This is a genomic window from Streptomyces sp. NPDC016851 (genome assembly GCF_055562795.1).
In genome coordinates this window covers 1-57671 of sequence record NZ_JBVHEP010000002.1, presented here as the reverse complement: position 1 = coordinate 57671, position 57671 = coordinate 1, and the positions used below count along the sequence as shown (strand labels likewise).

The 57671-nt window shown below is 70.9% G+C and carries 48 protein-coding genes and 1 pseudogene (1 of these 49 running past the window's edge); 28 read left to right on the top strand and 21 right to left on the bottom strand.

Features of this window, described 5'->3' with window-relative positions; all coding sequences use genetic code 11:
- Positions 1–659, bottom strand: the 5' portion of a protein-coding gene (locus tag ACZ3I3_RS02985) for a carbohydrate kinase family protein (protein ID WP_467362044.1). 307 nt of this gene lie to the left of the window's left edge; the window shows 659 of its 966 coding nt (coding positions 1–659); its start codon is at positions 657–659; its stop codon lies beyond the left edge, outside the window.
- Positions 656–1561, bottom strand: coding sequence for a pseudouridine-5'-phosphate glycosidase (locus tag ACZ3I3_RS02980; protein ID WP_467362704.1), 906 nt, complete (start codon positions 1559–1561; stop codon positions 656–658). The genes ACZ3I3_RS02985 and ACZ3I3_RS02980 overlap by 4 nt, the downstream gene beginning before the upstream one ends.
- 102 nt (positions 1562–1663) lie before the next feature.
- Between ACZ3I3_RS02980 and ACZ3I3_RS02975 the strand changes: the two genes are divergently transcribed.
- The gene (locus ACZ3I3_RS02975; protein ID WP_467362043.1) at positions 1664–2089 is read left to right on the top strand and encodes a VOC family protein; all 426 of its coding nucleotides are present in this window, start codon (positions 1664–1666) and stop codon (positions 2087–2089) included.
- A 15-nt stretch (positions 2090–2104) separates the two neighbouring features.
- On the opposite strand, the gene ACZ3I3_RS02970 is transcribed toward ACZ3I3_RS02975, so the two are convergent.
- Positions 2105–2659: a methylated-DNA--[protein]-cysteine S-methyltransferase gene (locus ACZ3I3_RS02970; RefSeq protein ID WP_399410138.1), complete on the bottom strand. Its 555-nt coding sequence runs from the start codon at positions 2657–2659 to the stop codon at positions 2105–2107.
- Between the two features lie 73 nt (positions 2660–2732).
- On the bottom strand, positions 2733–3605 hold the full coding sequence (locus ACZ3I3_RS02965) for a glycerophosphodiester phosphodiesterase (protein ID WP_467362042.1): 873 nt from the start codon (positions 3603–3605) through the stop codon (positions 2733–2735).
- 287 nt (positions 3606–3892) lie between these two features.
- On the opposite strand from ACZ3I3_RS02965, the gene ACZ3I3_RS02960 reads away from it, so the two are divergent.
- The 6 genes from ACZ3I3_RS02960 to ACZ3I3_RS02935 all read left to right on the top strand — a co-directional run bounded on the left by ACZ3I3_RS02960 (position 3893) and on the right by ACZ3I3_RS02935 (position 11418).
- The gene (locus ACZ3I3_RS02960) at positions 3893–4759 is read left to right on the top strand and encodes an MHYT domain-containing protein (protein ID WP_467362041.1); all 867 of its coding nucleotides are present in this window, start codon (positions 3893–3895) and stop codon (positions 4757–4759) included.
- Between the two features lie 40 nt (positions 4760–4799).
- Positions 4800–6950, top strand: coding sequence for an excinuclease ABC subunit UvrB (uvrB, locus tag ACZ3I3_RS02955; RefSeq protein ID WP_467362039.1), 2151 nt, complete (start codon positions 4800–4802; stop codon positions 6948–6950).
- A gap of 138 nt (positions 6951–7088) precedes the next feature.
- Positions 7089–7667, top strand: coding sequence for a TerD family protein (locus ACZ3I3_RS02950; RefSeq protein ID WP_020277616.1), 579 nt, complete (start codon positions 7089–7091; stop codon positions 7665–7667).
- A 76-nt stretch (positions 7668–7743) separates the two neighbouring features.
- Entirely contained in the window at positions 7744–9762 is a 2019-nt protein-coding gene (locus tag ACZ3I3_RS02945) for a TerD family protein (protein ID WP_467362038.1), read from the top strand.
- A 222-nt stretch (positions 9763–9984) separates the two neighbouring features.
- The gene (locus tag ACZ3I3_RS02940; RefSeq protein WP_467362036.1) at positions 9985–10986 is read left to right on the top strand and encodes a TerC/Alx family metal homeostasis membrane protein; all 1002 of its coding nucleotides are present in this window, start codon (positions 9985–9987) and stop codon (positions 10984–10986) included.
- 129 nt (positions 10987–11115) lie between these two features.
- A complete protein-coding gene (locus ACZ3I3_RS02935; RefSeq protein ID WP_467362035.1) occupies positions 11116–11418 on the top strand; it encodes a hypothetical protein in 303 nt (100 codons plus the stop codon).
- A gap of 130 nt (positions 11419–11548) precedes the next feature.
- On the opposite strand, the gene ACZ3I3_RS02930 is transcribed toward ACZ3I3_RS02935, so the two are convergent.
- Both ACZ3I3_RS02930 and ACZ3I3_RS02925 read right to left on the bottom strand, forming a co-directional pair.
- Positions 11549–12823 carry an MFS transporter gene (locus ACZ3I3_RS02930; RefSeq protein WP_467362034.1) on the bottom strand — a complete coding sequence of 425 codons (1275 nt, stop codon included), beginning with the start codon at positions 12821–12823 and terminating at the stop codon, positions 11549–11551.
- 94 nt (positions 12824–12917) lie between these two features.
- Complete coding sequence (locus ACZ3I3_RS02925) at positions 12918–13964, bottom strand: S66 family peptidase (protein ID WP_467362032.1); 1047 nt, start codon at positions 13962–13964, stop codon at positions 12918–12920.
- Between the two features lie 103 nt (positions 13965–14067).
- On the opposite strand from ACZ3I3_RS02925, the gene aroQ reads away from it, so the two are divergent.
- Positions 14068–14541, top strand: a complete 474-nt coding sequence (aroQ, locus tag ACZ3I3_RS02920; RefSeq protein ID WP_467362031.1) for a type II 3-dehydroquinate dehydratase — start codon at positions 14068–14070, stop codon at positions 14539–14541.
- Positions 14542–14794: 253 nt separating this feature from the next.
- Here aroQ and ACZ3I3_RS02915 read toward each other — a convergent pair whose 3' ends face one another.
- The gene (locus ACZ3I3_RS02915; RefSeq protein WP_467362030.1) at positions 14795–15451 is read right to left on the bottom strand and encodes an MBL fold metallo-hydrolase; all 657 of its coding nucleotides are present in this window, start codon (positions 15449–15451) and stop codon (positions 14795–14797) included.
- A 35-nt stretch (positions 15452–15486) separates the two neighbouring features.
- Positions 15487–16176 carry a maleylpyruvate isomerase family mycothiol-dependent enzyme gene (locus ACZ3I3_RS02910; RefSeq protein WP_467362029.1) on the bottom strand — a complete coding sequence of 230 codons (690 nt, stop codon included), beginning with the start codon at positions 16174–16176 and terminating at the stop codon, positions 15487–15489.
- A 223-nt stretch (positions 16177–16399) separates the two neighbouring features.
- Between ACZ3I3_RS02910 and uvrA the strand changes: the two genes are divergently transcribed.
- On the top strand, positions 16400–19423 hold the full coding sequence (uvrA, locus tag ACZ3I3_RS02905; RefSeq protein WP_467362028.1) for an excinuclease ABC subunit UvrA: 3024 nt from the start codon (positions 16400–16402) through the stop codon (positions 19421–19423).
- Positions 19424–19491: 68 nt separating this feature from the next.
- On the opposite strand, the gene ACZ3I3_RS02900 is transcribed toward uvrA, so the two are convergent.
- Positions 19492–20055, bottom strand: a complete 564-nt coding sequence (locus ACZ3I3_RS02900; protein ID WP_467362026.1) for a YceI family protein — start codon at positions 20053–20055, stop codon at positions 19492–19494.
- Between the two features lie 101 nt (positions 20056–20156).
- On the opposite strand from ACZ3I3_RS02900, the gene ACZ3I3_RS02895 reads away from it, so the two are divergent.
- The gene (locus ACZ3I3_RS02895) at positions 20157–21020 is read left to right on the top strand and encodes a helix-turn-helix domain-containing protein (protein WP_467362025.1); all 864 of its coding nucleotides are present in this window, start codon (positions 20157–20159) and stop codon (positions 21018–21020) included.
- A 95-nt stretch (positions 21021–21115) separates the two neighbouring features.
- Here ACZ3I3_RS02895 and ACZ3I3_RS02890 read toward each other — a convergent pair whose 3' ends face one another.
- The 4 genes from ACZ3I3_RS02890 to ACZ3I3_RS02875 form a co-directional block, all read right to left on the bottom strand.
- On the bottom strand, positions 21116–22021 hold the full coding sequence (locus ACZ3I3_RS02890; RefSeq protein WP_467362023.1) for a carbohydrate kinase family protein: 906 nt from the start codon (positions 22019–22021) through the stop codon (positions 21116–21118).
- Positions 22018–23109, bottom strand: a complete 1092-nt coding sequence (locus tag ACZ3I3_RS02885; protein ID WP_467362022.1) for a LacI family DNA-binding transcriptional regulator — start codon at positions 23107–23109, stop codon at positions 22018–22020. The genes ACZ3I3_RS02890 and ACZ3I3_RS02885 overlap by 4 nt, the downstream gene beginning before the upstream one ends.
- A gap of 226 nt (positions 23110–23335) precedes the next feature.
- Positions 23336–24283, bottom strand: a complete 948-nt coding sequence (locus ACZ3I3_RS02880; RefSeq protein ID WP_467362020.1) for a hypothetical protein — start codon at positions 24281–24283, stop codon at positions 23336–23338.
- Positions 24284–24588: 305 nt separating this feature from the next.
- Positions 24589–24750: a hypothetical protein gene (locus ACZ3I3_RS02875; protein WP_167409582.1), complete on the bottom strand. Its 162-nt coding sequence runs from the start codon at positions 24748–24750 to the stop codon at positions 24589–24591.
- A 252-nt stretch (positions 24751–25002) separates the two neighbouring features.
- Here ACZ3I3_RS02875 and uvrC point away from each other — a divergent pair, with 252 nt between their 5' ends.
- The 13 genes and pseudogenes from uvrC (at position 25003) to ACZ3I3_RS02810 (ending at position 41723) form a co-directional block, all read left to right on the top strand.
- A complete protein-coding gene (gene uvrC / locus ACZ3I3_RS02870) occupies positions 25003–27096 on the top strand; it encodes an excinuclease ABC subunit UvrC (protein WP_467362019.1) in 2094 nt (697 codons plus the stop codon).
- Entirely contained in the window at positions 27093–28052 is a 960-nt protein-coding gene (gene rapZ, locus ACZ3I3_RS02865; protein ID WP_467362017.1) for an RNase adapter RapZ, read from the top strand. The genes uvrC and rapZ overlap by 4 nt, the downstream gene beginning before the upstream one ends.
- Positions 28049–29128, top strand: a complete 1080-nt coding sequence (locus tag ACZ3I3_RS02860; RefSeq protein ID WP_467362016.1) for a gluconeogenesis factor YvcK family protein — start codon at positions 28049–28051, stop codon at positions 29126–29128. Before rapZ ends, ACZ3I3_RS02860 begins: the two co-directional genes overlap by 4 nt.
- Positions 29119–30108, top strand: a complete 990-nt coding sequence (whiA, locus tag ACZ3I3_RS02855; RefSeq protein WP_467362015.1) for a DNA-binding protein WhiA — start codon at positions 29119–29121, stop codon at positions 30106–30108. Before ACZ3I3_RS02860 ends, whiA begins: the two co-directional genes overlap by 10 nt.
- 151 nt (positions 30109–30259) lie before the next feature.
- Positions 30260–33214 carry a M14 family metallopeptidase gene (locus ACZ3I3_RS02850; protein WP_467362013.1) on the top strand — a complete coding sequence of 985 codons (2955 nt, stop codon included), beginning with the start codon at positions 30260–30262 and terminating at the stop codon, positions 33212–33214.
- 256 nt (positions 33215–33470) lie between these two features.
- Positions 33471–34478 (top strand): type I glyceraldehyde-3-phosphate dehydrogenase, encoded by a 1008-nt coding sequence (gene gap, locus ACZ3I3_RS02845; protein WP_086561720.1) that lies wholly within the window; start codon positions 33471–33473, stop codon positions 34476–34478.
- A 142-nt stretch (positions 34479–34620) separates the two neighbouring features.
- The gene (locus ACZ3I3_RS02840; protein ID WP_467362010.1) at positions 34621–35832 is read left to right on the top strand and encodes a phosphoglycerate kinase; all 1212 of its coding nucleotides are present in this window, start codon (positions 34621–34623) and stop codon (positions 35830–35832) included.
- Positions 35833–35837: 5 nt separating this feature from the next.
- The gene (gene tpiA / locus ACZ3I3_RS02835) at positions 35838–36614 is read left to right on the top strand and encodes a triose-phosphate isomerase (RefSeq protein WP_356923156.1); all 777 of its coding nucleotides are present in this window, start codon (positions 35838–35840) and stop codon (positions 36612–36614) included.
- A 95-nt stretch (positions 36615–36709) separates the two neighbouring features.
- Entirely contained in the window at positions 36710–36946 is a 237-nt protein-coding gene (secG, locus tag ACZ3I3_RS02830; RefSeq protein WP_208641567.1) for a preprotein translocase subunit SecG, read from the top strand.
- A gap of 223 nt (positions 36947–37169) precedes the next feature.
- Positions 37170–37505, top strand: coding sequence for an RNA polymerase-binding protein RbpA (locus tag ACZ3I3_RS02825; RefSeq protein ID WP_003976875.1), 336 nt, complete (start codon positions 37170–37172; stop codon positions 37503–37505).
- A 133-nt stretch (positions 37506–37638) separates the two neighbouring features.
- A pseudogene (locus tag ACZ3I3_RS02820) lies at positions 37639–38778 on the top strand (MFS transporter); the annotation flags it as partial.
- Positions 38779–38976: 198 nt separating this feature from the next.
- On the top strand, positions 38977–40629 hold the full coding sequence (gene pgi, locus ACZ3I3_RS02815) for a glucose-6-phosphate isomerase (protein ID WP_467362702.1): 1653 nt from the start codon (positions 38977–38979) through the stop codon (positions 40627–40629).
- 173 nt (positions 40630–40802) lie between these two features.
- On the top strand, positions 40803–41723 hold the full coding sequence (locus tag ACZ3I3_RS02810) for a hypothetical protein (RefSeq protein WP_467362009.1): 921 nt from the start codon (positions 40803–40805) through the stop codon (positions 41721–41723).
- Between the two features lie 19 nt (positions 41724–41742).
- Here the strand turns inward: ACZ3I3_RS02810 and ACZ3I3_RS02805 are convergent, their stop codons facing one another.
- From ACZ3I3_RS02805 to ACZ3I3_RS02795, 3 genes are all read right to left on the bottom strand, one after another.
- Positions 41743–44337 (bottom strand): ABC transporter permease, encoded by a 2595-nt coding sequence (locus tag ACZ3I3_RS02805; protein WP_467362008.1) that lies wholly within the window; start codon positions 44335–44337, stop codon positions 41743–41745.
- 70 nt (positions 44338–44407) lie between these two features.
- Entirely contained in the window at positions 44408–45163 is a 756-nt protein-coding gene (locus ACZ3I3_RS02800) for an ABC transporter ATP-binding protein (RefSeq protein WP_099054619.1), read from the bottom strand.
- Positions 45160–45675, bottom strand: a complete 516-nt coding sequence (locus ACZ3I3_RS02795; RefSeq protein ID WP_356043967.1) for a PadR family transcriptional regulator — start codon at positions 45673–45675, stop codon at positions 45160–45162. Before ACZ3I3_RS02795 ends, ACZ3I3_RS02800 begins: the two co-directional genes overlap by 4 nt.
- Before the next feature lie 121 nt (positions 45676–45796).
- Here ACZ3I3_RS02795 and ACZ3I3_RS02790 point away from each other — a divergent pair, with 121 nt between their 5' ends.
- The 5 genes from ACZ3I3_RS02790 to ACZ3I3_RS02770 all read left to right on the top strand — a co-directional run bounded on the left by ACZ3I3_RS02790 (position 45797) and on the right by ACZ3I3_RS02770 (position 52459).
- Positions 45797–47068, top strand: a complete 1272-nt coding sequence (locus ACZ3I3_RS02790; protein ID WP_467362005.1) for an ABC transporter substrate-binding protein — start codon at positions 45797–45799, stop codon at positions 47066–47068.
- Positions 47069–47220: 152 nt separating this feature from the next.
- Positions 47221–48879, top strand: coding sequence for a glycoside hydrolase family 13 protein (locus ACZ3I3_RS02785; RefSeq protein ID WP_467362004.1), 1659 nt, complete (start codon positions 47221–47223; stop codon positions 48877–48879).
- A 50-nt stretch (positions 48880–48929) separates the two neighbouring features.
- The gene (locus tag ACZ3I3_RS02780; protein ID WP_467362003.1) at positions 48930–50255 is read left to right on the top strand and encodes an ABC transporter substrate-binding protein; all 1326 of its coding nucleotides are present in this window, start codon (positions 48930–48932) and stop codon (positions 50253–50255) included.
- A 6-nt stretch (positions 50256–50261) separates the two neighbouring features.
- Positions 50262–51623, top strand: coding sequence for an ABC transporter permease subunit (locus tag ACZ3I3_RS02775; RefSeq protein ID WP_467362001.1), 1362 nt, complete (start codon positions 50262–50264; stop codon positions 51621–51623).
- A complete protein-coding gene (locus ACZ3I3_RS02770) occupies positions 51620–52459 on the top strand; it encodes a carbohydrate ABC transporter permease (protein WP_467361999.1) in 840 nt (279 codons plus the stop codon). Before ACZ3I3_RS02775 ends, ACZ3I3_RS02770 begins: the two co-directional genes overlap by 4 nt.
- A 133-nt stretch (positions 52460–52592) precedes the next feature.
- On the opposite strand, the gene pgl is transcribed toward ACZ3I3_RS02770, so the two are convergent.
- The 5 genes from pgl to ACZ3I3_RS02745 form a co-directional block, all read right to left on the bottom strand.
- Positions 52593–53378 carry a 6-phosphogluconolactonase gene (gene pgl / locus ACZ3I3_RS02765; protein WP_467361997.1) on the bottom strand — a complete coding sequence of 262 codons (786 nt, stop codon included), beginning with the start codon at positions 53376–53378 and terminating at the stop codon, positions 52593–52595.
- Positions 53375–54466 (bottom strand): glucose-6-phosphate dehydrogenase assembly protein OpcA, encoded by a 1092-nt coding sequence (gene opcA, locus ACZ3I3_RS02760; RefSeq protein ID WP_467361995.1) that lies wholly within the window; start codon positions 54464–54466, stop codon positions 53375–53377. Before opcA ends, pgl begins: the two co-directional genes overlap by 4 nt.
- Positions 54463–55986 (bottom strand): glucose-6-phosphate dehydrogenase, encoded by a 1524-nt coding sequence (gene zwf, locus ACZ3I3_RS02755; RefSeq protein ID WP_467361993.1) that lies wholly within the window; start codon positions 55984–55986, stop codon positions 54463–54465. The genes opcA and zwf overlap by 4 nt, the downstream gene beginning before the upstream one ends.
- A 4-nt stretch (positions 55987–55990) precedes the next feature.
- On the bottom strand, positions 55991–57109 hold the full coding sequence (tal, locus tag ACZ3I3_RS02750; RefSeq protein ID WP_467361992.1) for a transaldolase: 1119 nt from the start codon (positions 57107–57109) through the stop codon (positions 55991–55993).
- A 34-nt stretch (positions 57110–57143) separates the two neighbouring features.
- A partial coding sequence (locus tag ACZ3I3_RS02745; protein WP_467361990.1) for a transketolase-like TK C-terminal-containing protein occupies positions 57144–57671 on the bottom strand: 528 nt, incomplete at its 5' end.

The window sequence follows — 57671 nt, the reverse complement described above, 5'->3', positions numbered from 1 at the left end:
GCCTCGTCCCGGCTGGGCAGCAGCACGTCCACGCCCTCGACGAGCCCGAGGAACCGCCCGGCCCCCAGCTCCCCGAGGAAACCGGCCGACGCGGGGTCGAGACTCACCGGCACGCCACGCGCGCGTGCGCCTTGCAGAGCCACCGTCACCAGGGCGCGACTCGGCTCGGAGAACAACAGATAGCCCGACAGGTGCAGCCGGGCCACGCCGTCGAGCAGCGCGTCCGACCAGTCGGCGGGTTCGAGCCGCAATGACGCGCCGCTGTCGGTGAGGAACGTCCGCTCCGCCGAAGCGCCCGCGTCCACCAGGCAGATCACCGTGCCGGTGGGCGCCCGCGGGTCCACGACGAGCCGCGGGCGCACGCCCTGGGCCACCAGCTCACGCTCGTGCCAGGCCGCGGCATCCGCCCCCACGCGCCCCAGCAGCCGCACCTCCGCCGCGCCCCGGTGTGCGGCCCAGCACGCCACGTTGGCACCCGCCCCGCCCGGCACCGTCCGGATCGAGGCAGCCGTGTCCGTACCGGCGGCGAGCGGCCCCGCATGCCGCGCGACGACGTCCGTGATGACGTCCCCGACGACCAGCAGCGCCCCGCCGCCTGCCGAGGTCCCCGCCCGGCCGGCTCGGCCTGCCGCCCCGCGGTCGGCCCCGGCCCGGGTCATCCCCGCGCCCAGGCCGCCGCGATCCGCGCCGCCAGGCGTACGTTGCCGCGGACCGCCGCCAGATTGGCGCTCAGGGAGGCACCGTCGGTGTGCCGCACGAGGTAGTCGAGCAGGAACGGCGTGACGGCCTGGCCGGTGATTCCCTCCTCCTCACACGCGTGCAGCGCGTCCGTGAGCACGCGCGCGTGCAGCTCCGGATCGAGCTGCTCCTCCTCGGGGACGGGGTTGGCGACGATCAGCGCCGACTCCGGCCCGGCGAGCGCGTCCTGGGCGCGCATGACGCCCGCCACCTCCTCCGGCGTCCGCAGCGTCCAGTCCACCGGATGCCCCGAGTCGGACAGATAGAAGCCGGGGAACCGGTCGGTCCCGTAACCGGCCACCGCGACACCCAGCGTCTCCAGCCGCTGCAAGGTCGCCGGCACATCCAGGATCGACTTCACCCCGGCACACACCACGGTGATCCGCGCCCGCGCCAGCAGCCCCAGATCGGCCGACTCGTCCTGCGTCACCGTCCACTCCCGGTGCACGCCGCCGAGACCGCCCGTCGCGAACACACGCACGCCCGCCAGCGACGCCAGCAGCGCCGTCGCCGACACCGTGGTCGCCCCGCTCACCCCGGAGGACACCGCGAGCGGCAGGTCGCGGTGGCCCAGCTTGCGGATGCCGTCCTCGTTCGCCACCCGCTCCAGCTGCTCCTTGTCCAGCCCGACGTGGGGCCGCCCGTCCAGCACGGCGATCGTCGCGGGCACCGCGCCCTCCTGCCGCACCGCCGTCTCCAGCTCCAGCGCCACCTGGAGGTTGCGCGGCCGCGGCAGCCCGTGGGCGATGATCGTGGACTCCAGGGCCACCACGGGCCGACGCGCGTCGATCGCCTCCCGCACCTCTTCTGACACCACCAGCACCACGCGCCTGCCTCCTGTCGGTCGGTCTTCCCTCATCTCTGGCGGGCGGCGCGCCGGGCCAAACCCTTGCGGGCCGGCGGCGACATCACGAGCCTGGGGTGCATGACGGACAACACGCGACTCGACCACGTCGTCCTCTGGGTGCGCGACCCGCTCGCCGCCGCGGACTTCTACGAGAAGGCCGTCGGCCTGGAAACGCTCAGGCTCACGGAGTTCGCCGCCGGAGAGGTGCCGTTCCCCTCCGTACGCGTCAACGACGAGACCATCCTCGACCTCATGCCGCTGACCTTCGCGGAACGGATGACGATGCTGCCCGGCGCCGCCGACAGCGCGGGGCACCCCGTCAACCACGTCTGTCTGTCTCTGCCCCGGGGCGACTTCGACGCCCTTCTCAGCCGCCTGGAGGAACGCTCCGTACCGGTGTCGGACCTCTCGTACGACTCCTTCGGGGCCCGGGGCAAGGCCACGCGCAGCTTCTACTTCCGCGACCCGGACGGCAACGTCTTCGAGGCGCGGCACTACGACTGACCAGGGCGCAAGGCCTCAGAACAGCGGCTCGGGCAGCACCCCTTCGAGGGCCAGCAGCTTCCGCTTGGTCTCCAGGCCGCCCCCGAAGCCCCCGATTCCGCCGCCGCTCTCGACGACCCGGTGACAGGGCACCACCACCGGCAGCGGGTTGGCGCCCATCGCCGTGCCCACGGCCTGGGCGGCGCCCGGCTGGCCGACCCGCCCGGCCAGATCGCCGTACCCGACGACCGTGCCGTACGGCACTCCGGATGCCAGCTCGCGCAGAACCTCGCGGTTGAAGCCGGAGATCAGCGACCAGTCCAGCGGCAGGTCGAAGGCGCGACGCTCACCCGCGAAGTACGCCTCGACCTGACGTATCGCCTCGGCCAGCAGCGGGGAGCCGGGCGCCTCGGCGGGCTCGGTGCCGAGCCGTGACGCCAGCCGCTCGACGGCCCGGTCCCGCACCGCGTCCGTGGCGTGGAACACGACGTTCACCAGGCCCTCGCGGGTCGCCGCCAGCAGCAGCGGGCCGATGGCGCTGTCGACGACGCCCCACACGACCCGCTGCTCAACCTGCCCATGGCTGTCCATGCGCCCACCGTACGACCCACCACTGACAACGCCGCCCCGGCCGGACGCACCGCCCACGGGCGGCCGGCCTGCCTCACCCGCCCACGGCCTCCCGCACCACGTCCGGCTTGTTCGTGATGATCCCGTCGACCCCGTACCCGGCCGCCCGCCGGGCCCTCGCCGCGCCGTCGACCGTCCAGGTGAGGACCTGCAGCGGCCTGCCGTGCGGCCCGGTGAACGCCTGGACGGAAGAGACGTACGCCGTGGAGAGCGAGCCGTACGGCGGGTTGATCTGGTCGGCGAAACCGGCGTAGAGCGGCAGGGCAGCCACGGGCGGCGTGCCCAGCAGGCCGGTCTTCACAGCGGGCTTCAGCTCGTGCACCCTCCGCACGCTGTCCGCGCTGAAGCTCTGCACGACCAGCCGTCGCGCCACGTGGGACCGGTCCAGCCAGCCCTCGTTGGCCAGGACCTTGAGCGTCTGCCGCTCGATGCCCGGATACAGCTCCGGGTTCTTGATCTCCAGAAGGAGATTCTGGTGATGACGCTCGACGCGGTTCACGAACTGCTCCAGCGTCGGTACGCGCGCGTCCGCGTACGCGGGGCCGAACCAGCCGCCCGCGTCGAGACGGGCGATCTCGGCGGCGGTGAAGTCCTTCACCTTCCAGGGAGCCCGGCCGGGATAGACCTCCTCGACGTCCGTGGTGCGCCGCAGGTTGTCGTCGTGGAGGACGACGAGCTCACCGTCCCTGGTGCGCTGCACGTCGTTCTCCACCCAGCGGATGCCCAGCTCGGCCGCCTTGTCCACGGCGGCCAGCGTGTTCTCGGGCGCGTACGCGGAGGCTCCCCGGTGTGCGATGACCAGCGGCCAGCCGCCGCCGGTTGCGGCCCGCGCAGGGGAGACAGGGAACAGGAGGGCGGCGGTCCCCAGGAGCGCGGTGGTCGAGGCGGCAACAGCGCGCGCGTGCATACGTACTCCTCGCGTCGGGCGATCACGGCATCACAGACAGCTCAACTGTGACAGCAGAGAGTCAACGAAAGAGGGGTACAGGATGGCCACAGGTTGAATGGAGAGGACCCAACTCCGCACACCGGTAGCGCACAACTGGGGCAAGGACGTGTTTCTTTGCCGGAAAGTCGTTCGACCATTCCGGTGGGGGTCATACTCTCTGCGTCAACCCTGACCGCTGCCGCGGTCCTGGGAGGGGGCGCACATCGGGAATTCCGGGTCGCAAAGGGCGGGAAGGGCAGCCGCGCATGCAGGGCACGGTCGACGGATTCAGCTACGGCCTGGTCACACCCCTGGTGGCCTACCTCATGGCCTGCCTCGGAGGCGCCCTCGGCCTGCGCTGCACCACCAGATCCATGCTCGTCGCCCACTCCTGGCGCCCCGGCTGGCTCGCCCTCGGCTCGGCCGCCATCGGCTCCGGCATATGGACCATGCACTTCATCGCGATGATGGGGTTCACGGTCCGCGGGGCCACGATCCACTACGACAAGCCGATGACCTTCGCGAGCCTGGCCGTCGCGATCGTGATGGTGGGCGTCGGGATCTTCATCGTCGGCTACAAGGGAGCCCGCGGAACGGCTCTGTTCACCGGCGGCACCATCACCGGCCTGGGCATCGCGTCGATGCACTACCTCGGCATGGCCAGCATGCACGTGGACGGGAAACTGGAGTACGACACGCTCACCGTCGGCATCTCGGTCGCGATCGCCATGGCCGCCGCCACCGCCGCTCTGTGGGCGGCCGGCCAGGTCAGGGGCCTGCTGTGGAGCGTGGGCGCCAGCCTCGTCATGGGACTCGCCGTCAGTGGCATGCACTACACCGGCATGGCCGGCCTCAGTGTCCACCTGCACGGCACGGCCGAACCCACCGCGGGAGAGTCACCCGCCGCCCTGCTCGCGCCCATGCTGATCGGCCCGCTCGCCTTCCTCCTCCTCGCCGGCGTCGTGGTGATGTTCGACCCGCTGATGGTCATGGGGAAGCCCGCGGTCGTCCCCGTCGAGCACCGGCCCGGCATTCCCGCCCACGTCCACACGCCCCACAACCCGCAGCGCCTGCGGCTCCGCCCCCGCCGCACCGTGGAGCACCGAGGCTCCCGAACCCCGCAGAACCGCTGACCGGAGCCCATTGTCAGTGCGGGGTCGTACGGTGGATCCCATGCGGCCCGTTTCCCAGATCGAACGCACGGTGGCGCCCTTCGAGGTCGTCAGCCCCTACCAGCCGAGCGGCGACCAGCCGACGGCCATCGCCGAGCTCGCCCAGCGCATCCAGGCGGGTGAGAAGGACGTCGTCCTGTTGGGCGCGACCGGCACCGGCAAGTCCGCCACCACCGCGTGGATGATCGAGAAGCTCCAGCGCCCCACGCTCGTGATGGCGCCGAACAAGACGCTGGCGGCCCAGCTGGCGAACGAGTTCCGGGAGCTTCTTCCGAACAACGCCGTCGAATACTTCGTCTCGTACTACGACTACTACCAGCCCGAGGCCTACGTCCCGCAGTCGGACACCTACATCGAGAAGGACTCCTCGATCAACGAGGAGGTCGAGCGCCTGCGCCACTCCGCGACCAACTCGCTGCTCACCCGCCGCGACGTCGTCGTGGTCGCCTCGGTCTCCTGCATCTACGGCCTCGGTACACCGCAGGAGTACGTGGACCGCATGGTCCCCCTCCGCGTCGGCGAGGAGCACGACCGCGACGAGCTGCTGCGCCGCTTCGTGGACATCCAGTACACGCGCAACGACATGGCCTTCAGCCGCGGCACCTTCCGCGTCCGCGGCGACACCATCGAGATCTTCCCGGTCTACGAGGAGCTGGCCGTCCGCATCGAGATGTTCGGCGACGAGATCGAGGCGCTGTCCACGCTGCACCCGGTCACCGGCGAGATCATCAGCGACGACCAGCAGCTCTACGTCTTCCCGGCCTCCCACTACGTCGCAGGGCCCGAGCGCCTGGAGCGGGCCATCAACGACATCGAGAAGGAGCTGGGCGAGCGCCTCGCCGAGCTGGACAAGCAGGGCAAGCTCCTGGAGGCCCAGCGCCTGAGGATGCGCACGACCTACGACATCGAGATGCTCCGCCAGATCGGCTCCTGCTCCGGCGTGGAGAACTACTCGATGCACTTCGACGGCCGCCTGCCCGGCTCCCCGCCCAACACGCTGCTGGACTACTTCCCGGACGACTTCCTCCTCGTCATCGACGAGTCGCACGTCACGGTCCCGCAGATCGGCGCCATGTACGAGGGTGACGCCTCCCGCAAGCGCACGCTCGTCGACCATGGCTTCCGGCTGCCCTCCGCCCTGGACAACCGCCCGCTGAAGTGGGAGGAGTTCCAGGAGCGCATCGGCCAGACGGTCTACCTGTCGGCGACCCCCGGCGCCTACGAGCTCTCCCGCTCGGACGGTGTCGTCGAGCAGATCATCCGCCCCACCGGCCTCATCGACCCGGAAGTCGTCGTCAAGCCCACCGAGGGCCAGATCGACGACCTGGTGCACGAGATCCGGCAGCGCACCGAGAAGGACGAGCGCGTCCTGGTCACCACGCTCACCAAGAAGATGGCCGAGGACCTCACGGACTACTTCCTGGAGCTGGGCATCCAGGTGCGCTACCTGCACAGCGACGTCGACACCCTGCGCCGTGTCGAACTCCTGCGTGAGCTGCGCGCCGGCGAGTACGACGTGCTGGTCGGCATCAACCTCCTGCGGGAGGGCCTCGACCTGCCCGAGGTGTCCCTGGTGGCGATCCTGGACGCCGACAAGGAGGGCTTCCTGCGCTCCGGCACCTCCCTGATCCAGACCATCGGCCGCGCCGCGCGCAACGTCTCCGGTCAGGTCCACATGTACGCGGACAAGATCACCCCGGCGATGGCGAAGGCCATCGACGAGACCAACCGGCGCCGGGAGAAGCAGGTCGCGTACAACAAGGAGCGGGGCATCGACCCCCAGCCCCTCCGCAAGAAGATCAACGACATCGTCGCCCAGATCGCCCGCGAGGACATCGACACCGAGCAGCTGCTCGGCTCGGGCTACCGCAAGGCGAAGAAGGACGGCGGGGGCACCAAGGCGCCCGTGCCGTCCCTGGGCAGGGGCGCCGAGGGCGCCAAGCCGGCCAAGGGCAAGGGCAAGGGCAAGGCCAAGGAGACGGTGCCGACCGACCGCCCCGCGGCCGAACTCAGCGAGCAGATCGAGGAGCTGACCGCACGCATGCGGGCCGCCGCCGCGGACCTCCAGTTCGAGATCGCGGCCCGACTGCGCGACGAGGTCTCCGAGATGAAGAAGGAACTGCGCCAGATGAAGGAGGCGGGCCTGGCCTGACGGCGGACCGCGTACGCGCAGTGTTGCAAGACCGACACAAAGTGCGGACCGGGGTACGGGACTGTCAGTGTCCCTGCGTAGTGTTCTGATCAACCGCGACCGCGCGGCAACAGGGGACGTCCGAGAGGGGATCAGCGCGTGACCGTCAACATGACCAAGGGTCAGGCCATCAGTCTGCAGAAGAACGACGGTGGCAGCCTGACCGCGGTACGCATGGGTCTCGGCTGGCAGGCGGCTCCCCGGCGCGGCCTGTTCGGCTCGCGTACGCGGGAGATCGACCTCGACGCCTCGGCCGTTCTGTTCGCCGACAAGCAGCCGGTCGACGTCGTCTTCTTCCGCCACCTGGTGAGCGACGACGGCTCGGTGCGCCACACCGGTGACAACCTCGTCGGCGGTGTCGGCCAGGGCGGCGACGACGAGGCGATCCTCGTCGACCTCTCGCGCGTCCCGGTCCACATCGACCAGATCGTCTTCACCGTGAACTCCTTCACGGGCCAGACGTTCCAGGAGGTGCAGAACGCGTTCTGCCGCCTGGTCGACGAGACCAACGGCCAGGAGCTCGCCCGCTACACACTGGCCGGCGGCGGCCAGTACACGGCCCAGATCATGGCCAAGGTGCACCGCTCGGGCCCGGGCTGGACGATGACGGCCATCGGCAACCCGGCCAACGGCCGCACCTTCCAGGACCTGATGCCGGCGATCCTGCCCGTCCTCTGAGGCCCGGGGCCAACCGGCCGGGGCGGGGCAGGCGAGCGGCACACGACACCAGACAACGACACGGGGGGAGAAGGCGATGACGGCCGAGCTGGTGCGGGGGCAGAACCACCCGCTCTCCCAGGTCCGACTCGAGATCCGGGTCTCGGCCGGCACGCCGATCGTGGCCGCGGCCGCGCTCAGCGACGACAACGGCCGGATCCAAGGGCCGGAGTGGGTCGCCCACCCGGGCGCGCCCACCCAGCCGGGTCTGGAGGTCTCCCGGCAGGCCGCCGCAGACCATCGCCTCGCCGTGGATCTGGACGCCGTGCCGGAGGCCGTCCACCGGGTCGGCGTGCTGCTCGCCCTGCCCGCCGCCGGGGCGGGCCCGAGCCGTTTCGGCGCCGTGGCCGCCCCGTTCGTCGCCGTCACGGGCCTCGACGGCGTCGAGATCGCCACCTACACCATCACCGGCCTGGAAGCCGAGTCCGCGGTCGTCGCCCTGGAGCTCTACCGCCGGCAGGGCGCCTGGAAGGTGCGTGCCATCGGTCAGGGCTACGCGGGCGGCCTCGCCGAACTCCTCACCGACCAGGGCCTGCCCGAGGCCCGCAGGCTCGCGGCCGGCATCGACGACGCGGTGGCCCAGGGGGTGGCCCGCTCGGTGCAGGCGCCCCTGCCGCGCACGGCGGACGGCGACCGCTCCCGGCAGACGGCCGCCCCGGCCCTCGGCCCGGACCAGAGCGGCACCGCGCCTCAGCCGGACCAGGCACCACCGACACCGCCGTACGGCGGTCAGACACCCGGCGGTCCGGGGCAGCCCACGCCGCAGACGCCGTCGTACCCCGGTGCGGCCCCCGACCCCAACGCCGTCACCCAGCCCTCCACGTCCACCACGGGCGGCCCGATCGACTACAGCCACCCGCGCCGCCAGAACACCGCTCCGCCTCCGCCGCCGCCCACCGCACCCCCGGCCGCACCGGGGCAGCCCGCCCGGCCCGTCGCGGGCGACGCGACCGGCTGGTCCATGGACGAGCGGCTCTACAACCAGGTGTGGGGCATGTTCGAGGACCTGGCCCGCAGCACCGCCGCCTACCGCAGCGCCGTCGACTTCGCCGAGTCCCGCATGGACAAGGAGCTGGAGCAGGTCCTCTCCGACCCGCGCAGCAGGATCGGCGGACAGGGCGACGCCGCCCGCGAGGCTGCCCGCGCCCGGCACGACCAGCTCGTCGCCCAGGCCGGCGAGGCCCTCGACCGGGACCTCGCCCAGCTCGTGGCCGAGGCCGAGGTCGTCGAACCCGCCCTCCCGCCGGCGTACGCCCGCTGGGACAGCCCCGTCTGGCACGCCTACCGCGTATCGATGGAGATGCCCATGGCCCTGCGCCTAGGCGACCTCCATCTCCCCGAAGCCGACCGGATCCGCATCCCGATGCTGGTCAGGCTGCCGCTGGAGCGCGGCCTGTGGATCGACAGCGGCCGGACCGGCTCGTCCGGTGGTTCGTTCGAGGACTCGCACGCCCTGGGGCGTCTCGCCCTGGAGACGGCGGTCGCGCACGCGGCCCGGCTGCTCGCCGTCTACCCGGCGGGGGAGTTCACCGTCCACGTGATCGACCCGGCCGGCTCGGGTGCGCAGCCGCTCGCACCCCTGGTGCAGACCGGGGTGCTCGCGGCCCCGCCCGCGCTCGGCGCCGCAGGAGTGGCGGACGTGCTGAGCCGGCTCACCCAGCGGGTCGACCTGGTGCAGATGGCGGTGCGGGGCGGGGCCGCCGACTCCCTCCCGCCGGGCTTCGACACCTCCCAGCAACTGCTGATCGTCAACGACTTCCCGCACGGCTTCGACGACCGGGCCGTGACCCAGCTGCGCTACCTCGCCGACGAGGGCCCCGCCTTCGGAGTCCATCTGATGATGGTGGCCGACCGCGAGGAGTCGTCGGGGTACGGGCCTTTGCTCGACCCGCTGTGGCGTTCGCTGCTGCGACTGACGCCGGTACCCGACGATCATCTCGCCGACCCGTGGGTCGGTCATGCCTGGACGTACGAGCCCTCGCTCGTGCCGCCGGGCAGCCAGGTCCTCCAGCAGGTGCTCACCCAGGTCGCGGCCGCCCGCACCAAGTATGTGTAAAGCCGTTTGACCAGGGGTTTTGGTCTTTCTTTTGCCAAGCGCTTTACCTTCTCTTGGTGATTGGGTACTGTTGACGGCACGGAGGGGAGTACTCCCTGTCTGCTGCGGCGTACCCGTCAATACGGATCAGGCCAGATCCCGGGGCGTCGGCCCATCCTTGGGTGGAAGAGACCTCCGGCAGCGACGACGCTGACATTTGCCGTTACGACTGCCGGAGGCGCAGTGGATGTTTCCGTGACCCTATGGGTCCTGACGATCGTGGGGCTCGCCGCCCTGATCGCGGTCGACTTCTTCATCGGCCGCAAGCCGCACGACGTATCGATCAAGGAAGCCGGGATCTGGACGGTCGTCTGGATCGTCCTGGCCGCCCTCTTCGGGCTCGGCCTGCTGGTGTTCGGCGGCGGCCAGCCCGCCGGTGAGTTCTTCGCGGGCTTCATCACCGAGAAGTCGCTGAGTGTCGACAACCTCTTCGTCTTCGTCCTGATCATGGCGAAGTTCGCGGTGCCCTCGCAGTACCAGCAGCGCGTCCTGCTGATCGGTGTCCTCATAGCCCTGGTCCTGCGGGCCATCTTCATCGCCGCCGGCGCGGCGATCCTCGCCAGCTTCTCGTGGGTCTTCTACCTGTTCGGCGCCTTCCTGATCTGGACCGCCTGGAAGCTCATCCAGGAGGCCCGGGCGGAAGAGCAGGACGAGGAGTTCGAGGAGAACAAGCTGCTCAAGGCCGTTGAGCGCCGCTTCGGGGTGGCCGACCGCTACCACGGCACCAAGCTGTGGATCCAGGAGAACGGCAAGCGGGTCATGACCCCGATGCTGGTCGTGATGCTCGCCATCGGCTCCACGGACGTGCTGTTCGCGCTCGACTCCATCCCCGCGATCTTCGGCCTGACGCAGGACCCGTACATCGTCTTCACGGCCAACGCGTTCGCCCTGATGGGTCTGCGCCAGCTGTACTTCCTCATCGGCGGCCTGCTGAAGAGGCTGGTCCACCTCAGCTACGGCCTGTCGATCATCCTCGGCTTCATCGGCGTGAAGCTGGTGCTGCACGCGCTGCACGAGTCCGGGGTGCACGTGCCCGAGATCAGCATTCCGGTCTCGCTCGGCGTGATCTGCGCCGTCCTGATCGTCACCACGATCACCAGTCTGCGGGCTTCGAAGAAGCAGGCGGAGGCCGAGGCGGCCCAGGAGCCGAGCGGAGGCGCTTCCAAGGACAGCATCGACGTCTGACCACGTCGGACGCGGGAGCAACCATCACCGGGACCGGTGGTCGGCGAATTGCCGGCCACCGGTCCCGGTGCTTGTTTGTTCTTGAACGCGTTCCCCGGCCCGGGGACGCCGTGTTCGGCTGGAGGTGCCATGAAGTTCGTACAGATCATCGATTTCGAGACCGAGCGCTTCGACGAGATGGAGCGGGTCTTCGAGGAAGCGGGGAGACGCTTCGCCGACCGGCCGGGCGGCCCCAAGCAGCGCATGCTTCTGAAGGACCGCGACAATCCTCGCCGTTATCTGGCGCTGATCGAGTTCGACTCCTACGAGGAGGCCATGCGCAACAGCAACGACCCCGAGACCAGCAGGATGGCGCGGCAACTGGATGAGCTCTGCATCGGCGAGCGGGTGTTCACCAACTGCGACCTCGTGGACCAGCGCGAGCTTGCGTAGCCCCGGGACACGCGTGAAGGGGCCCCGCATGACCGGAGTGCGGGGCCCCTCACGTCTTGGGTCGGCGAACCGTTCGGCTCGCTCGTCACCCTGATGGCCGACGGCGGGGACACCGACTCACGACGGGAGTTCACCCCGAAGCCGGCTTCGCGGCCGCCGCCACCGGCACCGGACGCGTCTCCGGCAACAGCGCGAAGCACCCCAGGCTGAACAGCGCGATCGCCGTCAGATACGCGGCCACACCCCAGGGCACCCGCCCGCCCTGCTCGGCCAGCGCCGTCGCCACGATCGGCGTGAGCGCGCCTCCGATGACCCCGCCGAGGTTGTAACCGACGGCCGCGCCCGTGCAGCGGACCCGCGGCTCGTACAGCTCCGGCAGATACGCGGCGATCACGGCGAACATCGTGATGAAGGCGAGCATCGCCCCGAGGAAGCCGAGGAACATCGGCAGCGGCGCGCCGGTGGCGAGGAGCGCGACCATCGGGAACATCCACAGGGCGGCGGCCGCGCATCCGGCCAGGCACAGGGGACGCCGGCCGTACCGGTCCCCGAGCAGCGCCACCAGCGGCGTGAGCGCGCCCTTCACGACCACGGCGCCCATGATGCAGGTCAGCATGACGCTGCGGCTCACCCCCAGCCGCTCCGTCCCGTAGGCGAGCGACCAGGTCGTCACGGCGTAGAAGATCGCGTAGCCGATCGCGAGCGCCCCGCCGGTCAGCAGCAGAAGCCGCCAGTGGTCGCGCAGGACCTCGACGAGCGGCACACGCGCGTGGTCGTCGATCCCGAGGAAGCTGGGGCTCTCGGTGAGCGACGAGCGCAGCCACAGCCCCACGACGGCCAGTACCCCCGCCGCCCAGAACGGCACCCGCCACCCCCATGAGGCGAACTGCGCCTCGGACAGCGTCGCCGAGAGCCCCAGCACCACACCGTTGGCGAGCAGGAACCCCAGCGCGGGCCCGACCTGCGGAAAGCTCGACCACAGCCCGCGCCGCCCGGCGGGCGCGTGCTCCACCGTCAGCAGCACGGCCCCGCCCCACTCCCCGCCGAGCCCCAGTCCCTGGAGGAAACGCAGCACCAGGAGCAGCAGCGGAGCGACCACGCCGATCGTCCCGTACGTCGGTACGCAGCCGACCGCGACCGTGGAGGCACCGGTCAGCAGCAGGGAGGCGACGAGGACCGGCCGCCGCCCGTGCCGGTCCCCGATGTGCCCGAACAGCACCGACCCCAGCGGCCGCGCGATGAAGCCCACGCCGAAGGTCGCGAAGGCGGCCAGCGTCCCCGCCACCGGCGAGAAGGTGGGGAAGAACAGCGGCCCCAGGATCAGGGCCGCCGCGGTGCCGTAGACGAAGAAGTCGTAGAACTCGATGGCCGTGCCGGCGAGCGAGGCGGCCGCGAGGCGCGGCATGGAAGGCGCCCTTACGGAGCGTACGTCGTGCATGCCGCGTCAACTACCCACCGTGACGGCGGGTTACGGGGGCGCGCGGAGGCCCCGGGGGCCCTCAGTACGTGACCGTGATGCGCCGGGCCGGTCCGTCCACGCGCACGGTGCCGCCGTACGGGATCACCAGCTGCGGATCGGTGTGCCCGAAGTCGACGTCGAAGACGATTGTGACGTCGGGGGCGTAGGCCCGCATGGCGTTGAGGACGGCCTCACGCTGTTCGGACGCGTGTCGAGCGGCCTCCTCCGGGCTGTTGGGCCGCTCGAAGGACCAGGTCTTCGGGCGGCCCATCAGGAGGGCCGAGAAACGCTGGAGCAGCCCGCGTTCGCCCATGTTGCGAAGGGTGCAGAAGACCTCCGTGGCGCTCGGCATGTCTTCCGAGGTCTCCAGAAGCAGCACGCCACCGTCGTACACCGACAGATCGCGCGCGATCTCCCGGTCGGCCATCAGCAACCAGCCGACGATCTCCAGGCAGCCGCCCCAACTGCGGCCCTCGACCACCCGGTCGGCGTTGACCCAGGTCCAGCCGGTCCCGGGCCGGGTCTCCGGCTCCGCGTCGAAGGTCGCCGGATCCGCCCAGTCCCGGTCGATGTCACGCCACCGCTCGGCGGGCCGCAGTTCGTAGGGGCCGGGGGTGAACAGGGCGGCGCGCAGGGACTCGGCGGTCTGCGGGTGCATGGCCACCGGGCGGCCCAGCTCGCACATCACACTCGCCCCGTGAAAGGCGACGATGCCGCTGTTGTGGAGGTAGGCGAGCAGGTTCGTGTTGTCGCTCATCCCGAAGAACGGCTTCGGGTTGGCCCGGATCAAATCCCGGTCCAGCAACGGCAGCACAGTGATCTGGTCGTCCCCGCCGATCGACGCGATGACCGCCTTGATGTCCGGGTCGGCGAAGGCCGCGTGGATGTCGTCGGCCCGCTCCTGAGGTGTGGAGCCCATCTTGCGGGTCGCCGGGTACTCGACCGGCTCCAGTCCGTACTCCTTGCGCAGCCGCTCCAGGCCCAGGTCGTAGGGGAGCGGTAACAGACCGGGCAAGCCGGAGGAGGGCGAGAGCACGGCGATGCGGTCACCGGGAGACGGCTTGGGAGGGTAGGAGAGTCTCGTCATGGCGGGAGGCTACGGCCCGGCGGTCCGTCGGCGCACCGTGATAAACCGGGTCCGAGCAGCGGTCCGTCGCGGGCCGCCCGACCCCGAACGGACCGGAGGAACCGTGCCCCGCACCCTGGCCAACGCCCCGATCATGATCCTCAACGGCCCCAACCTGAATCTGCTCGGCCAGCGTCAGCCGGAGATCTACGGCTCCGACACCCTCGCCGACGTCGAGACCCTGTGCGCCAAGGCGGCGGCCGCGCACGGCGGCACGGTCGACTTCCGCCAGTCCAATCACGAGGGCGAGCTGGTGGACTGGATCCACGAGGCGCGGCTGAACCACTGCGGCATCGTGATCAACCCGGGGGCCTACTCGCACACCTCCGTCGCCATCCTGGACGCCCTCAACACCTGTGACGGCATGCCCGTGTTGGAGGTCCACATCTCCAACATCCACAAGCGCGAGTCGTTCCGGCACCACTCCTACGTCTCGCTGCGTGCCGACGGGGTCATCGCGGGGTGCGGGGTGCAGGGGTACGTCTTCGGCGTGGAGCGGGTCGCGGCGCTGGCCGGGACGGGGCACGCCGACGCCTGAGCCGAGCTCCGGCGCCATGCCGCCCGGCCGGGGTCATGACGACAGCTGCGCCGGGGCCGCCGGTCGAGGGCGGGGATCGACAGACCGGCGGCCCATCCGCCCAGGAGCCGTCATCCTGCGCGGGGCTGCTACCAGTTGACTGCGCAACTACGTGGAGGGGGAGCGTACGTACGACACCGGCGTGTGCGAATGATTCACACGGGGCGCGTGCGCGGCCTACTGGTCCCCGGTTTCGTGCGCCCCGCGCGGTCTCTCACCACCCGCGCGCGTGCCACTCCGGCAGCTGCGGGCGTTCCGCGCCCAGCGAGGTGTCGTTGCCGTGCCCCGGGTAGACCCACGTCTCGTCCGGGAGGACGTCGAAGATCTTCGTCTCCACATCGTGGATGAGGCTGGCGAACGCCTTGGGATCCTTGTGGGTGTTGCCCACACCGCCGGGGAAGAGGCAGTCCCCGGTGAACACATGGGGATGCCCGTGAGGGTCGTCGTAGACGAGGGCGATCGAACCGGGCGTGTGCCCGACCAGGTGGCGCGCGGTGAGCTCCACGCGCCCCACGCGGATGGTGTCGCCGTCGTCGACCAGCACGTCGGTCGGCACCGGGATGCCCTCGGCGTCGTCCCGGCCCGCGTACGTGCGGGCGCCGGTCGCCGCCACGACCTCGGCGAGCGCCTGCCAGTGGTCGCCGTGCCGGTGGGTGGTGACGACGGACGCGATGCCGTCGTCACCGATCATGCCGAGCAGGGTCTCCGCCTCGTTCGCGGCGTCGATCAGCAGCTGCTCGTCCGTGGCCCGGCAGCGCAGCAGATAGGCGTTGTTGTTCATCGGACCGACCGCGATCTTGGTGATCATCAGGTCCTTGAGCTCGTGCACGTCGGCAGGTCCGCCGACCGTCACCTGTCCGCTGTACGTCATGAGCGCCAGCCTATAGCGGGGGAGCGGCCCGGGTCCTACAGCGGGGGCAGTGCCGGGAGCGCTCCGCCGTCCACCGTCAGCGCGGCCCCGGTGCGGCGGCCGGCGAGCCAGCCCAGCAGGTCCGCCGGGGCGCCGGTGACGGTCACCTCGGGCCCGTCGTCCGCCTCCCGTCCCGTGCTCCACGCGCGCGTGCCGTCCGTGAGGCGCGTGGGCGGTACGTCGGGATGCCCGGCGAACCGGTCGGCGAGGAAGGCGATCTCCCGTTCCGTGAAGTCCGCCGGCAGATCCTCCAGCTCGTACCCGATCCCCAGGTCCACGTGGTGCAGCTCCACCTCCACCCACCGCCGGAACGGCACTCGCGACGCGGAGTCCGTGACCCCGCCCCGCAACTCCACCGTGCGCGACCAGTCGGCGGGAGCGTCCCCGGCCTCCTGGAACCGGGCCGCACTCTCGCGCAGGTCGACGAGGTGGACGTCGACAGGGCGCGCGGCGTCCCGCTCGATGTCGGCGTCCCGGGCCTCGCCGGAGACGTACATGGGGCGGCCTTCGAGGACGTTCACGAGGGCGTCCGCGTTGCGGGCGAGATGGGCCAGTACATGGCCCCGGGTCCAGCCGGGCAGCCGTGACGGCTGCGTCACAGAGGCGTTGTCCAGTTTGCCGACTGCGATGAGCAGCCGTTCCGTAGCGGTTTGTACAGACGCCAGGTCATGACCGTGATCAATCATGGTGCTGACCCTAGCTCCGCCACACCTTCGGGTGAAGGTGGTGAAGGAGTGCCGGTAATCGAATGCGCGTGCTATAAGGTCGGACGTGACGTCGGGCATGCTGGAAAGCCGGGGTTTGTTGGCAACCCGTGAATCCGCCCGGCGTTGTCAGTGGCTCCCCCTAGTCTGAGAAAGCACGGGGGCCCCGCCCCTGTCACTTCTCTCAAGAAAGGTGCGGACCGGCGTGGCCGACCGTCTCATCGTTCGTGGAGCGCGCGAGCACAATCTCAAGAACGTCTCGCTCGACCTCCCGCGCGACTCGCTCATCGTCTTCACGGGCCTGTCGGGGTCGGGCAAGTCCTCGCTGGCCTTCGACACCATCTTCGCGGAGGGACAGCGGCGCTACGTGGAGTCGCTCTCCTCGTACGCCCGGCAGTTCCTCGGCCAGATGGACAAGCCGGACGTCGACTTCATCGAGGGCCTGTCCCCGGCGGTCTCCATCGACCAGAAGTCGACCTCGCGCAACCCGCGCTCCACGGTCGGCACCATCACCGAGGTCTACGACTATCTGCGTCTGCTCTTCGCGCGCATCGGCAAGCCGCACTGCCCCGAGTGCGGCCGCCCGATCACGCGCCAGTCGCCGCAGGCCATCGTCGACAAGGTCCTGGAGCTGCCGGAGGGCAGCCGCTTCCAGGTGCTGTCGCCGCTGGTGCGCGAGCGCAAGGGCGAGTTCGTCGATCTCTTCGCCGACCTCCAGACCAAGGGCTACTCCCGCGCGCGGGTGGACGGCGAGACCATCCAGCTGTCCAACCCGCCCACGCTGAAGAAGCAGGAGAAGCACACCATCGAGGTGGTCGTCGACCGCCTCACGGTCAAGGAAGGCGCCAAGCGCCGTCTCACCGACTCCGTCGAGACCGCCCTCGGCCTGTCCGGCGGCATGGTCGTGCTCGACTTCGTCGACCTCCCCGAGGACGACCCCGAGCGCGAGCGCATGTACTCGGAGCACCTGTACTGCGCGTACGACGACCTGTCCTTCGAGGAGCTGGAGCCCCGCTCCTTCTCCTTCAACTCGCCCTTCGGCGCCTGCCCGGACTGCTCCGGCATCGGCACGCGCATGGAGGTCGACGCGGAGCTCATCGTCCCGGACCCGGACAAGAGCCTCGACGAGGGTGCCATCCACCCCTGGTCGCACGGCCACACCAAGGACTACTTCGGCCGCCTGATCGGCGCGCTCGCCGACGCCCTGGGCTTCAGGACGGACATCCCCTTCGCGGGCCTCCCGCAGCGCGCCAAGAAGGCCCTCCTGCACGGCCACAAGACCCAGGTCGAGGTCCGCTACCGCAACCGCTACGGGCGCGAGCGCCGGTACACCACGGCCTTCGAGGGCGCCGTCCCGTTCGTCAAGCGCCGGCACAGCGAGGCCGAGAGCGACGCCAGCCGTGAGCGCTTCGAGGGCTACATGCGCGAGGTTCCCTGCCCGACCTGTGAGGGCACGCGCCTGAAGCCGATCGTCCTCGCCGTCACGATCATGGAAAAGTCCATCGCGGAGGTCTCCGCGATGTCGATCAGCGACTGCGCGGACTTCCTGCGGGAGCTGAAGCTCAGCGCCCGCGACAAGAAGATCGCCGAGCGCGTCCTGAAGGAGGTCAACGAGCGGCTGCGGTTCCTCGTCGACGTCGGCCTGGACTACCTCTCCCTGAACCGCGCCGCCGGCACGCTGTCCGGCGGCGAGGCCCAGCGCATCCGCCTGGCCACCCAGATCGGCTCCGGCCTCGTCGGCGTGCTGTACGTCCTCGACGAGCCGTCCATCGGCCTGCACCAGCGCGACAACCACCGGCTGATCGAGACCCTGGTCCGGCTGCGCGACATGGGCAACACGCTCATCGTCGTCGAGCACGACGAGGACACCATCAAGACCGCCGACTGGGTCGTCGACATCGGCCCCGGCGCCGGTGAGCACGGCGGCAAGGTCGTGCACAGCGGCTCCCTGAAGGAACTGCTCGCCAACGAGGAGTCGCAGACCGGTCAGTACCTGTCCGGCAAGAAGGCCATCCCGCTGCCGGACATCCGGCGCCCGATCGACCCGTCCCGGCAGCTCACGGTGCACGGCGCCCGGGAGAACAACCTCCAGGACATCGACGTCTCGTTCCCGCTCGGCGTGTTCACCGCCGTCACCGGCGTGTCCGGCTCCGGCAAGTCGACCCTGGTCAACGACATCCTGTACACCCACCTCGCCCGCGAGCTGAACGGCGCGAGGAACGTGCCAGGGCGGCACACGCGCGTGGACGGCGACGACCTCGTCGACAAGGTCGTACACGTCGACCAGTCGCCCATCGGCCGCACCCCCCGCTCCAACCCGGCCACGTACACCGGCGTCTTCGACCACATCCGCAAGCTGTTCGCCGAGACCACCGAGGCGAAGGTCCGCGGCTACATGCCCGGCCGCTTCTCCTTCAACGTCAAGGGCGGCCGCTGCGAGAACTGCTCGGGCGACGGCACCATCAAGATCGAGATGAACTTCCTCCCGGACGTCTACGTCCCGTGCGAGGTCTGCCACGGCGCCCGGTACAACCGGGAGACCCTGGAGGTCCACTACAAGGGCAAGTCCATCGCCGACGTCCTGAACATGCCGATCGAGGAGGCCACGGAGTTCTTCGAGGCGGTCCCCGCGATCTCCCGCCACATGAAGACCCTCAAGGACGTCGGCCTCGGCTACGTCCGGCTCGGCCAGTCCGCGACCACGCTGTCCGGCGGTGAGGCCCAGCGCGTCAAGCTCGCCAGCGAGCTCCAGCGCCGCTCCACCGGCCGCACGGTCTACGTCCTGGACGAGCCGACCACCGGTCTGCACTTCGAGGACATCAGCAAGCTGCTGACGGTCCTGTCCGGCCTGGTCGACAAGGGCAACACGGTCATCGTCATCGAGCACAACCTCGACGTGATCAAGACCGCCGACTGGATCGTCGACATGGGTCCCGAAGGCGGCGCGGGCGGCGGCCTGGTCGTCGCCGAGGGCACCCCCGAGGAGGTCGCCGGGGTCCCGGCCAGCCACACCGGCAAGTTCCTGCGCGAGGTGCTCGGCGCCGACCGGATCAGCGACGCGTCCTCGGTGAAGGCCCCGCGCAAGACGGCGGCGAAGAAGACCGTCCCGGCACAGACCAGGGCGAAGAAGACCGCCACCACGACGGTCGACAGCACCGCCGCCAAGAAGACAGCCGCGAAGTCCACCAAGGCCGCCGCGAAGAAGACTACGCGGGCGGCCAAGGGCTGACAGCCCCCGCCAACGCGCCGTGCCCCACAAGGAGTTCCCTTGTGGGGCACGGCGCGTCCGCCTGCCGATCAGGCGTTCTTCGGTTCCACGAACTGCATGTCGAGCTGGATCTTCACCACTTCCCCGAGCAGACCGGGAGCGAAGTCGAGCCCGAACTCACTGCGCCGGATCTCACCCGTCGCCTCGAAACCGGCATGCCGGCTGCCGTCCATGGGCACATCGACCAGCCCGCCGAACTCCACGGCGAGCGTCACCGGGCGGGTCACCTCGCCGATGGTCAGCTCGCCCTCCATCGTCCAGTCCTCGCCCGCACCCGACACCCGCGTCGAGCGGTACGTCATCGTCGGGCGCTTCTCCACGTCGAGCAGGTCGGAGGCGCGGACATGCGCGTCCCGGTCGGCGTTGCCGGTGTCGATCGAGGCCAGATCGACGGTGGCGGAGACCCGCACGTCCTCGACGCGCTCCCCGACGAACAGGTCGGCCTCCAGCCGCTCGAAGCGCCCCCGCACCTTGGCGATGCCCAGGTGACGGACGGTGAAGCCGACGGAGGAGTGGAACGGGTCCAGGGCCCAGTGCCCCGGGGCCAGCGGCAGAGCGGTGGCGGAAGCGGTGGTAGCGGTGTCATTCGTCATGACCTCAACCCTGAGGGGTGCGCGGCCCGTGAGGGAGACCGGCCGGAGCCTGGTAGTGGCAGGGACACCCTTCCCGCGCGCCGGGAAGGTACGTTCGGCGGGTGAGCGACAACGAGTTGGGCACGTTCCTGCGCACCTGGCGTGAAGCCGTCAGCCCCGCCGAGGTGGGCCTGCCCACCGGCCCGCGCCGCCGCACCCCGGGCCTGCGGCGGGCCGAACTGGCCACCCTCGCGGGCATCAGCGTCGAGTACCTGACCCGGCTGGAACAGGGGCGCGACCGCCACCCCTCCGCCCAGGTGCTCGGGGCCCTCGCCGACGCCCTGAACCTGTCTCTCGTCGACCGGACGCTGCTGCGCCGCCTCACCAAGGAGGCGGACGGCGGCGACCCGCTGCTCTGTGCGGCGGCCCCGGCGCTCAGCCGCTCGGCCCGCCCCACCGTCCGGTCCGTGCTGGACCGCCTCGAACCGACCCCCGCGCTGGTCGTCAACTGGATCGGCGACGTCCTCGCCCACACCGCGGGATACGAGCGGCTGGCCGGCCCCCTCGGCCTGCTGGACGACGATCCGCCCAACCTGCTCCGCTACCTGTTCACCGACGAGCGGGCCCGCAGCGCCTACCGCGACTGGGACCGGGTGGCCGACGATCTGGTCGCCCAGCTCCGGCACGAGGTCCCGCTGCGGGATCCGTACGTCCTCGAGCTGGCCGACGAGCTGACGGTGACGGCGGGGGCGGACTTCGCCGACCGGTTCGCCGACCTGGCCGTGACGCCGCGGCGGGCGGGCTCCCAGCACATCGAGCACCCGGAGGCCGGATCGCTGCGGCTGCTGCACGAGACGTTCGCTCTGCCCGACGAAGGCCAGCGCGTGATCGTCCACCTGCCCGCGGACGACGCCACGGCCGCCGCCCTGGACCGCCTCAACGGCCGCCGCCCCGGCGCGCTGCGGGCTGTGGCGGAGGCCGGCTGAGCGACGCGCAGGGGACGCGCAGGGGACGAGCAGGAGACGAGCAGGAGACGAGCGGGGGACGCGTTCCCCGCCGTCCGTGCTGATCGCGGGAGGTGTCAGCCCTCCAGCTCGTGCGCGTACGGCGGTTCCGCCCCGGCCCGCGAGCAGGTGATCGCCGCCGCACGGGCCGCGAAGCCCAGCAGTCCGGCCCAGCCGTCGTGCCCCAGCGCGGCCAGCGCCTGCCCGCTGAGGGCGTCGCGTGCCGCGAGCTCGTGCAGCAGCGCCGCGTTCACCGTGTCGCCCGCGCCGATCGTGTCCACGACCTCCACCCGCTCACCCGGCACCGCGTACTCACCGCCGGCGGTGAAGGCGGTCATCCCGTCGCCGCCCCGGGTGATCACGACCGCGGCCGGGCCGGCCGCCAGCCATTCCTGGGGCGTGCCGCCGAGCCACCGGGCGTCCTCCTCGGACAGCTTCAGCAGGGACACCGACGGCAGCCAGCTCTTGAACCGCGCCCGGTAGGCGTCCGCGTCCGGGATCAGCCCGGACCTGATGTTCGGGTCCAGGGCGGTGAACACGCCCTGCGCGGCGGCCGCACGCATCAGCTCCTCGTAGGCGCTCGCCCCCGGCTCCAGCACGAGCGAGCAGGTCCCGAAGGACACGGCCCGGGTGCCGGGCGGCAGCGCGGAGGGCGCCGTGAAGAGCCGGTCCGCCGTACCGTCGACGTAGAAGGAGTACGCCGCCGAACCGTCCGCGCCGACCGTGGCGACGGCGAGGGTCGTGGGCTCGGCGCCACGCTGCACCGACGACACGTCCACCCCGGTCTCCCGCAGCCGGTCCAGCAGGGCCTCCCCGAAGGCGTCGTACGACACCCGGGAGCAGAAGGCGGCCGGCGAGCCGAGACGGCCCAGCGCCACCGCCGTGTTGTACGGGCCGCCGCCGAGCGCCGGCTGGAGTGCCGCCAGGGCACCCGTGCCCCGCGGTACCAGGTCGATCAGTGCCTCACCGGCGACGACGATCATGCGACGGTTCCCTTCTCGGACTGCGCGGACTGCGCGGACTGCTCAGGCTGCTCGAGCCGCAGGGACTGCCCCGGCTCCTCGGGGCAGCCGCACGACGTGCGGTGGACGAAGGTGCAGGGGAGCCGCACGGTCCGGGCGGGCCGGTCCGGCTCGGCGAGACGTTCCAGGAGCACGCGGACGGCCCGGGCGCCGATGTCCCGGCTGGGCTGCGCGATCGCGGTGAGCCGGGGCGCGAACAGATCCGCCCAGGCGAAGTCGTCGAAGCAGCACAGCGCGATGTCGCCGGGCACGGACAGGCCGTGCGCGCGCAGGGCACGCAGCGCCCCGATGGTCATGGCGTTGTTGCCCGTGACCAGCGCGGTGGGCGGCACGGCGAGGGACAGCAGGGCGGCGGTGGCCTGTTCGGCACCGGCCGACTCCGAGTCGCCGTGCACCAGGAGCCGTTCGTCGTAGGGGAGCCCACCGAACGCGAGGCCGGTCCGGTAGCCGGTGATCCGTTCGCTCGTGGTGCTGAGCCCCGGCCGTCCCGCCACCAGCCCGATCCGCCGGTGACCGAGACCGGCGAGATGGGTGACCAGCCGGGACGTCGGTTCGGCGTTGTCGGCGCAGACCTGGTCGAAGCGCGGTCCGCCGTCCGGGGCGTCCACGAGCCGGTCGAGGAACACGGCCGGTACGTCGTGGCGCCCCAGGTAGGCGAGCAGCCCGCGCGGATCCGCGGAGGGCGCGACGATCATGCCGTCCACCCGGCGCTCGTGCAGCAGCTGGACGACCTTGCGCTCGTGCTCCGGGTCGTCGTGCGGATCGGCGATCAGGAGGCTGTAGCCGTGCTCCAGGGCGGCGGCCTCGACGCCCTGGAGGATCTCCGTGAAGTACGGGTTGCTGATCGCCGACACCGCCAGCCCGATGGACCGGGTACGGGCGGTGACCAGGGACCGGGCCAGCGTGTTCGTGGTGTAGCCGAGCTCCTCCACGGCGTCCAGGACCGCCTGGCGGGTGTGCGGCAGCACCGGCCGGGTGCCGTTCAGGACGTGCGAGACGGTCGCGACGGAGACTCCGGCGCTGCGCGCGACGTCGGCCATGGTCGCCATGCTTCTCCCGCCTCCTGTGTCAGGTCCCGGCGGGAACGTATCGCATCCGACGGCATACGTAAACGCTTACGCAAGCGTTTACGTCGACCCCAAGGGCACGAGGCGTAGGGCAGAGGACAGAGGGCAGAGGGCGGAGGGCAGAGGGCAGACGCACGGGGCAGAGGCCAGAAACGAGAGGGCGACCAACCGCAGCCGCCCTCGGTGCCCCTACTCCCAGTCGGCGCCCCTACTCCCAGTCCCAGCCGATCCCCAGGAACCCGGTCCGCACCCGCGGCTCGACCAGGTGCACCGACCGGTGCCGTCCGCTCAGCGCCAGGTCCTGGCAGCCGGTGCGCGGGGCCGCCGCCGAGTGCTGCGCGAAACGGTGACAGCGCACCGGGAGGGCGGCCGCGTCGAAGCACACCTGGAGCGCGTACTGGCCGCCGGGGGAGTCGAAGCCGCGGAGGTACTCGTACGACACACCCGCCGTGCCGTCCTCGACGCCGTAGCGGAACAGGAACGTGTCCCCGGCCCGCAGCCAGGTGTCGAAGAGCAGTTCGGCCGCGAGCACGCCCGTGTCACTGTGCCAACGGACGCGTCCCGTACGGCAGTTCTCCAGCGCGTGCACCCTCATGCGCTCCGGTGCGGCTCCCCGGTCGCCGTGGTGGACGGCCACGAAGCGGTCGACGCCGTCCCGGTGGGCGCGCACGATGTGGTGCGACTCCCGTTCGGCCAGCTCGCGCCGCGCCCCGATGCGCAGCCGCTCGTGGTGTCCGAGGGTGTGCAGACCGCCCTCCGGCGGGCAGTCCAGCTCGGCCAGCAGCTGGTCCAGGACCCCGGAGGCCTCGACGAGGGAGCGGTAGGAGCGGGCTGCGGACCGCTGCCCGGACGGGCCTTCGCCGGGCTCGGCGAGCAGCCGGATCAGCGACTCCTCGGGAAGCTCCAGGATCTCCTCCAGCGCGCGCACGGCCCGCAGCGACTCGGGGCGCTGCGGACGCCTGGCCCCCTGCTGCCAGTAACTCAGGCTGGTGACGCCGACCTTCACCCCGTGGCGGGAGAGATGGTGCTGCACGCGTTGCAGCGGCAGGCCGCGGGCGGCGATCGCGGCACGCAGGGCGACGTGGAAGGGGCCGCCGCGCAGAACCGAGTCCAGTTCCGCGGTGGCGGCGTCCGCGTGCTGTGGGGCGTGCGGCATGCAGGGGCCTCTCTGTGAGTCGGCGACGGCTGGTCAGACCGTTCGCGCGGGGCCGCCCGGGGCCGTCCCGCCGGCGCAGGGGAGGTCTTCACATCCGTACGCCGTCGTTCAGGGGTCCCGAGTTCCCCCGCATTGAAGCGTGTTGACCTGGTCCCGACAACACTTGATGCCGGACAGTGACGTACTCCCGGCCAGGCCCGCCGTCCGGACATGCGACCGCCCGGGGCGCGGTGCCCCGGGCGGTCTGTGCTGACGGCGTCACCGGCCTCCGCCGAAGCCGGCGTGTCCGGCGTCCAGGCGTCCGGCTAGGAACGGTCGCTGCCGCCCCGTTCCTCGACGGCCAGGCGCTTGGCCCGCACTATGTCGGGGTCGCGCGGGTCGAGGGCGTCGTGGAGCGCGAACCGTTCGTCCGCGTACCGACGGGCACGGACGGCCCGCCGGGTCTTCTCGATCCGCATCCGCTTCATCTGCGCAGCCCTCCGACCCGTGGTCCGCCCGTTTCGCACCGAAACGGGCGGTCCGCACCGACTACCTGTGCCCGCACCGGCACGGCTTCCGTCCGCCGGACGTCGCCGTGTCCCGTGGGAAGCCTGCATTCCCGCTCCCGGCGTGCCGTAACCCCGGACGGAGCATGCCGTTGGAAACTGCCCCTCGCCGAGGCCGCGATCGTGCCCCGCCGCCCCGTCGGACTGTCGGTGCCCGCCAGTAGGGTGTGAGACATGGCCGACCCCTCCAGCTACCGCCCCAAACCGGGTGAGATCCCCGACTCGCCGGGGGTCTACAGGTTCCGTGACGAGCACCGCCGGGTGATCTACGTCGGCAAGGCGAAGAGCCTGCGCCAGCGCCTGGCGAACTACTTCCAGGACCTGGCGGGCCTGCACCCGCGCACCCGCTCCATGGTCACCACGGCCGCGTCCGTGGAGTGGACGGTGGTGTCCACGGAGGTCGAGGCGCTCCAGCTGGAGTACTCGTGGATCAAGGAGTACGACCCCCGGTTCAACGTCAAGTACCGCGACGACAAGAGCTACCCGTACCTCGCGGTGACGATGAACGAGGAGTACCCGCGCGTGCAGGTGATGCGCGGTCACAAGAAGAAGGGCGTGCGCTACTTCGGGCCGTACGCGCACGCGTGGGCGATCCGCGACACCGTCGACCTGCTGCTGCGCGTCTTCCCCGTGCGCACCTGCTCGGCCGGCGTCTTCAAGAACGCCGCCCGTACGGGCCGCCCCTGCCTCCTCGGCTACATCGGCAAGTGCTCCGCCCCCTGCGTGGACCGGGTCTCCGCCGAGGAGCACCGCGAACTGGCCGACGAGTTCTGCGACTTCATGACCGGCCGGACGGCCACGTACATCCGCCGCCTGGAGAAGCAGATGGCCGAGGCGGCCGAGGAGATGGAGTACGAGCGGGCGGCCCGGCTGCGCGACGACATCGAGGCCCTGAAGAAGGCCATGGAGAAGAACGCGGTCGTGCTCGCCGACGCGACCGACGCGGACCTGATCGCGGTCGCCGAGGACGAGCTGGAGGCGGCCGTCCAGATCTTCCACGTGCGCGGCGGACGCGTGCGCGGCCAGCGCGGCTGGGTCACGGACAAGGTGGAGGAGATCACCACGGGCGCCCTCGTGGAGCACGCCCTCCAGCAGCTGTACGGCGAGGAGACGGGCGACGCCGTGCCCAAGGAGGTCCTCGTCCCCGCCCTGCCCGACCCCGTGGAGCCCGTCCAGGAGTGGCTCGCCGGGCGGCGCGGCTCGGGCGTGTCCCTGCGCGTCCCGCAGCGCGGCGACAAGAAGGCCCTCATGGAGACGGTGCAGCGCAACGCCCAGCAGGCGCTCGTCCTGCACAAGACCAAGCGCGCCTCCGACCTGACCACGCGCTCGCGTGCCCTGGAGGAGATCTCCGACGCCCTCGGCCTGGACAGCGCCCCGCTGCGGATCGAGTGCTACGACATCTCCCACCTCCAGGGCGACGACGTGGTGGCCTCCATGGTCGTCTTCGAGGACGGCCTGGCCCGCAAGAGCGAGTACCGGCGCTTCCAGATCAAGGGCTTCGCCGGACAGGACGACGTCCGCTCCATGCACGAGGTGATCACCCGCCGTTTCCGCCGCTACCTCGCCGAGAAGGAGAAGACGGGCGAGTGGACCGACGGTGAGGACGGCCAGGACACCCAGGACCGCGAAGGCACCCTCGCCGGCCCGGACCTCGCCGGCGCCCCGAACACCCTCACCGAGGACGACGGCCGCCCCAAGAAGTTCGCCTACCCGCCGCAGCTCGTGGTCGTCGACGGCGGCGCCCCCCAGGTCGCGGCCGCCCAGCGGGCCCTGGACGACCTCGGGATCGACGACATCGCCGTGTGCGGCCTCGCCAAGCGCCTGGAGGAGGTCTGGCTGCCCGGCGACGACGACCCGGTGGTCCTGCCCCGCACCAGCGAGGGCCTGTACCTGCTCCAGCGGGTCCGTGACGAGGCCCACCGCTTCGCGATCAGCTACCAGCGCACCAAACGGTCCAAGCGCTTCCGGTCCAGCCCCCTGGACGACGTCCCCGGACTCGGGGACACGCGCAAGCAGGCACTCCTGAAGCACTTCGGCTCGTTGAAGAAACTGCGATCCGCCACCATCGACCAGATCTGCGAGGTACCCGGCATAGGCCGCAAGACCGCCGAGACCATCGCGGTGGCCCTCGCCCAGGCGGCCCCGGCCGCACCCGCCGTCAACACGGCGACTGGAGAGATCATGGAAGAGGAACCCGGCACCATGGGTTCCAGCGGGGAGCCCGTACGGACGGGCGCCCCGGACGAGCGACGGGGGCAGGAGACATGAATGTGAACGAGCACGACGGGCAAGAAAAGCAAGCCGGAGACGGAGCACAGGTGAGTACGGGCACGCCCAACGACAAGGCCCCGGTCCCCGACGCGGCCATCCCCGAGCTGGTGATCATCTCCGGCATGTCCGGGGCCGGCCGCTCGACGGCCGCGAAGTGTCTGGAGGACCTCGGCTGGTTCGTCGTCGACAACCTGCCGCCCGCGCTGATCCCCACCATGGTGGAGCTCGGCGCCCGCTCCCAGGGCAACGTGGCCCGGATCGCCGTCGTCGTAGACGTCCGCGGCCGCCGCTTCTTCGACAACCTCCGCGAGTCGCTGGCCGACCTGGAGGCGAAGAACGTCACCCGGAGGATCGTCTTCCTGGAGTCCTCCGACGACGCCCTGGTGCGCCGCTTCGAGTCGGTGCGCCGCCCGCACCCCCTCCAGGGCGACGGGCGGATCGTCGACGGCATCGCCGCCGAGCGGGAGCTGCTGCGCGAGCTGCGCGGCGACGCCGACCTGGTGATCGACACCTCCAGCCTCAACGTGCACGAGCTGCGCGCCAAGATGGACGCCCAGTTCGCCGGCGAGGAGGAGCCGGAGCTGCGGGCCACGGTCATGTCCTTCGGCTACAAGTACGGGCTGCCGGTCGACGCCGACCTGGTCGTCGACTGCCGCTTCCTGCCGAACCCGCACTGGGTGCCGGAGCTGCGCCCGTACACGGGCCTCAACGAGGAGGTGTCGGGTTACGTCTTCAACCAGCCCGGTGCCAAGGAGTTCCTCGACCGGTACACGGAGCTCCTCCAGCTCGTGGCCACCGGCTACCGCCGTGAGGGCAAGCGCTACGTGACCATCGCCGTGGGCTGCACGGGCGGCAAGCACCGCTCGGTCGCCATGTCGGAGAAGCTCGCCGCCCGGCTCGCCGCCGAGGGCGTGGAGACGGTGGTCGTACACCGGGACATGGGACGCGAATGACACGACGTACTCCGCGGCTGAGCCGGCTGCGCCGGGTGGTGCCCGACGGCAGCACCGACTCAAGGGGCGGCCGGCCCGCCGAGGCCCGCGGCGGCAGACCCCGCCGCCGGGGCACCCAGCCCAAGGTCGTCGCCCTCGGCGGCGGCATGGGCCTGTCCGCCTCGCTCGCCGCGCTGCGCCGGATCACCGGCGACCTCACCGCCGTCGTCACCGTGGCCGACGACGGCGGCTCCAGCGGCCGGCTGCGCGACGAGCTGGGCGTGCTGCCGCCCGGCGACCTGCGCAAGGCACTGGCCGCGCTGTGCGGTGACGACGACTGGGGCCAGACCTGGGCGCGTGTCATCCAGCACCGCTTCCAGTCCAAGGGCGACCTGCACGAACACGCGGTCGGCAATCTGCTGATCGTCGCCCTGTGGGAACAGCTCGGCGACCACGTCCAGGCCCTCGACCTGGTCGGACGGCTGCTCGGCGCACAGGGCCGCGTGCTGCCCATGTCCGCCGTCCCGCTGGAGCTCCAGGCCCTGGTCAAGGGCCACGACCCGGCCCGCCCGGACGAGGTGGACACGGTCCGCGGCCAGGCCACCGTCGCCCTCACCCCGGGCGAGGTGCAGTCCGTGCAGGTCGTGCCGCAGGACCCGCCGGCCGTGCCCGAGGCGGTCCAGGCCGTCCTGGACGCGGACTGGGTGGTGCTCGGCCCCGGCTCCTGGTTCTCCTCGGTCATCCCGCATCTGCTCGTGCCCGAGCTGCTGGACGCGCTCACGCAGACCAAGGCCCGCCGGGTACTCTCCCTGAACCTCGCCCCGCAGCCCGGAGAAACCGAGGGCTTCTCTCCGCAGCGTCATTTGGAGGTTTTGGGACGACACGCCCCTAAACTCGCCCTGGACGTGGTGCTGGCCGACGAGGCCGCCGTGCCCGACCGCGACTCCCTCACCGATGCCGCCAAGCGCTTCGGGGCCGCGGTCGAGCTGGCGCCGGTGGCCCGGCCCGACGGGACCCCGAGGCATGACCCGGAGCTGTTGGCCGCCGCGTACGACCGTATTTTTCGGATGCATGGAAGGATCGGCCCATGGCGATGACGGCAGCGGTGAAGGACGAGATCTCCCGGCTCCCCGTCACCCGGACCTGCTGCAGAAAGGCGGAGGTCTCCGCCATTCTGCGGTTCGCCGGCGGCCTTCACCTGGTGAGCGGTCGGATTGTGATCGAGGCGGAGCTGGACACGGCGATGGCGGCCCGCCGCCTCAAGCGGGACATCCTGGAGATCTTCGGCCACAGCTCGGAGCTGATCGTGATGGCCCCGGGCGGACTGCGCCGCGGCTCGCGCTACGTGGTGCGTGTCGTCGCGGGCGGTGACCAGCTGGCCCGCCAGACCGGCCTGGTCGACGGGCGGGGCCGCCCGATCCGCGGCCTGCCCCCGCAGGTGGTCTCGGGGGCCACCTGCGACGCCGAGGCCGCCTGGCGGGGCGCCTTCCTGGCGCACGGCTCGCTCACCGAGCCCGGGCGCTCCTGCTCCCTGGAGGTGACCTGCCCCGGCCCCGAGGCCGCGCTCGCCCTGGTCGGCGCCGCCCGGCGCCTCCAGATCCCCGCCAAGGCACGCGAGGTGCGCGGCGTGGACCGGGTCGTCGTCCGCGACGGCGACGCGATCGGCGCCCTGCTCACCCGGCTCGGCGCCCACGAGTCCGTGCTGGCCTGGGAGGAGCGCCGGATGCGCCGCGAGGTGCGGGCCACGGCGAACCGGCTCGCCAACTTCGACGACGCCAACCTGCGCCGCTCGGCCCGCGCGGCCGTCGCCGCCGGTGCCCGTGTGCAGCGCGCGCTGGAGATCCTCGGCGAGGACGTGCCCGAGCACCTCGCCGCGGCCGGCCGGCTGCGCATGGAGCACAAGCAGGCCTCCCTGGAGGAGCTGGGCGCGCTCGCCGACCCGCCGCTGACCAAGGACGCCGTCGCCGGCCGGATCCGCCGCCTGCTGGCCATGGCCGACAAGCGCGCCTCCGACCTGGGCATCCCCGGCACGGACGCCAACCTCTCCGAGGAACTGGCCGACAACCTCGTAGGCTGATCACACAGTCCGTCAAGAAGCCGGTGCCGACCGCCACTTGGGTGGTCGGCACCGGCTTTCGCGTGTCGCTCGGGCACTCTTGACTCGATCATGGACTGTCATGAGCCTGGCATCTGTTCGCTGCTGTGGCGAACCCACGCTAGGGGGGTTCATGAGACGAAGAGCGAGATCGATCCTCGCTGTCGGCGCGCTCCTGATCGGCGGAGCGAGCATCGCACCCATCGCCCAGGCACAACCTGACAGTTCACCCCCGTCCGACCCGGACGAAGTCAAGGTCTTCCGCGCCGACGTCACCCACGAGCAGGTACCCCTGCTGCTCGCGGCCGGCCAGGACGGCCACGAACTCAGTGAGCAGGTGCCCGAGAAGGGAACCGCCACCATCGAGGTCATCCTGACCGACCAGCAGGCGAAGAAGCTGGCGAAGCAGGGCGTCGACCTCACCGAGCACGACCTCTCCACCAAGGCGGAAGCCCGCGTGGAGAACGCCGCCGAGGGCGTGTTCCGCCCGTACGGCGGCAAGGGCGGCATCAAGGAGGAGATCCTCGAGGCCGCGCAGGACCACCCCGGCCTCACCAAGGTCGTCTCCATCGGCAAGACGGTCAGGGGCCAGGACATCCTCGCGCTGAAGTTCACCAAGGGCGCGAAGAAGACGAAGGACGGCTCCAAGCCCTCGGTCCTCTACCTGTCCAACCAGCACGCGCGTGAGTGGATCACGCCGGAGATGACCCGGCGCCTGATGCATCACTACCTGGACAACTACAAGAAGGACCGGCGCGTCAAGAAGATCGTCGACTCCACCGAACTGTGGTTCGTCATCTCGGCCAACCCCGACGGCTACGACCACACCCACAGCGGTGACGCCAACCGCCTGTGGCGCAAGAACCTGCGGGACGTCAACGCCGACGGCGTCATCGGCACCGGCGACGGCGTCGACCTCAACCGCAACTTCGCCTACAAGTGGGGCTACGACGACGAGGGCTCGTCCCCCAACCCCACCAGCGAGACCTACCGCGGCGCCGGACCCAACTCGGAGCCGGAGACCAAGGCCCTGGACGCCTTCCAGAAGCGGATCGGCTTCACGTACGGCATCAACTACCACTCCGCCGCCGAACTGATCCTCTACGGAGTCGGCTGGCAGGTGGCTACGCACACCCCGGACGACGTCGTGTACGAAGCGCTCGCCGGTACGCCCGAGAACCCCGCGATCCCCGGCTACCACCCGCAGGTCTCCTCCGAGCTGTACACCACCAACGGCGAGGCCGACGGCCACGCGGCGAACGTCAACGGCCTGGCGATGTTCACCCCGGAGATGTCGACCTGTCAGACGGCCTCCAACGTCGATCCGGACGACGAGTGGAAGGCGTCCGACTGCCGGTCGATCTTCACCTTCCCGGACGACGAGAAGCTGATCCAGCAGGAGTTCGCCAAGAACGTCCCGTTCGCGCTCTCCGTGGCCGAGTCCGCCGCCCACCCCGACCGGCCGTCCTCGTCGGTCGGGCTGAGCGCCGCCGACTTCACCCCGGCCGCGTTCCCCGTGTCGTACTCCCGCGGCGCCGACCAGGAGGTCTCCGTCGTCGCACGCAAGTCGCTGCGCGACAAGGAGCTGAAGTACCGCGTCAACGGCGGCCGCACCGAGGACATGGCCCTCAAGCCCTGGAAGGGCGGCGAGACCTACGGCGGTGAGGACAACCTCTACTTCGACGAGTACCGGGCGAAGGTCAAGGACGGCGATCCCGGCGACAAGGTCGAGGTGTGGTTCACCGCGGAGACGAAGAACGGCAAGAAGGTCTCCAGCAAGCGCTTCACCTACACCGTCGCCGAACGGCCCAGGGCGGACACCCTCGTCGTCGCCGAGGAGGGCGCGGCCGCCACGCAGGCACGGAAGTACGTGGACGCCCTCAAGGCCAACGGCCGCAAGGCGCTCGTCTGGGACGTCGCCGGGCGCGGCGCGCCGGACGCGCTGGGCGTGCTGGGCCACTTCGACACCGTCGTCCACTACACGGGCGCCGGCGTCCCCGGCAACGCCACCCAGCTCCAGCTGCGCGCCCACCTCAACGAGGGCGGCAGGCTGATCGAAGCCGGCGAGCAGGCCGGCGGCAGCGTCGACCTCGGCGGCGGCACTCTGTCGAACGACTTCAGCCAGTACTACCTGGGCGCCTACAGCCGTACCTCGGCCGCCGGAGCCACCGACTTCACCGGCTCCGGAGAGCTGGGCGGCTTCCAGGGCCCGCTCGCCGCCGCGCCCGGAAACCCCCTCGACAAGGCGGGCCGCTACGGCGTCACCTCCGACGAACTGCCCGCCGACGAGTTCCCGCAGTTCGCGAGCAAGGGCGCCGGACAGTTCGCCGGCGCGGTCAACCCGTACGGCCCGTACGCGGGCTCCTCGATGGCCGCCGCCGTCCACACCGACGACGCCTACAAGCGCCTCACCCGCACCGTGGACCTCACCGGCGTCGCCGCGGCCGACAAGCCGACCCTGCGCACCCAGCTGATGTGGGACACCGAGCCCGGCTACGACAACGTCCTGATCGAGGCCCACACCGCGGGCGCCGACGACTGGACCACCCTGCCGGAGGCGGGCGGCGCCACCAAGGCCGCCGTTCCGGCCGAGTGCGGGGGCGGCTTCTACGTCCGTGAGCACCCCTGGCTGAAGCACTACCTGACCTTGTCGGACGACGGCTGCACCGCGACCGGCAGCACCGGGTCGTGGAACAGCCTCACCGGTTCCTCCGGCGGCTGGCAGCGGGTGGACTTCGACCTGAGCGCGTACGCCGGCAAGACGGTCGAGGTCTCGATCAGCTACGTCACCGACCCGGGCACCGGCGGACACGGCGTCCTCGCCGACGACGCCTCGCTCGTCGTCGGCGGCACGGCGAAGGAGACCGAGGGCTTCGAGACCTCGCTCGGCGCCTGGAAGGCGGCCGGACCGCCCGCGGGCAGCCCGGCCGTCCTGAAGGACTGGACCCGCACCGGGGCCCTGTTCCAGACATACGGCGCGGTCACCACGGACGACACCGTGCTGCTGGGCTTCGGCCTGGAGCACGTCGCCACCGCGGCCGACCGGGCGGCACTGATGAGAAAGGCGCTCGCCTCCCTCGACGTGTGACCCCGACGTGTGACCCCGGAGGCGCTGGGAACTCTCCGTCAACAGGCACCACACCGGGTAGCGAAATCCAGTGATCTGGCTCTCGGTGGCGGGCGGTCCGTACCCCTACTGGCCGGTACGGACCGCCCTGCCGTGTATGGGGCATCTGGATGTCACCACCGCAGCCTCAGGGAGGTAGGGTCGTAGGCGGTCGGGGACATCCCAAACAGAGCTCGCCGGCTCTTCATGGCCGGCGTACCAACGAGGAGATCGGTTCGTGACGATCCGCGTAGGCATCAACGGCTTCGGCCGCATCGGTCGTAACTACTTCCGCGCGCTGCTGGAGCAGGGTGCAGACATCGAGATCGTGGCTGTCAACGACCTGGGTGACACCGCGACCACCGCTCACCTGCTGAAGTACGACACCATCCTCGGCCGCCTCAAGCAGGAGGTCTCGCACACCGAGGACACCATCACCGTCGGCGACAAGACCATCAAGGTCCTCGCCGAGCGCAACCCCGCCGACATCCCGTGGGGCGAGCTGGGCGTCGACATCGTCATCGAGTCGACCGGCATCTTCACCAAGAAGGCCGACGCCGAGAAGCACATCGCCGGCGGCGCCAAGAAGGTCCTCATCTCGGCCCCGGCCAAGGACGAGGACGTCACCATCGTGATGGGCGTCAACCAGGACAGCTACGACCCGGCGAACCACCACGTCATCTCCAACGCCTCCTGCACCACCAACTGTGTGGCGCCGATGGCCAAGGTCCTCGACGAGAACTTCGGCATCGTCAAGGGCCTGATGACGACGGTGCACGCGTACACGAACGACCAGCGCATCCTGGACTTCCCGCACAAGGACCTGCGCCGCGCCCGTGCCGCCGCCGAGAACATCATCCCGACCACCACGGGTGCCGCCAAGGCCACCGCGCTGGTCCTCCCGCAGCTCAAGGGCAAGCTGGACGGCATGGCCATGCGCGTCCCGGTCCCGACCGGCTCGGTCACCGACCTGGTCCTCGAGCTCGGCCGCGAGGTCACCAAGGAAGAGGTCAACGCCGCCTTCCAGAAGGCGGCCGAGGGCGAGCTGAAGGGCATCCTCGAGTACACGGAGGACCCGATCGTCTCGTCCGACATCGTCAACGCCCCGGCGTCCTGCACCTTCGACTCCTCCCTGACCATGGTCCAGGAGGGCAAGAACGTGAAGGTCATCGGCTGGTACGACAACGAGTGGGGCTACTCCAACCGCCTCGTCGACCTGACGGTCTTCGTCGGCAACCAGCTCTGATCCACGGAGCAGGCACGTCCATGTGAGAACAGGGCTCGGGCAGCGCGAGAATGCGCTGTCCGAGCCCTGACTCACGTACAGATCAGAGCTGTTCGATCACGAGCGCTTACGAGCGATCACGAGCTCTTCCAGGAGTCCCCTCATGAAGACGATCGACGAACTCCTCTCCGAAGGGGTGGCCGGCCAGCGGGTCTTCGTCCGCGCCGACCTGAACGTGCCGCTGGACGGCACCACCATCACCGACGACGGCCGGATCCGCGCCGTGGTGCCCACGGTCAAGGCCCTCGCCGACGCGGGCGCAAGGGTGGTCGTCGCCTCGCACCTGGGCCGCCCCAAGGGCGCCCCGGACCCGGCCTTCTCCCTCGCCCCGGCCGCCGCGCGCCTCGGTGAACTCCTCGGCACGGACGTACCGTTCGCCACCGACACGGTCGGCGAGTCCGCCCGGTCCACCGTCGCCGCCCTCACCGACGGCCAGGTCGCGGTCGTCGAGAACCTGCGCTTCAACGCCGGTGAGACCAGCAAGGACGACGCCGAGCGCGGCGCCTTCGCCGACCAGCTCGCCGCCCTCGCGGACCTCTACGTCGGCGACGGCTTCGGGGCCGTGCACCGCAAGCACGCCTCCGTCTACGACCTTCCGGCCCGGCTGCCGCACGCCGCCGGCTACCTCATCGCCAAGGAGGTCGCCGTCCTGAAGAAGCTGACGGACGACCTCCAGCGGCCCTACGTCGTCGCCCTCGGCGGCGCCAAGGTCTCCGACAAGCTCGCCGTCATCGACCAGCTGCTCGGCAGGGCCGACCGCATCCTCATCGGCGGCGGCATGGCCTACACCTTCCTCAAGGCCAAGGGCTACGAGGTCGGCGGTTCCCTCCTCCAGGAGGACCAGATCGCGGCCGTCCAGGAGTACGTCGAGCGGGCCGAGAAGACCGGCGTCGAGCTGGTCGTGCCCGTCGACGCCCTGAGCGCGACCGAGTTCCCGGACCTGAAGACCAAGGCTGCCGCCCACCCCACGACCGTCGCCGCGGACGCCATCCCGGCCGACCAGATGGGCCTCGACATCGGGCCCGAGACCCGCAAGCTGTACGCGTCCAAGCTCGCCGACGCCGCCACCGTCTTCTGGAACGGGCCCATGGGCGTCTTCGAGCACCCCGACTACGCCGAGGGCACCAAGGCGGTCGCCCAGGCCCTCGTCGAATCCAAGGGCTTCACCGTGGTCGGCGGCGGAGACTCCGCCGCCGCCGTGCGCACCCTCGGCTTCGACGAGACGGCATTCGGCCACATCTCGACCGGTGGCGGCGCCTCCCTCGAATACCTCGAGGGCAAGACGCTCCCCGGCCTCGCCGCACTGGAGGACTGACCTAGATGAGCACGCGCACGCCGCTGATGGCGGGCAACTGGAAGATGAACCTCAACCACCTCGAGGCCATCGCCCACGTCCAGAAACTCGCCTTCGCCCTGGCCGACAAGGACTACGAGGCCGTCGAGGTCGCCGTCCTGCCGCCCTTCACCGACCTGCGCTCCGTACAGACCCTGGTCGACGGCGACAAGCTCAAGATCAAGTACGGCGCCCAGGACATCTCCGCACACGACGGCGGTGCCTACACCGGCGAGATCTCCGGCCCCATGCTGGCCAAGCTGAAGTGCACGTTCGTCGCCATCGGCCACAGCGAGCGCCGCCAGTACCACGCCGAGACCGACGAGCTGGTGAACGCCAAGGTCAAGGCCGCCTACAAGCACGGCCTGACCCCCATCCTGTGCGTCGGCGAGGAGCTGGAGGTCCGCGAGGCGGGCAACCACGTCTCCCACACCCTCGCCCAGGTCGAGGGCGGTCTGAAGGACCTCCCCGCCGAGCAGGCCGAGACCGTCGTGATCGCCTACGAGCCCGTCTGGGCCATCGGCACCGGCAAGGTCTGCGGCGCCGAGGACGCCCAGGAGGTCTGCGCGGCGATCCGCGGCAAGATCGCGGAGCTGTACTCGCAGGACGTCGCCGACAAGGTCCGCATCCAGTACGGCGGCTCCGTGAAGTCGGGCAACGTCGCCGAGATCATGGCCCAGGCCGACATCGACGGCGCCCTGGTCGGCGGCGCCTCGCTGGACGCCGACGAGTTCGTCAAGATCGTGCGCTTCCGCGACCAGTGAGTATGCGGTAGGCGCGATCCGTCGTACCCTTGCGGGGTCCAGCACTGTGCTGGACCCCGCGTCGTCCATCCGAATCCGAGGAAGTTGGTCCAGCCGTGGTTTTGGGGTTCTCGATCGCCCTGATCGTCTTCAGCCTGCTGATGATGCTGCTGGTGCTGATGCACAAGGGCAAGGGCGGCGGTCTCTCCGACATGTTCGGTGGCGGCATGCAGTCCTCCGTCGGCGGCTCCTCGGTCGCCGAACGCAACCTCGACCGGATCACCGTCGTGGTCGGTCTGCTCTGGTTCGCGTGCATCATCGTGCTCGGCATCCTGATGAAGGTGAACAACTGACCGGCCCGCATCCCGCACGCACTGCGTACGCAGGCAATACGTACGTAACGCCCCATGTTCGGTACGCGCGGCACAGCGCGGCCTATCATGGGGCTTGCGTCTAGGTGTGAGGGTTGTAACTCCAATCACTGGACGCGCGTTGGGCCTTACGTAGACTGAGGCGCTCGCAGCGAAGCGGAACGCCGACTCGCTTCGCGGCACCATCACGCAGGGAGTTACGACCGTGGCAAGTGGCAACGCGATCCGGGGAAGCCGGGTCGGGGCGGGGCCGATGGGCGAGGCCGAGCGCGGCGAGTCCGCGCCGCGGCTGCGCATCTCCTTCTGGTGCTCCAACGGACACGAGACCCAGCCGAGCTTCGCCAGCGACGCGCAGGTGCCCGAAACCTGGGACTGTCCCCGCTGCGGATTCCCGGCCGGCCAGGACCGGGACAACCCGCCGGACCCGCCGCGCACCGAGCCCTACAAGACGCACTTGGCGTACGTGCGGGAGCGCCGCAGCGACGCGGACGGCGAGGCGATCCTCGCCGAGGCGCTCGCCAAACTGCGGGGCGAGATCTAGAAGTCGAGACCGGCCGGGCACCAGCGGGTGCCCGGCCGGAGCTGCTTTCCGCACCGGCGGACGGCCGCTCGCGGACCGATTGTCAGTGGTGCCCTCTACGGTTTGTGCATCGGGCGAACCGTGAGGGGGGACAGTGGCGACGGTCGAGGTGGGAAGCGTGCGCGCGCCCGCGTGGCGCGGGGGGTTCGGACGGCTGTGGAGCGCCGCCGTGCTGTCCAGTTTCGGTGACGCGCTGCGTACGGCCGCGCTGCCGCTGCTCGCCGTCACGCTGACCGACGAACCGCTGCTCATCGCCTCCGTCACGGCCTGCGGCTATCTGCCCTGGATCGTCTTCGGCCTGCTCGGCGGGGCCGTCGCCGACCGCGTGGACCAGCGGCGGGCGATGTGGACGGTGGACGCCTTACGTGGGCTGCTGGTCGCCGCCTTCGCGGTGGCCGTCGCTCTCGGTCACGCCACGATCGGCCTGCTCATCGTGCTGGCCTTCGCCCTGACCACCCTCCAGACCCTCTTCGACAACGCCGCCACGGCCCTGCTGCCCGCCCTGGTCGACCGCGGCGCCCTCGGCAGCGCCAACGCCCGGCTGCTGACGGGCCAGCGCATCGCGGGCGGCCTGCTGGGCGGGCCCGTCGTGCCGCTGCTGCTGGCCGCCGGGGCCGCCGTGCCCTTCGCGGCCGACGCCGTGACGTTCCTGGTGGCCGCCGCGCTGGTGGCCTCACTGCCGGCCGCCGAGTCCGACCGCGCGCCGCGACCGTCGGGCAGCACACTGCGCCGCGAGATCGCGGAAGGGTTGCGCACCCTGTGGCGCGACCGCGCCCTGCGCGGCCTGTGCGCCGCGACCGCCCTGTGCAACATCGGCATGGGCGCCCAGCTCGCCCTGCTGGTCGTCCTCGTCACCGACTGGCTCGGCGCGGGCCCCGCGGGATACGCGGCGGCGGGAGCGGCCTTCACGCTCGGCAGTCTGGCCGGGGGAGTGGTCAACGGCCGGCTGGTCGCGCGTCTCGGCCGGCTGCGGTCCGTGCTGCTCGCCGGCTCGGTGCAGACCGCGGCCCTCGTCGTCATGGGCACCGTACGCAGTCTCACCGTGCTCGTGGGCGCGCTCGCCGTCTTCGGGCTCATGGGCATGGTGTGGAACGTCAACACCACGACACTGATGCAGGAGCGCAGCCCCGCCGAGCTCCTGGGCCGGGTCAGCTCGGCCTTCCGCACCCTGGCCTTCGCCGGCGTTCCCCTCGGCGCCCTGCTGGGTGGGGCCGTCGCCACCGCCTGGGGGCCGAACACCCCGCCCCTGCTCACGGCCGCCTTCTTCGTCCTCTCCGTCATCGCGCTGATACCCGCGCTCAACGTGAACGTAGATGTTGTCGAGCCGGGCGACGGCGCCACGGCAGCCGATGTCACGCGCTGCTCCATTAGGTTGGGACCGGCAGCGGGGCAAGGTACGCAGGCAGGACAGGAAAGAAGGCTGAAGCCCGAGATGAACGCAGACGGCCGTACCAGGCTCAACCAGACGCCCGAGTGGACGGCACTGGCCAAGCACCGCGAGGAGCTGGGCGATGTCCAGCTGCGCGAGCTGTTCGCCGCCGACTCCGGCCGCGGCACCGCGTACACCCTCCGGGTCGGCGACCTGTACGTCGACTACTCCAAGCACCTCGTCACCGACGACACCCTGCGGCTGCTGCGCGAACTGGCCGCCGCCACCGACGTGTTCGGGCTGCGGGACGCCATGTTCCGCGGCGAGAAGATCAACACCACGGAGAACCGGGCCGTGCTGCACACCGCGCTGCGAGCGCCGCGGGACTCGGTCGTCGAGGTCGACGGCGAGAACGTGGTGCCGGGCGTGCACGCGGTGCTCGACAAGATGGCCGACTTCGCGAACCGGGTGCGCTCGGGGGAGTGGACGGGGCACACTGGCAAGCGGATCCGCAACGTGGTCAACGTCGGCATCGGCGGCTCCGACCTGGGTCCCGCGATGGCGTACGAGGTACTGCGCGCCTTCACCGACCGCGACCTGACGGTCCGCTTCGTGTCGAACGTGGACGGCGCCGACCTGCACGAGGCGGTGCGGGATCTGGACCCCGCTCAGACGCTGTTCGTCATCGCCTCCAAGACCTTCACCACCATCGAGACGGTCACCAACGCCACGTCCGCGCGCGGCTGGCTGCTGGACGCGCTCGGTGACGACGCCGCCGTCGCCAAGCACTTCGTCGCCCTGTCGACGAACGCCGAGAAGGTCGCCGAGTTCGGTATCGACACGGCCAACATGTTCGAGTTCTGGGACTGGGTCGGTGGCCGTTACTCGTACGACTCCGCGATCGGCCTGTCCCTGATGATCGCGATCGGCCCGGACAACTTCCGGGAGATGCTCGACGGCTTCCGGATCGTCGACGAGCACTTCCGGACCGCGCCCCCGGAGTCCAACGTGCCGCTGCTGCTGGGCCTGCTGGGCATCTGGTACGGCAACTTCCACGACGCCCAGTCGCACGCGGTGCTGCCGTACAGCCACTACCTGTCCAAGTTCACCGCCTATCTCCAGCAGCTCGACATGGAGTCCAACGGCAAGTACGTCGACCGGGACGGGCGTGAGGTGGAGTGGCAGACCGGCCCGGTGGTGTGGGGTACGCCGGGCACCAACGGGCAGCACGCCTACTACCAGCTCATCCACCAGGGCACGAAGCTGATCCCGGCGGACTTCATCGGCTTCGCGCGGCCGGTCGGGGAGCTGGGCGACCGGCTCAAGGCGCAGCACGACCTGCTGATGGCCAACTTCTTCGCGCAGACGCAGGCGCTCGCCTTCGGCAAGACACCGGAGGAGGTGCGGGCCGAGGGTGTGCCGGAGGAGCTGGTGCCGCACAAGACGTTCAAGGGCAACCACCCGACGACCACCATCCTGGCGCCCGAGCTGACGCCGTCCGTCCTCGGCCAGCTGGTCGCCCTCTACGAGCACAAGGTGTTCGTGCAGGGCGCGGTGTGGAACATCGACTCCTTCGACCAGTGGGGCGTGGAGTTGGGCAAGGTCCTCGCCAAGCGGGTCGAACCCGCGCTGACCGAGGGCGCGGAGGTCGAGGGCCTGGACGCGTCCACCAAGGCCCTGGTCGCCACGTACAGGGAGCTGCGCGGCCGGCAGTGACGAGGACCGGGCGGGAGGCGGACGGCAGCGCGTCGTCCGCCCACCGCCCGGTGGCGCGCTGACTCCAACCGCCGCTCGGCGCGCGCTGTTTCCGCCCACTGCCCGGCGGTGTCCCTTCCGCTTCCCGTAGACTCCCCGTCGATCATCACGGCGAGTGCTCGGGGGAGCGCGAAGTGGCACGCACACGCGGAAGTTGGACAGGCGGCACGCTGACGGTCCGGTCCGTCCTGAAGCCCCAGGACGTGGCCCGGGCGGTGTTCCACCCGGCGTGGATACCGCAGCCGCTCGATCCGTCCGTGGAGCGGCTGAAGAAGTTCCGGGTCATCGCCGGGGCCGTCGCGTCCCTCGGTGTCTTCACCTTCGTCGAGGGCGGCTTCGACTTCACGGAGCTGCTGGAGAACGCGATGACGGCCTCCGTCGTCCTGCTCTTCCTCACGCCGCTGACGGTCGGGGCGATGCTCTTCGTATGGCGCCGGGGCGGCACGGTGCGGCAGCTGCGGGTGCCGCTGCTCAACTCCCTGCTGCTGCTCCTGCTGTTCGTCGGATGCGTGGCCGCACTGCTGGGGCTGGTACAGACCGTGAACGGGTCGGCGAACGCGGCTGTGATCATCGGGGTCGGCCTGACGATGATGTGGATGCTCATCTTCACGGCCTACGGGGCGGTGCGGGTCTCCGGCAACTTCTTCGGCACGGCCGCCACGCACCGCTGTCTGCCACCGCTGCTCGCCATGGTGACCAGCTGGCTGGTGGCCGTCCCGGACCTCGTCACCGGTGATCTGCACGGGCTGAGCCTCACCCTGGGCATCGTCTTCATCCTGGGCGCTCCGGTGACGGTCACCGCCATCGCGCTGCTGGAGATGGGGCGGCTCAAGCGGCGGTACGGGATCCGGCTGAAGGCCCATCCGGCGACTCTGGCGCCGGCGCCCGGGCCGGTCCCGCCGATGCCCCCGGGAATGCCCCCGGCCGGGTCGCCGTACCTGCCGCCGCAGGGAAACCCGTACGGCCATCCCTACGCGCCGGGCGGGCAGCACCCGTACGCCCCGCACCCGCACCCGCAGCCGCCGTACAACCCGGGGCACCCGTACGGGGGCTGACCCCGGAGCGGCCGGGACGTCAGGCGACCGCGCTCAGCGTGTCCGCCAGGCGGCGGCGGGCCGCGCGGGCCGCGGGTACGGCGGCCAGGGCGGCCGCGCAGAGTACCGCCGCCGCACCTAGCAGCAGCATCAGCGGGGCGGACGGCCCCTGGGCGATGCCGGCGCCGATACCGCTCGACCGGCCCTGGGCGTCGATCAGCCAGTGGGCGAGCGGCAGGCCCAGGGCGGTGGCGGCGAGCACGGCCGCCAGTGCCGTACAGCCGGTGGCCGTGACCGTGATGGCCGTGATCTGGCGGGGGGACAGGCCGATGGCCTTCAGCGCGAGCAGGTCCCGTTCGCTCTCGCGGACGGTGCCGCCGATCGCGGTCAGCAGCTCGATCAGCCCGATGAGGGCGAGGACGGCGATCAGCCCGGCGATGACGGCGCGCAGCGGGGAGAGCCCGTCGGCGGGGTTGGTGACGGTGTGCACGTCCAGGTGGCCGCGCCCGGCCGTGGCCAGCCGGTCGGCGACCTCCCGGGGGTCGGCACCCGGGTCCAGACGCAGCTCGTAGAGGGTCGGGCGGAGCTCGGGGTCGTTCGCGCGGAGGGTGTCGAGGGACGTCGAGATGACCCGGCCGGCGTTCTCCGGCTCGACGCTGCGGCCCACGATGTGCAGGATCTGCGGCTGGTCCCCGACGGTCATCCGCACCCAGTCGCCGACGCGCACGTCCAGCAGGTCGAGCAGTCCCTGCCCGGCCACGGCCTCGTCGGCGCCGCGGGCGGGGCGGCCCTCGGCGAGGGTGTACGGGTAGGGGTCCTGGCCGGTGCCGAGGCCGCGCAGGGCGATGGTCGCCGTCTGGCCCGGAACCAGGGCGGCCGTCTCCACGCCGGGGTAGGCGGCGGCCACCTCCGGGTCGCGCTCCAGGAGGGCGCGGGTCTGCCGCTCGCTGAGGCCGGCGTCGGCGCGGACGCTGAGGGCGGTCGGCAGGCCGACCTGCTCGGGCGTGCTGTGGAAGCGGTCGATGGTGGTCCACGCGCTCATCGCCACGACGATCAGCAGCAGCGGCAGGGTGAGGCGGGCGACGGTGGCGAGGGACCGGGGGCGGCGGGTGAACGCCTTGTGCCAGCCCAGCACCAGCGCGGGCGGAACCCCTGCCCCGAGGGCACGCCGTGCCAGGTCGGAGAGCTGCCCGGCCCGGGGAGCCGCAGGGCGCAGCCTGAGGACGCGGCGCAGGCCGCTGGTCGGCCGTCCGCCATGCGGAGCCTCCGCGGGCTGTGGTCGCGGGGCTTGGCTCGGTGCCCCGGTCGGCAGCCCGTCAGGTGCGGCCGCCGCTGTGGGCCGCAGCCCGAGGATCCGGCGCAGGCCGTCGGTCAGACGCCTGACAGGCGGTGCGGCAGCGGGCTGGAGGGCTTGGGCTGTTGTTCCGGTCGGCTGCGTGCCAGGTGTAGCCGCCGCAGGGCCCGGTCCGAGGGCTCGGCCCGTGTTCGCCCCGGACAACCGCCCGCCGAGTGCCGCCGCGGGCCGCTGCACCGGGACCGGCGGGACACGGCCCGCTCGCCAGGCGGCCAGGCCGGTGGTCGCGCCGATGAACAGCACCGCGCCCACCGGGATCACGAACAGGGCCACGGTGTGGCCGGGCAGTCCCTGCCACACCCCGACCGCGTCCCCGAGGCGCCCCGGGATCCGGCTGCCCAGGGCCTCGGCCAGCGCGGCGGCGGCCACGGCGCCGAGGAGGGCGTAGGCGAGGTGCTGGAGCAGGAAGATGCGGACCACCTGGCCGGGGGTGAAGCCGATCGCCTTCAGCACGGAGAGATCCCGCAGGTGGCCGCGGATGCGGGTGCCGATCGCCCCGTGCACGGCGAGCCCGGCGGCGACCAGCGCGCCCAGCCCGAACAGGCCCAGCACCTGGCCGAGGAGCCGGTTGTCGCCCTGCGCCTCGGCCCGGGCCTGCTGCCAGGTGGACACCTCCCCGATCGCCCCGGCGCCCAGGACGGTCACGGCGCGCTGGACGACGTAGGACGTGTCGCCGGGATCCGTCAGCCGCAGTCCGATCACCTGGCCGCCGGGGTCCGGCACGGCCGACGGCAGTGCCCACACCAGGCCCGGCTGTTCACCGGGCCGGTAGCGCGGCTCGGCGCTGTCGGCGAGGCCCACGACGGTCAGTTCGCGGGCGGTGCCGGGCACGGTGAGGGTGTCGCCGGGCTCGGCCAGCAGGGCGCGGGCGAGGCGGCTCTCCAGGACCACACCGTTCGGCGTCGCGGGGTCCAGCCAGTGGCCGGAGACCACCGGCGGGCGGCCGACTGACGGCCGCTGCGGGGTGGCGCGCAGCTCCACGGCGGCGCGGCTGCCGCGTGAGGCGACGGTGGTGGCCGCGGTGGGGTAGGGGCCGGCGACGGAGTCGACACCGTCCAGCCCGGCCAGCTTCCCGGTGTCGGCGGCGGTGTCGGTGTGCAGCCACACGTGCGCGCCGTGCGACTGCGTGAACACGCGCTGCCAGGGATTGGTGGCGTACCCGAACAGGGCCGTGGCCAGCAGCAGGGAGGCGACGATGCCCGCGGTGGCGAGGACGAGGAACAGCGCCTCGCCGCGGTGCGTGCGCAGATCGGAGTGCGCCCAGCGCAGGGTGGCTCGCACGGGCCTCAGCCCCTCGGCCCGGACACCGGGCAGCCGTCGTACACCCGCATGTCAGTCCTTCACCCGCATGTCAGTCCCTGAGTTCCAGCACACCGGATATGCCGGCCCGGCGCGGTGGTGTGCCGCCGTCGAGCTCCGCGTCGTCGGCGATCCGGCCGTCGAAGAAGCTGATCACCCGGTCCGCGGCGCTCGCCAGCCGCGCGTCATGGGTGACCAGCAGGATCGTCTGCCCGCGCTGGTGGAAGCGGGTCAGCAGCCGCATCACCTCTCGGGTGCCCTTGCTGTCGAGGCTGCCCGCGGGCTCGTCGGCCAGCAGCAGCGGGGGATGGTTGACCAGCGCCCGGGCCAGGGCGACGCGCTGCTGTTCGCCGCCGGACAGCTCGCCCGGCATGCTGCGCTCCTTGCCCGTCAGGCCCAGCTCGGCCAGCAACTGCTCCCGCTCGGCCCGGGCCCGCTTCGGCGAGGTCCCGGCGAGCAGGGCGGGCAGCTCCACGTTGTCGGCGACGGACAGGTTGGACACGAGGTTGAAGAACTGGAAGACGATCCCGATCCGCTTGCGGCGCTCCACCGCCCAGCGGGCCTCGCTGTAGGTGTCGGTGGACTCGCCGTCGAGCCAGATCCTGCCCGCGTCCGGCCGCTGGAGGCCGCCGAGCAGATGCAGCAGCGTCGATTTCCCGGCGCCGGACGGGCCGGTGATCGCCACGAACTCGCCGGGCCGTACGCACAGGTCGACCCCGCGCACGGCATGGGCGGGCGCGCCCTCGCCGTGGTGCGTCTTCACCAGCCCCTCGGCGCGCAGCACAGGAGCGGGACGGTCGTCGCTCACTCCAGCTCCTCCAGCTCTTCCTGGCACCGCTCCAGCCAGTCGAGATCGGCTTGCAGGTGCAGCATCGCGCCCTCGATCAGCAGGTGGGCGATGCGGTTGTCGCGGTCTTCGGCGGCGGCCAGCTTCGACAGCTGCCGCATGGTGTTCAGGTACTGGCGCCGCTGCTGGTTGATCAGGGAGATCTGGTCGGCGAGACCGCTCTGCGGAGCGAGCGCCAGCTTCATGAAGAACTCGTCCCGTACCCGCGGCTCGTCCTCGGGCTCCTCGAACCAGGCGCGCAGCGCCTCCCGCCCGGCTTCGGTGAGGTGGTAGACCTTTTTGTTGGGCCGGCTGGACTGCGCCACGTCCTCGCCCTCGATCAGTCCCGACTTCTCGAGGCGGCCGAGGGTCACATAGATCTGGCCGACGTTCGGCTGAGGGTACGCGGAGCCCAGCAGTTGCTCAAGGTCCTGCTTGAGCTCGTAGCCGTGGGCGGGTCCGCGGGCGAGGAGGGCCAGGAGGGGCAGGCGCACGCGTGCAGTCCTCCTGTCCGGTCCAATGTGCTCCAGGCCCTAGTATCGCCCATACCTAACAGGTATACATGGCCTCTGTTCCGGGCGAAGGTGCCCGTCGCCGGTGTACAGGGAGGAACCTATGCGGTGGATCCATGCCGCGGGTAGGGGCCTTCTCGTTCTCGTCGTGGTCCTGACCGGTTACGTTGCCGCCGGAGCGCAGGCGGGCGAGCCTGCCGGCGGCGGCCGCGGACCGCTCACCCTGGCCACCGCCGGAGACCTTACCGGCTACCTCGGTCCTCTGCTGGAGGGCTGGAACCGCACCCACCCCGGCGAAAAAGTGACCCTCGTCGAGCTGCCGGACTCCGCCGACGAGACCCAGGCCCAGATGGCCACGGACCTGCGCGACGGCGACCGCAGCCGGTTCGACGTGCTCAACATCGACGTCAACTGGACCTCGGAGTTCGCCGCGGCGGGCTGGATCCGGCCGCTGCCCCGCGACCGCTTCCCGCTGAAGACCTTCCTCCCGCCGGTCGTGGACACGGCGACCTACGACGGACAGCTGTACGCCGTCCCGTACGTCACCAACGCCGGCCTGCTCCTGTACCGCAAGGACGTCCTCGCGAAGGAGGGCGTCAAGCCGCCGCGCACCTGGGCGGAGCTGGAGCGCTACGCGAAGACCATTGCCCCGAAGTACGGCCTCGACGGCTACGCCGGGCAGTTCCTCCCGTACGAGGGCCTCACCGTCAACGCGGCCGAGGCCGTCTACTCGGCGGGCGGCTCGATCCTCGGCGACGAGGGCGAGCGCGTCACCGTCGACTCGGCGGCGGCCCGCGAGGGCATCGGCTTCCTGGCGCGCGGCGTGCGCGAGGGCTGGATCCCGAAGGAGGCGCTGACGTACAAGGAGGAGGAGTCCAAGCAGGCCTTCCAGGACGGCCGGCTGCTCTTCCTGCGGAACTGGCCGTACGCCTACGTCGGCGCCTCCGCCCCCGGCTCGAAGGTCGCCGGCGATGTCGGTGCCGTACCGCTGCCGGGACCGGACGGGCCGGGGACGAGTGTCCTCGGCGGTTCCAACCTGGCCGTCAGCGCGCACGCGAGGCATCCGGACTCGGCCGCCCGCCTGATCGCGTACCTCACCAGCGAGCGCGTCCAGCGCCAGGTCCTCACGCGCGGTGCGCTGCCGCCCGTCCGGGCCGATCTCTACGAGGATCCCGCGCTCATCCGCAGGTTCCCGTACCTGCCGACCCTGCGGGAGAGCGTGCGCACGGCCGAGCCGCGCCCCAAGAGCCCGCGCTACGACCAGGTCAGTCTGGTGGTGCAGGCGGTCGTGCACGACGCGATGGCCGGGCACGAGACGCCCGCGGCGGCGGTGCGCCGACTGGCCCGCGAGCTCGCCGCCATCTCGCGCCGCTAGCGCAGTCGGCGAGCCTTCTACTTACTTGTTAGGTAACGCGGACGTCTCATTTCGCTGAGATATGTCCAGTAAATACCGGATTTCACCACCTCAACTCTGCGGTAGCTTCTGTCTTTTCATTGACACCCTCTCGACACGCCTACTTAACATGCATGCATAACCGCTGCCCTCCTCAGAGACAGGTCGATGGGTTGAACAGGCACCACTGGTGGCGTGACGCAGTGATCTATCAGGTGTACGTCCGCAGCTTCCTCGACAGCACCGGCGACGGCGTCGGCGATCTCGCCGGAGTCCGGGCCGGGCTGCCCTACCTGAAGAAGCTCGGCGTCGACGGGATCTGGCTGAGCCCCTTCTATCCCTCGCCGCAGCACGACCACGGCTACGACGTGGCCGACTACTGCGACGTCGACCCGCTCTTCGGCGACCTCGACGAGTTCGACCTGCTGGTCGGGGCCGCGCGGCGGCTCGGCATCAAGGTGCTGCTCGACATCGTCCCGAACCACTGCTCCAGCGAGCACCCCTGGTTCCGTGAGGCGCTCGCGGCCCTGCCCGGCAGCCCTGCCCGCGCCCGCTTCCACTTCGCCGACGGCCGCGGCCCTGACGGCGCCGAGCCGCCCAACAACTGGCACTCCATGTTCGGCGGCCCCGCCTGGAGCCGCGTGACCGAGCCGGACGGCCGGCCCGGCCAGTGGTACCTGCACATGTTCGCGCCCGAGCAGCCCGACTGGAACTGGCGCAACCCGGAGATCGCCGCCGAGTTCGACCGGATCCTCCGCTTCTGGCTGGACCGGGGCATCGACGGCTTCCGCATCGACGTCGCCGCCGGGCTCTTCAAGCACCCGGAGCTGCCCGACTCCGACGACCCGGAGGCCGACGCCCGCACCCGCGACTCGGTCAACCCGCTCGCCTGGAACCAGCCCGAGGTGCACGAGGTGTGGCGGCGCTGGCGCTCCATATGCGAGGAGTACACCGAGCGCGACGGCTGCGAACGCCTCCTCGTCGGCGAGGTCTCCGTCCCGACCGCCCGCGAGCACGCCCAGTACGTCCGCCCCGACGAACTCCACCAGGCCTTCTTCTTCGACCTGCTCAGCGCCCCCTGGGACCCGGACGCCTTCCAGAAGGTCATCTCCGAGGCCATGCAGGACATCGCCGGCACCGGCTCGACCGTCACCTGGGTCCTCAACAACCACGACCAGGTCCGCACCGTCACCCGCTACGGCGAACCCGCCACCGAGGGCAGCGGCCTCGGCGCCGCCCGCGCCCGTGCCGCCGCGCTGCTGATGCTGGCGCTGCCCGGAGCCGCCTACATCTACCAGGGCGAGGAGCTCGGCCTGCCCGAGGTCGTGGACCTGCCCGACGACGTGCTCACCGACCCGATCTTCCGCCGCACCGGCAGCAGGGCCCGCATCCGCGACGGCTGCCGGGTGCCGCTGCCCTGGTCGGGGCAGGCCTCGCCGTTCGGCTTCACCCCGGGCGTGGAGAGCGCCAAGCCGTGGCTGCCCCAGCCGGAGTACTTCGCCGAGTACGCCACCGACCGCGCCCTCGCCGACACCCGCTCCTTCTGGCACCTGTACCGCGACGGCCTCCAACTGCGCGCCGCTCTGCCCCAGTTGGGTGAGGGCACACTGCGCTGGCTGGACTCCCCGCCCGGGGTCCTGGCCTTCTCCCGTGGTGACGACCTGGTGTGCGCCGTCAACTTCGGTACGGCCCCCACCCCCGCGCCGGTCTCCGGCACCCCCCTGCTCGCCAGCGGCCCCTGCCCGCCCGGAGTGCTCTCCGGCTCGACGGCCGCCTGGTGGATCCGTTCCTGACCGCCCCGCAAGTCAAGCCCGCAAGTCAATTCCCCGAAGGGACATCAACGATGATGCGACGACGTACCACCCTGCTCACCGGCTGCACCACCCTCGTCCTGGCGCTCGGCGCGACCGCCTGCGGCGGCGGACCCGTCTCCGCAGGCGGCGGTGACAAGGCGCTCAGCGGTCAGACGATCACCGTGGCCGGTGTCTGGTCCGGCACCGAGCAGAAGAACTTCCAGAAGGTGCTGGACGCCTTCACCGAGAAGACCGGCGCCAAGACGCAGTTCACCTCCACCGGCGACAACGTCTCCACCGTCGTCGGCAGCAAGATCGAGGGCGGCAACGCCCCCGACGTCGTGATGGTCCCGCAGGTCGGCGTGCTCAAGCAGTTCGCGCAGAAGGGCTGGCTCAAGCCGCTCTCCAAGAAGACCGAGCAGGCCGTCGACGCCGGCTACGCCCCCGTGTGGAAGGAGTACGGCAGCGTCGACGGCACCCTCTACGGCCTGTACTTCAAGGCCGCCCACAAGTCGACCGTCTGGTACAGCCCCGACGCTCTCGAGCAGGCCGGTGTGAAGCCGCCGAAGAGCTACGACGAGATGCTGAAGGCCGGGCAGACCGTGTCCGACTCCGGGCTCGCCGCGTTCTCAGTCGCCGGGCAGGACGGCTGGACCCTCACCGACTGGTTCGAGAACGTCTACCTCTCCCAGGCCGGACCCGAGAAGTACGACGCCCTCGCCGCGCACAAGCTGAAGTGGACGGACGCGTCGGTCGTCGACGCCCTGACCACGCTCGGCAAGCTCTTCAAGGACAAGCAGCTCATCGCCGGCGGCCAGAAGGGCGCCCTGAACACCGACTTCCCCGGCTCGGTGGAGAAGGTGTTCGGCCCGAAGCCCGAGGCCGGCATGGTCTACGAGGGCGACTTCGTCGCCGGCGTCGCCAAGGACCAGTTCGGCAAGAAGGTCGGCGAGGACGCCAACTTCTTCCCCTTCCCGGCGGTCGCCGGCGGCGAGGCACCGGTCGTCAGCGGCGGTGACGCGGCCGTCGTCCTCAAGGACGGCAAGAACCAGAAGGCCGCCCAGGCCCTCCTGGAGTTCCTGGCGACCCCGGAGGCCTCCGCGGTGTGGGCGGAGGCGGGCGGCTTCCTCTCCCCGAACAAGAAGCTCGACCTCGCCTCCTACGGCGACGACGTCACGCGCGCCACCGCCAAGTCCCTCGTCGACGCCGGGGACTCGGTCCGCTTCGACATGTCCGACCAGGCCCCGGCGGCCTTCGGCGGCACCAAGGGCACCGGCGAGTGGAAGCTGCTCCAGGACTTCCTGCGCGACCCGTCGGACCCGAAGGGCACCGCGGCGAAGCTGGAGGCCGCGGCGGCCAAGGCGTACCAGGACTGATCCGCCATGACAGCGACCCTCGTCAAAGAGACGAACCCCCCACCGCCCGTCACGGTCGCCGACCGCACCCGGCGGCTGCGCCGGCGCGGGAAGATCGTCGCCCTGCTGTTCGTACTGCCCGCCCTGCTGCTGCTCGGCGCGCTCGTCGTCTACCCCGTGCTGTTCAGCGTCGGCCGCAGTTTCTTCGACGCCTCGGGGACGACCTTCGTCGGCGGCGAGAACTACACCGAGATGTTCCGCGACCCGGCGACCCTCACGGCCGTCCGCAACACGGCCATCTGGGTCGTCGTGGCTCCGGCCCTGCTGACCGGCCTCGGGCTGATCCTGGCCGTCCTGGTGGAGAAGGTCCGCTGGGCCACCGCCTTCAAGCTGCTCCTGTTCATGCCGATGGCGGTCTCCTTCCTTGCCGCCGGCATCATCTTCCGGCTCGCCTACGACGAGGACCCCGACAAGGGCGTCCTGAACGCCGCGGCCGTCTCCGTCCACGACGCCTTCAAGGCCGAGTCCTCGTACCCGACCGCCCGGGCGCGGGACGGGCAGGGTTTGACGAAGGACAAGGACGGCTCGTACCGCACCAGTACGCCCGTGTCCCCGGGCGACGCGGTGACGCTGGGCCTGGTCGGGGTGCTGCCCGACGACCTGCCCGGCGGGACCGAACCCGCGTACACGGCGGCCGGAAAGAAGGCCGCCCCCGACGAACTGCGCGGCGTGGTCTACCTGGACTTCACCCCTGGCGGGGGAGGGGAACAGGGCAAGGTCGACCGGCGGGAGAGCGGACTGCCGCAGATGAAGGTCGAGGCAGTGCGCGACGGCAAGGCCGTCGCCACGGCGACCACCGCGTCCGACGGCTCCTTCCGCTTCGAGGGACTCCGACCGGGCTCGTACGCGGTGAAGCTGCCGTCGTCCAACTTCGCCCCGCCCTACGAGGGGGTTTCCTGGCTTGGACCGGCGCTCGTCACACCGGCGATCATCGGGGCCTACCTGTGGATCTGGACCGGCTTCGCCATGGTGCTGATCGGGGCGGGCCTGTCCACGCTGCCCCGGGACGCGCTGGAGGCGGCACGGATCGACGGCGCGAACGAGTGGCAGATCTTCCGGCGGATCACCGTGCCGCTGCTGGCCCCGGTCCTCACGGTCGTCTTCGTCACTCTGGTCATCAACGTGATGAAGGTCTTCGACCTCGTCTACATCATCGCGCCCGGGCCCGTGCAGGAGGACGCGACCGTCCTCGCGACGCAGATGTGGCTGGTGTCGTTCGGCGGCGGCAACAACCAGGGGCTCGGCAGCGCGCTCGGAGTGCTGCTCCTGCTGCTGGTGGTCCCGGCCATGGTGTTCAACGTCCGCCGTTTCCGAAGGAGTCAGCGATGAACGCGGTGCGGCGCGGTTTGGGCAACGGGGTCGTCCAGGCCTTCCTCGTGGTGATCGGCCTGGTGTGGATGACGCCGCTGGCCGGGCTGTTCCTGTCCTCGCTGCGGTCCGCCGAGGACACGGCGAAGGGCGGCTGGTGGACGGTGTTCTCCAGCCCCGGACAGCTGTCCTTCGACAACTACTCCTCGCTGTTGCAGAACTCCGGCATCACGCAGGCGTTCTGGAACACGGTGCTGATCTCGGTGCCCACGACGGTGCTGGTCGTGGTGATCGCGGCGCTCGCCGGCTACGCGTTCGCGTGGCTGGACTTCCCCGGTCGGGAGGCGGTCTTCCTGGTCGTGGTCGCGCTGTTGGTGGTGCCCGTGCAGATCGGGCTGCTGCCGGTCGCCAAACTCTTCGGGCAGCTGGGCCTGTTCGGCACGATCCCCGGTGTCGTCCTCTTCCACGTGGCCTACGGTCTGCCGTTCGCGGTGTTCCTGCTGCGGAACTACTTCGCCGAGATGCCGAAGGAGATGCTGGAGGCGGCCCGGATGGACGGCGGCAGCGAATGGCGTATCTTCACGCGGCTCGTGCTGCCCGTGGGGCGGCCGGCGATCGCCTCCCTGGCCATCTTCCAGTTCCTGTGGGTGTGGAACGACATGCTGGTGGCGCTGCTGTTCGCGGACAGTGCTTCACAGCCGCTGACGGTGGAACTCCAGTCGCAGATACGGCAGTTCGGCAGCAACATCGATGTCCTGGCGCCCGGGGCGTTCGTGTCCCTGGTCGTGCCGGTCGTCGTGTTCTTCGCGTTCCAGAGGCACTTTGTGCAGGGGGTCATGGCCGGGTCGGTCAAGTAGCCGCAGTACCAGGGGGCTCCGCCCCCTGGACCCCCGCCTATGCCCACCCGCCACCCGAAACTGCCCTTGATGGGGGCAACTGCGAGGCGAAGGCACGGGGGTCCAGGGGGCGGAGCCCCCTGGTTGCCTTGCCCTAAGCCGAAGCCGGCGGATACAAGGAACGCGGCAGTTGGGAAGCCGCTGCCGCGTCCAGCAGCCACAGTGTCCGGCTGCGGCCGTACGCCCCGGCCGCCGGCGCCTGGATCTCCCCCGCGCCCGAGAGCGCGATCGCCGCGGCCTGGGCCTTGTCCTCGCCCGCGGCCAGGAGCCACACCTCACGAGCCGCCCGAATCGCCGGCAACGTCAGCGTCACCCGGGTCGGCGGCGGCTTGGGCGCGCCGTGGACACCGACGACCGTACGGTCGAGTTCCCGCACCGCCGGCAACTCCGGGAACAGCGACGCCACGTGCGTGTCCGGCCCGACTCCCAGCATCAGCACGTCGAACGTCGGCACGGGCCCGTGGTTCTCCGGGCCCGCCGCTCGCGCCAGTTCCTCCGCGTACGCGGCCGCCGCCGCGTCCACGTCGGTGCCGTAGGGGCCGTCCGACGCGGGCATCGCGTGCACCCGCTTCGGATCGAGCGGCACCGAGTCCAGCAGTGCCTGACGCGCCTGCGTGACGTTGCGCTCCGGGTCGCCCTCGGGCAGGAACCGCTCGTCGCCCCACCAGAGGTCGAGCCGGCTCCAGTCGATCGCGTCCCGGGCGGGCGCTGCGGCCAGGGCGGCCAGCAGGCCGTTGCCGTTGCGGCCGCCCGTCAGGACCACGGACGCCGAGCCCCGGGAGGCCTGCGCGTCCACGATCCTGGTGATCAGCCGGGCCGCCGCGGCCTGGGCCATCAGCTCCTTGTCGTGGTGGACGACGAGCTGCGGTGCCGTACTCACTTCGTGGGTGCCTTCCTTACCGGTTCCAACCTTGGCGGTTCCTGCTTCACCGGTGCCTGCGCCGCCGCTTCCGCAGCGGGAGCTTTCGCAGCCGCTTCGACGGGAGCGGGGAGGGCGAGTCGTGCTCGCCCGTCACTTTTGGGCTCTCCCTGATCTCCTTTGGGAGACTTCAGCCGGTCCACCCCGTACCGCAGCGCCGACGCGTACGTGTCGTCCGGGTCGAGCCGCCGCAACTCCTCCGCGATCAGCTCGGCCGTCTCCCGGCGCTTGAGCGCCACCCCGCGGGCCGGCTGGCCCTCGATGGAGAGCGTCGCGAGGGAGCCGTCGGCTCGGTCCAGGGTGATCGCGCCGCAGCTGGTGTCCATGCGGACCGCCGTCAGACCGGGGCCGCCGGACAGTGAGCGCTTCACGGGGACGTCCAGCCGGTCCGCGAGCCACATCGCCAGCAGCTCGCAGCTCGGGTTGAACTCCTCGCCCTCCACCTCGACGGCCCTGACCTCGCAGGTGACCTGGTCGAGGGCCGCCGCCAGCATGGAGCGCCAGGGCGTGATGCGGGTCCAGGACAGGTCCGTGTCACCGGGGGTGTAGGTCCCGGAGCGGGTGGCCAGGTCCCGTACCGGCTGCTCGGAGGCGTAGGTGTCGGTGACGCGGCGCTGGGCGAGGGCGCCCAGGGGGTCCTTCGCCGGGTCGAGAGGCGCGTTCACCGGCCACCACACCACCACCGGGGCGTCCGGCAGCAGCAGCGGCAGCACCACCGACTGGGCGTGGTCGGCGACTTCGCCGTAGAGCCGGAGCACGACCGTCTCGCCGGTGCCGGCGTCGGCGCCGACCCGGACCTCCGCGTCCAGGCGGGACTGCGTACGGTCGCGGGGCGAGCGGGAGACACGCTTGATGACCACGAGCGTGCGCGAGGGATGCTCGTGCGAGGCGTCGCTCGCGGCCTTCAGCGCGTCGTAGGCGTTCTCCTCGTCGGTCACGATGACCAGCGTGAGCACCATCCCGACCGCCGGGGTGCCGATCGCCCGGCGGCCCTGCACCAGCGCCTTGTTGATCTTGCTGGCCGTGGTGTCCGTGAGGTCTATCTTCATGGCCGGCGCCAGCTCCGTCCGTGTCGCTCGAGCATTTCGTCCGCCTCGACGGGCCCCCAGGTACCGGCCGGGTACTGGGCGGGCTTGCCGTTGGTGTCCCAGTACTCCTCGATCGGGTCGAGGATCTTCCAGGACAGCTCGACCTCCTCGGTACGCGGGAAGAGGTTCGAGTCCCCGAGGAGGACGTCCAGGATGAGACGCTCGTACGCCTCCGGGCTGGACTCCGTGAAGGACTCGCCGTACGCGAAGTCCATCGACACGTCGCGGATCTCCATCGACGTGCCGGGGACCTTCGAGCCGAAGCGGACCGTGACGCCCTCGTCCGGCTGGACGCGGATGACGATCGCGTTGGAGCCGAGCTCCTCGGTGGCCGTGCTGTCGAAGGGGGAGTGCGGGGCCCGCTGGAAGACGACCGCGATCTCCGTGACGCGGCGGCCCAGGCGCTTGCCGGTGCGCAGGTAGAAGGGGACGCCCGCCCAGCGGCGGTTGTCGATCTCCAGCTTGATCGCGGCGAAGGTGTCGGTCTTCGAGGAGGCGTTGATGCCGTCCTCCTCCAGATAGCCGCGCACCTTCGTGCCGCCCTGCCACCCGGCCGCGTACTGGCCGCGCACGGTGTCCCGGCCCATGTCCTTGGGCAGCTTCACCGCGCCGAGCACCTTGGTCTTCTCGGCGGCCAGCGCGTCCGCGTCGAAGGAGGCCGGCTCCTCCATGGCGGTGAGCGCCAGGAGCTGGAGGAGGTGGTTCTGGATGACGTCACGGGCGGCGCCGATGCCGTCGTAGTACCCGGCCCGGCCGCCGATGCCGATGTCCTCGGCCATGGTGATCTGCACGTGGTCGACGAGGGACCGGTTCCAGATCGGTTCGAACATCGTGTTGGCGAAGCGCAGCGCCAGGATGTTCTGGACGGTCTCCTTGCCCAGGTAGTGGTCGATGCGGAAGACCTGGTCCGGGGCGAAGACCTCGTGGACGACCTTGTTGAGCTCCTCGGCCGACTTCAGGTCGTGCCCGAACGGCTTCTCGATGACCGCGCGCCGCCAGGAGCCGCCCTTCTGGTCGGCCAGCCCGTGCTTCTTCAGCTGCTGGATGACCACCGGGAAGGACTTCGGCGGCACGGACAGGTAGAAGGCGAAGTTGCCGCCCGTGCCCTGTGCCTTGTCCAGCTCCTCGATCGTGGAGCGCAGCCGCTCGAACGCGTCGTCGTCGTCGAACGTGCCCTGCACGAAGCGCATGCCCTGGATGAGCTGCTGCCAGACCTCTTCGCGGAAGGGCGTGCGGGCGTGCTCCTTGACCGCGTCGTGGACCTCCTGGGCGAAGTCCTCGTGCGCCCACTCGCGGCGGGCGAAGCCCACGAGCGAGAAGCCCGGCGGCAGCAGACCCCGGTTGGCGAGGTCGTAGACGGCGGGCATGAGCTTCTTGCGGGACAGGTCGCCCGTGACGCCGAAGATGACCAGGCCCGACGGCCCCGCGATACGCGGGAGCCGTCGGTCCGCGGGGTCACGCAGCGGATTGCTGCTCGACACCTGTTCAGCCCTCCGAAGGCGCGAGGCGCTTGAGCTCGGCCTCGGTCGACTTCAGCAGGTCGGTCCAGGACGCCTCGAACTTCTCGACGCCCTCCTCCTCCAGCAGCTGGACCACGTCGTCGTACTTGATCCCGAGCCTCTCGACCGCGTCGAGGTCGGCGCGGGCCTGCTCGTACGTGCCGGCGATGGCGTTGCCACGGATCTCGCCCTGCTCCTCGGTGGCGAACAGGGTCGCCTCCGGCATGGTGTTCACCGTGTTCGGGGCCACCAGTTCGTCGACGTACAGGGTGGGCTTGTACGCCTTGTCCTTGACACCGGTGGACGCCCACAGCGGACGCTGCTTGTTGGCGCCCGCCTTCTCCAGGGCGTTCCAGCGGTCCGAGGAGAAGACCTCCTCGTACGCCTGGTAGGCCAGACGGGCGTTCGCGACGCCGGCCTTGCCGCGCGCCGCCTTGGCCTCGTCGGTGCCCAGCGCGTCGATCCGCTTGTCGATCTCGGTGTCCACGCGGGAGACGAAGAACGACGCCACGGAGTGGATCTGCGACAGGTCCAGGCCGCGCTCCTTGGCCTTCTCCAGGCCGGTCAGGAACGCGTCCATGACCAGGCGGTAGCGCTCCAGCGAGAAGATCAGCGTGACGTTGACGCTGATGCCCAGGCCGATGGTCTCGGCGATGGCCGGGATGCCCGCCTCGGTCGCCGGGATCTTGATGAGCGTGTTGGGCCGGTCCACCAGCCAGGCGAGCTGCTTGGCCTCGGCGACCGTCGCCCGCGTGTTGTGCGCCAGGCGCGGGTCGACCTCGATCGAGACCCGGCCGTCCTGGCCACCGGTGGCGTCGAAGACCGGGCGCAGGATGTCGGCGGCGTCGCGGACGTCCGCCGTCGTGATCATGCGGATGGCCTCTTCGACGGTGACCTTGCGGGCGGCGAGATCGGTCAGCTGCGTGTCGTAGCCGTCGCCCTGCGAGATCGCCTTCTGGAAGATCGACGGGTTGGTGGTGACGCCCACGACGTGCTGCTGGTCGATCAGCTCGGCGAGGTTGCCGGACGTGATCCGCTTGCGCGACAGGTCGTCCAGCCAGATCGCCACGCCTTCCTCGGAGAGGCGCTTGAGTGCGTCTGTCATGGAAATTCCATCTCCTACGTGTCGTATATAAGCGTCAGCGCTGAGCTGCGGCGATCGATTCCCGCGCGGCGGCGGCCACGTTCTCGGGAGTGAAGCCGAACTCGCGGAAGAGGACCTTGCCGTCGGCCGAAGCACCGAAGTGCTCCAGGGAAACGATGCGGCCGGCGTCGCCCACGTACTTGTGCCAGGTGAGACCGATACCGGCCTCCACCGCGACACGGGCCCGGACGGACGGCGGCAGGACGCTGTCCCGGTACCCCTGGTCCTGCTGCTCGAACCACTCCACGGACGGCATGGACACCACGCGCGTGCGCACGCCGGCGCCCTGGAGCTGCTCGCGCGCCTCGACGGCGACGTGCACCTCGGAGCCGGTGGCGATGAGGATGACCTCGGGCTCGCCGCCGTCGGCCTCGAACAGGACGTAACCGCCCTTGGCGGCATCGTCGTTGGGCTCGTACGTCGGCACACCCTGACGGGTCAGCGCCAGACCGTGCGGCTGGCCCTTGCCGAACTCCTTCGTCCAGCGCCGGAGGATCTCGCGCCAGGCGATGGCCGTCTCGTT

What these genes read in the sequence shown, in the direction of transcription:
- ACZ3I3_RS02975 (WP_467362043.1), top strand. Translation starts at nt 1,664, where the DNA reads ATGACGGACAACACGCGACTCGACCACGTCGTCCTCTGGGTGCGCGAC.
- ACZ3I3_RS02970 (WP_399410138.1), bottom strand. Translation starts at nt 2,659, where the DNA reads ATGGACAGCCATGGGCAGGTTGAGCAGCGGGTCGTGTGGGGCGTCGTC.
- ACZ3I3_RS02965 (WP_467362042.1), bottom strand. Translation starts at nt 3,605, where the DNA reads ATGCACGCGCGCGCTGTTGCCGCCTCGACCACCGCGCTCCTGGGGACC.
- ACZ3I3_RS02960 (WP_467362041.1), top strand. Translation starts at nt 3,893, where the DNA reads ATGCAGGGCACGGTCGACGGATTCAGCTACGGCCTGGTCACACCCCTG.
- uvrB (WP_467362039.1), top strand. Translation starts at nt 4,800, where the DNA reads ATGCGGCCCGTTTCCCAGATCGAACGCACGGTGGCGCCCTTCGAGGTC.
- ACZ3I3_RS02945 (WP_467362038.1), top strand. Translation starts at nt 7,744, where the DNA reads ATGACGGCCGAGCTGGTGCGGGGGCAGAACCACCCGCTCTCCCAGGTC.
- ACZ3I3_RS02935 (WP_467362035.1), top strand. Translation starts at nt 11,116, where the DNA reads ATGAAGTTCGTACAGATCATCGATTTCGAGACCGAGCGCTTCGACGAG.
- ACZ3I3_RS02930 (WP_467362034.1), bottom strand. Translation starts at nt 12,823, where the DNA reads ATGCCGCGCCTCGCGGCCGCCTCGCTCGCCGGCACGGCCATCGAGTTC.
- ACZ3I3_RS02925 (WP_467362032.1), bottom strand. Translation starts at nt 13,964, where the DNA reads ATGACGAGACTCTCCTACCCTCCCAAGCCGTCTCCCGGTGACCGCATC.
- ACZ3I3_RS02915 (WP_467362030.1), bottom strand. Translation starts at nt 15,451, where the DNA reads ATGACGTACAGCGGACAGGTGACGGTCGGCGGACCTGCCGACGTGCAC.
- ACZ3I3_RS02910 (WP_467362029.1), bottom strand. Translation starts at nt 16,176, where the DNA reads ATGATTGATCACGGTCATGACCTGGCGTCTGTACAAACCGCTACGGAA.
- ACZ3I3_RS02900 (WP_467362026.1), bottom strand. Translation starts at nt 20,055, where the DNA reads ATGACGAATGACACCGCTACCACCGCTTCCGCCACCGCTCTGCCGCTG.
- ACZ3I3_RS02890 (WP_467362023.1), bottom strand. Translation starts at nt 22,021, where the DNA reads ATGATCGTCGTCGCCGGTGAGGCACTGATCGACCTGGTACCGCGGGGC.
- ACZ3I3_RS02885 (WP_467362022.1), bottom strand. Translation starts at nt 23,109, where the DNA reads ATGGCGACCATGGCCGACGTCGCGCGCAGCGCCGGAGTCTCCGTCGCG.
- ACZ3I3_RS02880 (WP_467362020.1), bottom strand. Translation starts at nt 24,283, where the DNA reads ATGCCGCACGCCCCACAGCACGCGGACGCCGCCACCGCGGAACTGGAC.
- ACZ3I3_RS02875 (WP_167409582.1), bottom strand. Translation starts at nt 24,750, where the DNA reads ATGAAGCGGATGCGGATCGAGAAGACCCGGCGGGCCGTCCGTGCCCGT.
- uvrC (WP_467362019.1), top strand. Translation starts at nt 25,003, where the DNA reads ATGGCCGACCCCTCCAGCTACCGCCCCAAACCGGGTGAGATCCCCGAC.
- rapZ (WP_467362017.1), top strand. Translation starts at nt 27,093, where the DNA reads ATGAATGTGAACGAGCACGACGGGCAAGAAAAGCAAGCCGGAGACGGA.
- ACZ3I3_RS02860 (WP_467362016.1), top strand. Translation starts at nt 28,049, where the DNA reads ATGACACGACGTACTCCGCGGCTGAGCCGGCTGCGCCGGGTGGTGCCC.
- whiA (WP_467362015.1), top strand. Translation starts at nt 29,119, where the DNA reads ATGGCGATGACGGCAGCGGTGAAGGACGAGATCTCCCGGCTCCCCGTC.
- ACZ3I3_RS02850 (WP_467362013.1), top strand. Translation starts at nt 30,260, where the DNA reads ATGAGACGAAGAGCGAGATCGATCCTCGCTGTCGGCGCGCTCCTGATC.
- ACZ3I3_RS02840 (WP_467362010.1), top strand. Translation starts at nt 34,621, where the DNA reads ATGAAGACGATCGACGAACTCCTCTCCGAAGGGGTGGCCGGCCAGCGG.
- tpiA (WP_356923156.1), top strand. Translation starts at nt 35,838, where the DNA reads ATGAGCACGCGCACGCCGCTGATGGCGGGCAACTGGAAGATGAACCTC.
- pgi (WP_467362702.1), top strand. Translation starts at nt 38,977, where the DNA reads ATGAACGCAGACGGCCGTACCAGGCTCAACCAGACGCCCGAGTGGACG.
- ACZ3I3_RS02790 (WP_467362005.1), top strand. Translation starts at nt 45,797, where the DNA reads ATGCGGTGGATCCATGCCGCGGGTAGGGGCCTTCTCGTTCTCGTCGTG.
- ACZ3I3_RS02785 (WP_467362004.1), top strand. Translation starts at nt 47,221, where the DNA reads ATGCATAACCGCTGCCCTCCTCAGAGACAGGTCGATGGGTTGAACAGG.
- ACZ3I3_RS02780 (WP_467362003.1), top strand. Translation starts at nt 48,930, where the DNA reads ATGATGCGACGACGTACCACCCTGCTCACCGGCTGCACCACCCTCGTC.
- ACZ3I3_RS02775 (WP_467362001.1), top strand. Translation starts at nt 50,262, where the DNA reads ATGACAGCGACCCTCGTCAAAGAGACGAACCCCCCACCGCCCGTCACG.
- ACZ3I3_RS02770 (WP_467361999.1), top strand. Translation starts at nt 51,620, where the DNA reads ATGAACGCGGTGCGGCGCGGTTTGGGCAACGGGGTCGTCCAGGCCTTC.
- opcA (WP_467361995.1), bottom strand. Translation starts at nt 54,466, where the DNA reads ATGAAGATAGACCTCACGGACACCACGGCCAGCAAGATCAACAAGGCG.
- tal (WP_467361992.1), bottom strand. Translation starts at nt 57,109, where the DNA reads ATGACAGACGCACTCAAGCGCCTCTCCGAGGAAGGCGTGGCGATCTGG.